Source organism: Arthrobacter sp. 05L44 (assembly GCF_056397605.1).
Genome location: NZ_JBFTNS010000005.1, coordinates 57,322 through 114,124, shown reverse-complemented (window position 1 = coordinate 114,124; position 56,803 = coordinate 57,322). Strand labels below are relative to the sequence as shown.

At 68.4% G+C, this 56,803-nt stretch carries 53 protein-coding genes and 1 tRNA gene (2 of these 54 running past the window's edge); 18 read left to right on the top strand and 36 right to left on the bottom strand.

From position 1 onward, the window contains the following. Positions 1 to 270 carry the 5' end (the start) of a GtrA family protein gene (locus AC1DHY_RS11975; protein ID WP_476879304.1) on the bottom strand. The gene continues 300 nt to the left of window position 1, outside the view, so the window shows 270 of its 570 coding nt (coding positions 1–270); its start codon is at positions 268 to 270; the stop codon falls past the left edge of the window. Between the two features lie 243 nt (positions 271 to 513). On the opposite strand from AC1DHY_RS11975, the gene AC1DHY_RS11970 reads away from it, so the two are divergent. The 5 genes from AC1DHY_RS11970 (at position 514) to AC1DHY_RS11950 (ending at position 6,228) form a co-directional block, all read left to right on the top strand. After that, the gene (locus tag AC1DHY_RS11970; protein WP_476879308.1) at positions 514 to 1,671 is read left to right on the top strand and encodes a 5-(carboxyamino)imidazole ribonucleotide synthase; all 1,158 of its coding nucleotides are present in this window, start codon (positions 514 to 516) and stop codon (positions 1,669 to 1,671) included. Positions 1,672 to 1,745: 74 nt separating this feature from the next. Next, positions 1,746 to 2,270, top strand: coding sequence for a 5-(carboxyamino)imidazole ribonucleotide mutase (gene purE / locus AC1DHY_RS11965; RefSeq protein ID WP_476879309.1), 525 nt, complete (start codon positions 1,746 to 1,748; stop codon positions 2,268 to 2,270). Positions 2,271 to 2,281: 11 nt separating this feature from the next. Further along, a complete protein-coding gene (locus AC1DHY_RS11960) occupies positions 2,282 to 3,913 on the top strand; it encodes an LCP family protein (protein WP_476879305.1) in 1,632 nt (543 codons plus the stop codon). Positions 3,914 to 3,981: 68 nt separating this feature from the next. Then, positions 3,982 to 5,265: a mannose-6-phosphate isomerase, class I gene (gene manA / locus AC1DHY_RS11955; protein WP_476903668.1), complete on the top strand. Its 1,284-nt coding sequence runs from the start codon at positions 3,982 to 3,984 to the stop codon at positions 5,263 to 5,265. Between the two features lie 3 nt (positions 5,266 to 5,268). Beyond that, the gene (locus tag AC1DHY_RS11950; protein WP_476879307.1) at positions 5,269 to 6,228 is read left to right on the top strand and encodes a lipid II:glycine glycyltransferase FemX; all 960 of its coding nucleotides are present in this window, start codon (positions 5,269 to 5,271) and stop codon (positions 6,226 to 6,228) included. Between the two features lie 23 nt (positions 6,229 to 6,251). Here AC1DHY_RS11950 and galE read toward each other — a convergent pair whose 3' ends face one another. Further along, on the bottom strand, positions 6,252 to 7,226 hold the full coding sequence (gene galE / locus AC1DHY_RS11945) for a UDP-glucose 4-epimerase GalE (RefSeq protein ID WP_476903667.1): 975 nt from the start codon (positions 7,224 to 7,226) through the stop codon (positions 6,252 to 6,254). 150 nt (positions 7,227 to 7,376) lie between these two features. Further along, on the bottom strand, positions 7,377 to 8,399 hold the full coding sequence (gene glpX / locus AC1DHY_RS11940) for a class II fructose-bisphosphatase (protein WP_476879322.1): 1,023 nt from the start codon (positions 8,397 to 8,399) through the stop codon (positions 7,377 to 7,379). Between the two features lie 194 nt (positions 8,400 to 8,593). Here glpX and AC1DHY_RS11935 point away from each other — a divergent pair, with 194 nt between their 5' ends. The 3 genes from AC1DHY_RS11935 to AC1DHY_RS11925 all read left to right on the top strand — a co-directional run bounded on the left by AC1DHY_RS11935 (position 8,594) and on the right by AC1DHY_RS11925 (position 11,426). Next, complete coding sequence (locus tag AC1DHY_RS11935; protein ID WP_476879318.1) at positions 8,594 to 9,301, top strand: DUF4245 domain-containing protein; 708 nt, start codon at positions 8,594 to 8,596, stop codon at positions 9,299 to 9,301. Between the two features lie 10 nt (positions 9,302 to 9,311). Then, positions 9,312 to 9,926, top strand: coding sequence for a carbonic anhydrase (locus AC1DHY_RS11930; protein WP_476903666.1), 615 nt, complete (start codon positions 9,312 to 9,314; stop codon positions 9,924 to 9,926). 63 nt (positions 9,927 to 9,989) lie between these two features. Then, positions 9,990 to 11,426: a class II fumarate hydratase gene (locus AC1DHY_RS11925; RefSeq protein ID WP_476879316.1), complete on the top strand. Its 1,437-nt coding sequence runs from the start codon at positions 9,990 to 9,992 to the stop codon at positions 11,424 to 11,426. 96 nt (positions 11,427 to 11,522) lie between these two features. Here AC1DHY_RS11925 and AC1DHY_RS11920 read toward each other — a convergent pair whose 3' ends face one another. Together AC1DHY_RS11920 and AC1DHY_RS11915 are read right to left on the bottom strand one after the other, a co-directional pair. After that, a complete protein-coding gene (locus AC1DHY_RS11920; RefSeq protein ID WP_476879315.1) occupies positions 11,523 to 11,993 on the bottom strand; it encodes an NUDIX hydrolase in 471 nt (156 codons plus the stop codon). A 9-nt stretch (positions 11,994 to 12,002) separates the two neighbouring features. Then, positions 12,003 to 12,527 (bottom strand): prepilin peptidase, encoded by a 525-nt coding sequence (locus tag AC1DHY_RS11915; protein WP_476879314.1) that lies wholly within the window; start codon positions 12,525 to 12,527, stop codon positions 12,003 to 12,005. Between the two features lie 94 nt (positions 12,528 to 12,621). Here AC1DHY_RS11915 and AC1DHY_RS11910 point away from each other — a divergent pair, with 94 nt between their 5' ends. Then, positions 12,622 to 13,272, top strand: coding sequence for a GNAT family N-acetyltransferase (locus tag AC1DHY_RS11910; protein ID WP_476879313.1), 651 nt, complete (start codon positions 12,622 to 12,624; stop codon positions 13,270 to 13,272). Between the two features lie 162 nt (positions 13,273 to 13,434). On the opposite strand, the gene AC1DHY_RS11905 is transcribed toward AC1DHY_RS11910, so the two are convergent. Then, positions 13,435 to 14,877 carry a PhoH family protein gene (locus AC1DHY_RS11905; protein ID WP_476879312.1) on the bottom strand — a complete coding sequence of 481 codons (1,443 nt, stop codon included), beginning with the start codon at positions 14,875 to 14,877 and terminating at the stop codon, positions 13,435 to 13,437. Positions 14,878 to 15,112: 235 nt separating this feature from the next. Then, entirely contained in the window at positions 15,113 to 15,874 is a 762-nt protein-coding gene (locus AC1DHY_RS11900) for an isoprenyl transferase (protein ID WP_476879321.1), read from the bottom strand. A gap of 254 nt (positions 15,875 to 16,128) precedes the next feature. Here AC1DHY_RS11900 and trhA point away from each other — a divergent pair, with 254 nt between their 5' ends. Next, complete coding sequence (gene trhA, locus AC1DHY_RS11895; protein ID WP_476879320.1) at positions 16,129 to 16,770, top strand: PAQR family membrane homeostasis protein TrhA; 642 nt, start codon at positions 16,129 to 16,131, stop codon at positions 16,768 to 16,770. A 31-nt stretch (positions 16,771 to 16,801) separates the two neighbouring features. On the opposite strand, the gene AC1DHY_RS11890 is transcribed toward trhA, so the two are convergent. From AC1DHY_RS11890 to mca, 4 genes are all read right to left on the bottom strand, one after another. Next, the gene (locus AC1DHY_RS11890; RefSeq protein WP_476879311.1) at positions 16,802 to 17,479 is read right to left on the bottom strand and encodes an HAD family hydrolase; all 678 of its coding nucleotides are present in this window, start codon (positions 17,477 to 17,479) and stop codon (positions 16,802 to 16,804) included. Then, positions 17,476 to 19,653 carry a thioredoxin domain-containing protein gene (locus tag AC1DHY_RS11885; protein ID WP_476903665.1) on the bottom strand — a complete coding sequence of 726 codons (2,178 nt, stop codon included), beginning with the start codon at positions 19,651 to 19,653 and terminating at the stop codon, positions 17,476 to 17,478. The genes AC1DHY_RS11890 and AC1DHY_RS11885 overlap by 4 nt, the downstream gene beginning before the upstream one ends. Further along, a complete protein-coding gene (locus AC1DHY_RS11880) occupies positions 19,628 to 19,996 on the bottom strand; it encodes a hypothetical protein (RefSeq protein ID WP_476880201.1) in 369 nt (122 codons plus the stop codon). Before AC1DHY_RS11880 ends, AC1DHY_RS11885 begins: the two co-directional genes overlap by 26 nt. A gap of 81 nt (positions 19,997 to 20,077) precedes the next feature. Then, positions 20,078 to 20,983 carry a mycothiol conjugate amidase Mca gene (mca, locus tag AC1DHY_RS11875; RefSeq protein ID WP_476880200.1) on the bottom strand — a complete coding sequence of 302 codons (906 nt, stop codon included), beginning with the start codon at positions 20,981 to 20,983 and terminating at the stop codon, positions 20,078 to 20,080. 118 nt (positions 20,984 to 21,101) lie between these two features. On the opposite strand from mca, the gene AC1DHY_RS11870 reads away from it, so the two are divergent. Together AC1DHY_RS11870 and greA are read left to right on the top strand one after the other, a co-directional pair. Continuing rightward, entirely contained in the window at positions 21,102 to 21,554 is a 453-nt protein-coding gene (locus tag AC1DHY_RS11870) for a DUF4307 domain-containing protein (RefSeq protein WP_476903664.1), read from the top strand. A gap of 230 nt (positions 21,555 to 21,784) precedes the next feature. Continuing rightward, positions 21,785 to 22,279: a transcription elongation factor GreA gene (gene greA / locus AC1DHY_RS11865; RefSeq protein WP_476880198.1), complete on the top strand. Its 495-nt coding sequence runs from the start codon at positions 21,785 to 21,787 to the stop codon at positions 22,277 to 22,279. Positions 22,280 to 22,387: 108 nt separating this feature from the next. Here greA and AC1DHY_RS11860 read toward each other — a convergent pair whose 3' ends face one another. The 4 genes from AC1DHY_RS11860 to AC1DHY_RS11845 all read right to left on the bottom strand — a co-directional run bounded on the left by AC1DHY_RS11860 (position 22,388) and on the right by AC1DHY_RS11845 (position 26,647). Continuing rightward, entirely contained in the window at positions 22,388 to 22,939 is a 552-nt protein-coding gene (locus tag AC1DHY_RS11860) for a rhomboid family intramembrane serine protease (RefSeq protein ID WP_476880203.1), read from the bottom strand. 78 nt (positions 22,940 to 23,017) lie between these two features. Next, positions 23,018 to 24,256, bottom strand: a complete 1,239-nt coding sequence (ilvA, locus tag AC1DHY_RS11855) for a threonine ammonia-lyase (protein ID WP_476903663.1) — start codon at positions 24,254 to 24,256, stop codon at positions 23,018 to 23,020. Positions 24,257 to 24,259: 3 nt separating this feature from the next. Beyond that, positions 24,260 to 25,627, bottom strand: a complete 1,368-nt coding sequence (locus AC1DHY_RS11850; protein WP_476878000.1) for an AI-2E family transporter — start codon at positions 25,625 to 25,627, stop codon at positions 24,260 to 24,262. A gap of 63 nt (positions 25,628 to 25,690) precedes the next feature. Beyond that, positions 25,691 to 26,647: an aldose 1-epimerase family protein gene (locus AC1DHY_RS11845; protein ID WP_476877999.1), complete on the bottom strand. Its 957-nt coding sequence runs from the start codon at positions 26,645 to 26,647 to the stop codon at positions 25,691 to 25,693. Positions 26,648 to 26,722: 75 nt separating this feature from the next. On the opposite strand from AC1DHY_RS11845, the gene galK reads away from it, so the two are divergent. Beyond that, complete coding sequence (gene galK / locus AC1DHY_RS11840; protein WP_476877998.1) at positions 26,723 to 27,883, top strand: galactokinase; 1,161 nt, start codon at positions 26,723 to 26,725, stop codon at positions 27,881 to 27,883. Positions 27,884 to 27,942: 59 nt separating this feature from the next. Continuing rightward, positions 27,943 to 29,178: an acetyl-CoA C-acetyltransferase gene (locus tag AC1DHY_RS11835; RefSeq protein ID WP_476877997.1), complete on the top strand. Its 1,236-nt coding sequence runs from the start codon at positions 27,943 to 27,945 to the stop codon at positions 29,176 to 29,178. Positions 29,179 to 29,324: 146 nt separating this feature from the next. Here AC1DHY_RS11835 and AC1DHY_RS11830 read toward each other — a convergent pair whose 3' ends face one another. Further along, positions 29,325 to 30,263: a Bax inhibitor-1/YccA family protein gene (locus AC1DHY_RS11830; protein ID WP_476903662.1), complete on the bottom strand. Its 939-nt coding sequence runs from the start codon at positions 30,261 to 30,263 to the stop codon at positions 29,325 to 29,327. A gap of 502 nt (positions 30,264 to 30,765) precedes the next feature. On the opposite strand from AC1DHY_RS11830, the gene AC1DHY_RS11825 reads away from it, so the two are divergent. Genes AC1DHY_RS11825 through AC1DHY_RS11810 form a run of 4 tightly spaced genes read left to right on the top strand, consistent with a single transcriptional unit; the run spans position 30,766 to position 34,927 of the window. Beyond that, positions 30,766 to 32,061 carry a branched-chain amino acid ABC transporter permease gene (locus AC1DHY_RS11825; RefSeq protein ID WP_476877995.1) on the top strand — a complete coding sequence of 432 codons (1,296 nt, stop codon included), beginning with the start codon at positions 30,766 to 30,768 and terminating at the stop codon, positions 32,059 to 32,061. 9 nt (positions 32,062 to 32,070) lie between these two features. Continuing rightward, positions 32,071 to 33,039, top strand: coding sequence for a branched-chain amino acid ABC transporter permease (locus AC1DHY_RS11820; protein WP_441418496.1), 969 nt, complete (start codon positions 32,071 to 32,073; stop codon positions 33,037 to 33,039). Beyond that, on the top strand, positions 33,036 to 34,157 hold the full coding sequence (locus tag AC1DHY_RS11815; protein ID WP_476903661.1) for an ABC transporter ATP-binding protein: 1,122 nt from the start codon (positions 33,036 to 33,038) through the stop codon (positions 34,155 to 34,157). The genes AC1DHY_RS11820 and AC1DHY_RS11815 overlap by 4 nt, the downstream gene beginning before the upstream one ends. After that, positions 34,154 to 34,927, top strand: coding sequence for an ABC transporter ATP-binding protein (locus AC1DHY_RS11810; RefSeq protein WP_476877993.1), 774 nt, complete (start codon positions 34,154 to 34,156; stop codon positions 34,925 to 34,927). Before AC1DHY_RS11815 ends, AC1DHY_RS11810 begins: the two co-directional genes overlap by 4 nt. A 416-nt stretch (positions 34,928 to 35,343) precedes the next feature. Here the strand turns inward: AC1DHY_RS11810 and AC1DHY_RS11805 are convergent, their stop codons facing one another. The 20 genes from AC1DHY_RS11805 to AC1DHY_RS11710 all read right to left on the bottom strand — a co-directional run. Further along, positions 35,344 to 36,693, bottom strand: coding sequence for an ABC transporter substrate-binding protein (locus AC1DHY_RS11805; protein ID WP_476877992.1), 1,350 nt, complete (start codon positions 36,691 to 36,693; stop codon positions 35,344 to 35,346). A 185-nt stretch (positions 36,694 to 36,878) separates the two neighbouring features. Then, positions 36,879 to 36,952, bottom strand: a tRNA-Leu gene (locus AC1DHY_RS11800). 31 nt (positions 36,953 to 36,983) lie between these two features. After that, positions 36,984 to 37,961, bottom strand: coding sequence for an N-acetyltransferase (locus tag AC1DHY_RS11795; RefSeq protein ID WP_476903660.1), 978 nt, complete (start codon positions 37,959 to 37,961; stop codon positions 36,984 to 36,986). Positions 37,962 to 38,084: 123 nt separating this feature from the next. Further along, a complete protein-coding gene (locus AC1DHY_RS11790) occupies positions 38,085 to 39,542 on the bottom strand; it encodes an NAD(P)/FAD-dependent oxidoreductase (protein ID WP_476903659.1) in 1,458 nt (485 codons plus the stop codon). Between the two features lie 34 nt (positions 39,543 to 39,576). Next, the gene (locus tag AC1DHY_RS11785; protein WP_476877989.1) at positions 39,577 to 41,067 is read right to left on the bottom strand and encodes a S8 family serine peptidase; all 1,491 of its coding nucleotides are present in this window, start codon (positions 41,065 to 41,067) and stop codon (positions 39,577 to 39,579) included. 122 nt (positions 41,068 to 41,189) lie between these two features. Then, positions 41,190 to 42,137, bottom strand: coding sequence for a Ppx/GppA phosphatase family protein (locus AC1DHY_RS11780; RefSeq protein ID WP_476903658.1), 948 nt, complete (start codon positions 42,135 to 42,137; stop codon positions 41,190 to 41,192). Then, positions 42,134 to 42,757, bottom strand: coding sequence for a DUF501 domain-containing protein (locus tag AC1DHY_RS11775; RefSeq protein ID WP_476903702.1), 624 nt, complete (start codon positions 42,755 to 42,757; stop codon positions 42,134 to 42,136). Before AC1DHY_RS11775 ends, AC1DHY_RS11780 begins: the two co-directional genes overlap by 4 nt. 182 nt (positions 42,758 to 42,939) lie before the next feature. Next, the gene (locus AC1DHY_RS11770; protein WP_476877987.1) at positions 42,940 to 43,668 is read right to left on the bottom strand and encodes an FtsB family cell division protein; all 729 of its coding nucleotides are present in this window, start codon (positions 43,666 to 43,668) and stop codon (positions 42,940 to 42,942) included. Between the two features lie 84 nt (positions 43,669 to 43,752). Further along, positions 43,753 to 45,033: a phosphopyruvate hydratase gene (gene eno / locus AC1DHY_RS11765; RefSeq protein WP_476877986.1), complete on the bottom strand. Its 1,281-nt coding sequence runs from the start codon at positions 45,031 to 45,033 to the stop codon at positions 43,753 to 43,755. Between the two features lie 128 nt (positions 45,034 to 45,161). Next, entirely contained in the window at positions 45,162 to 45,806 is a 645-nt protein-coding gene (locus AC1DHY_RS11760; RefSeq protein ID WP_476878004.1) for a MazG nucleotide pyrophosphohydrolase domain-containing protein, read from the bottom strand. A gap of 76 nt (positions 45,807 to 45,882) precedes the next feature. Further along, the gene (locus tag AC1DHY_RS11755) at positions 45,883 to 47,040 is read right to left on the bottom strand and encodes an adenosine deaminase (protein WP_476903657.1); all 1,158 of its coding nucleotides are present in this window, start codon (positions 47,038 to 47,040) and stop codon (positions 45,883 to 45,885) included. A 32-nt stretch (positions 47,041 to 47,072) separates the two neighbouring features. Next, complete coding sequence (locus tag AC1DHY_RS11750) at positions 47,073 to 47,813, bottom strand: DedA family protein (RefSeq protein WP_476877984.1); 741 nt, start codon at positions 47,811 to 47,813, stop codon at positions 47,073 to 47,075. A 181-nt stretch (positions 47,814 to 47,994) separates the two neighbouring features. Beyond that, positions 47,995 to 48,657, bottom strand: coding sequence for a DedA family protein (locus AC1DHY_RS11745; RefSeq protein WP_476877983.1), 663 nt, complete (start codon positions 48,655 to 48,657; stop codon positions 47,995 to 47,997). A gap of 167 nt (positions 48,658 to 48,824) precedes the next feature. Further along, positions 48,825 to 50,162, bottom strand: a complete 1,338-nt coding sequence (locus tag AC1DHY_RS11740; RefSeq protein ID WP_476903656.1) for a thymidine phosphorylase — start codon at positions 50,160 to 50,162, stop codon at positions 48,825 to 48,827. Next, complete coding sequence (locus AC1DHY_RS11735) at positions 50,159 to 50,563, bottom strand: cytidine deaminase (RefSeq protein WP_476903701.1); 405 nt, start codon at positions 50,561 to 50,563, stop codon at positions 50,159 to 50,161. The genes AC1DHY_RS11740 and AC1DHY_RS11735 overlap by 4 nt, the downstream gene beginning before the upstream one ends. Before the next feature lie 14 nt (positions 50,564 to 50,577). Further along, positions 50,578 to 51,918: an ABC transporter permease gene (locus AC1DHY_RS11730; protein WP_476877981.1), complete on the bottom strand. Its 1,341-nt coding sequence runs from the start codon at positions 51,916 to 51,918 to the stop codon at positions 50,578 to 50,580. Then, complete coding sequence (locus AC1DHY_RS11725; RefSeq protein ID WP_476903655.1) at positions 51,915 to 53,309, bottom strand: ABC transporter permease; 1,395 nt, start codon at positions 53,307 to 53,309, stop codon at positions 51,915 to 51,917. Before AC1DHY_RS11725 ends, AC1DHY_RS11730 begins: the two co-directional genes overlap by 4 nt. Next, the gene (locus tag AC1DHY_RS11720) at positions 53,302 to 54,915 is read right to left on the bottom strand and encodes an ABC transporter ATP-binding protein (protein WP_476877979.1); all 1,614 of its coding nucleotides are present in this window, start codon (positions 54,913 to 54,915) and stop codon (positions 53,302 to 53,304) included. The genes AC1DHY_RS11725 and AC1DHY_RS11720 overlap by 8 nt, the downstream gene beginning before the upstream one ends. Positions 54,916 to 55,094: 179 nt before the next feature. Then, complete coding sequence (locus tag AC1DHY_RS11715) at positions 55,095 to 56,204, bottom strand: BMP family lipoprotein (protein WP_476877978.1); 1,110 nt, start codon at positions 56,202 to 56,204, stop codon at positions 55,095 to 55,097. A 283-nt stretch (positions 56,205 to 56,487) separates the two neighbouring features. After that, positions 56,488 to 56,803, bottom strand: the 3' portion of a protein-coding gene (locus AC1DHY_RS11710) for an NADP-dependent oxidoreductase (protein ID WP_476877977.1). It continues 710 nt past the right edge of the window; the window shows 316 of its 1,026 coding nt (coding positions 711–1,026); its start codon lies beyond the right edge, outside the window; the stop codon is at positions 56,488 to 56,490.

Genomic DNA, 56,803 nt, shown 5'->3' with positions numbered 1-56,803 from the left:
GACGAACATAACGAACTCGCGCAGCACGTTTTCCTGCCGGCGGTGGCGGAAGGTCCAGAAACGGTTCGCGACCCAGGAGAAGATCGTGGCGACCGTGGCGCCGACAAACCGGGCCTTGGCTTCACTGTCGGACATGGCGCCGTGCATCAGGTAATACGTCAGGCCGTTGTCGATGACAAAGGCGACACCGCCGACGGCGCCGAACTTAGCGACCTCGCGCCAGAAAAGCGAGGCCAGCCCGCGCGCACGCTCTGCAAGTGTGTTAATCATGACCCTCCGTGGCCCGTAGTACCTAGCGGCCGTACGGCCAACATGCCATTTTAGCGCCGATTTTCGACGGCGCGCTTCCAGCTGGCCCTATTCCATCGGTTGCCGCCCGGCGGGACACGCCAAAAAAGACGGCTGTTGCGGCGGCCGCGGCGGCCGGGAGCCGCTTCCCGTGCGGTATTCGGTAGGCTGGGGGATGTGACTTTTCCAGTAATCGGCGTCGTTGGCGGCGGCCAGCTCGCCCGCATGATGGCCCCTGCCGCGACCGCCCTCGGCTTCGAACTGCGCGTCCTCGCCGAGAGCGGGGACGTTTCGGCGGTCGCCGCCGTGGCCCAGGCCCCGGTCGGCGACTACACCGACCTCGACCACCTGCTGGAGTTCTCCCGCGGGCTCGACGTGCTCACCTTCGACCACGAGCACGTCCCCACCGCCCACCTGCGGGCCCTGATCGATGCCGGCGTCAACGTCCATCCGGGACCCGATGCCTTGGTCAACGCCCAGGACAAGCTGGTGATGCGGGCCGCGATCGACCGGCTGGAGCTGCCCAATCCCCGCTGGTCCGCCGTGGCCGGCGTCGAAGACCTCATTACCTTCGGGGACGACGCCGGCTGGCCGGTGGTCCTCAAGACGCCGCGCGGCGGCTACGACGGCAAGGGCGTGCGGATCGTTGCGTCCGCGGCCGACGCCGCCGAATCCGCTGACTGGTTCGAGGCCATGTCCCCGCTCCTGGCCGAAGCGAAGGTGGACTTCAGCCGCGAACTCTCCGCCATGGTCGCCCGGACCCCCGACGGCGAGACCCGGGCATGGCCCGTGGTGCACACCGTCCAGGTCGACGGCGTCTGCGATGAGGTGATCGCCCCCGCACTGGAGATCCCGCTGGAGGTGGCCGCCGCCGCCGAGGACGCCGCAATCCGGATCGCCAACGAACTCGGCGTCACCGGCGTGATGGCCGTGGAAATGTTCGAAACACCCGGAGTCGGTGCGGGCTTCCTGATCAACGAACTGGCCATGCGTCCGCACAACACCGGGCACTGGACGCAGGACGGCTCGGTCACGAGCCAGTTCGAACAGCACTTGCGCGCCGTCCTGAACCTGCCGCTGGGCGCCACCGACCTGCTGGGCCCCGTTGTGGTGATGAAGAACTTCCTCGGCGGCGAGAACCAGAACCTTTTCTCCGCCTACCCGGCGGCCCTCGCCAGCGAACCGGCCGCCAAGGTCCACTGCTACGGCAAGGCCGTGCGGCCGGGCCGGAAGATCGGCCACGTCAACCTGGTCGGTACCTCGACGGCCGACGTCGATTCGGTCCGCCAGCGGGCGGGCACAGTTGCCAACATCATTCGGGACGGTCGGGCGTACAGCGGCACAGCCACCACCGCACCCGGAACCACCGAGGAGACCGCGTGAACGCCAGCACCGAAACCCCAACGCCGTCCTCCGGGCCCGCCGCCCACGGAGCGGCTCCCATCGTGGGTCTTGTGATGGGCTCGGACTCCGACTGGCCTGTGATGGAAGCCGCCGCCGAGGCCCTGGCAGAATTCGGCATTCCCTTTGAGGCAGACGTCGTCTCCGCCCACCGTATGCCCACGGAAATGATCCGTTATGGGCAGACGGCCCACGAACGCGGCCTGCGGGTCATCATCGCCGGAGCGGGCGGTGCCGCCCACCTTCCGGGCATGCTCGCCTCGGTCACACCCCTGCCCGTCATCGGGGTGCCCGTGCCGCTGAAAACCCTGGACGGGATGGACTCGCTGCTGTCGATCGTGCAGATGCCCGCCGGTGTGCCGGTGGCCACGGTCTCCATCGCGGGTGCCCGCAACGCCGGGCTCCTGGCGGTGCGGATGCTCGCCTCGGGCACCGACGGGCTGGCCGGGCGGCTGAGGTCCGAGCTGATGGACTTCGCCCAGGAGCTCAACGACGCCGCCACCCGTAAGGGCGCGAACCTGCGCAGCAAGGTAGCCGAGGTCTTCTCCGCCGAAAACTGCGTCACGCGGGGCGGCCGGTAGGTATCCCGTCCATGAGCAAAGGTTCCACCGCTGCACCGCACCAACAGCAGCCGCCCCGGGGTGCCCTGACCAACCCGGTCCGCTACCCCTCGGGTGCGGGACCGCGGGTCCTGGTCAAACGCGCCCTCCTGCTGATCGTTATGACGCTCCTGGTCCCCGGCAGCGCCCAGATCGCCGCGGGAAACCGCCGCCTGGGCCGCAACGCCCTGAAGGTCACTTTCACGGCCTGGGTGCTGCTGGCCATCGCCCTGGTCCTGCTGCTCGCCTCCCGCTCGACGCTGATCAACATCATCGCCAACGCCGCCGCCTCGCTGGTGCTGGTCATTGTGCTTGTGGCCCTGGCGGTGGGCTGGGCGGTGCTGTTCCTCAACACGCTGCGGCTGATCCGGCCGGGGCTGCTGGAACCGCGTCCTAGGGCCGCCGTCGTGGTCGCCCTGGTCCTGGCGATGGTGCTCAGCAGCGGCAGCCTGGGCTACGCGGCGTACCTGCTGAACGTCGGGCGCGACGCGATCGGCACGATTTTCGCCAACGGGCCGGCTATGGAGCCGTCCGAGGGCCGCTACAACTTCCTGATGATGGGCGGAGACGCCGGCGCGGACCGCACGGGCCGCCGCCCTGACAGCCTGTCCGTGATCAGCGTGGACGCCAAGACGGGCAAGTCCGCCATCATTTCCATCCCCCGCAACCTCCAGAACGCCCAGTTCACCGCCGACTCCCCCATGCGCAAGATCTACCCGGACGGCTACAACTGCGGCGACGAGTGCCTCATCAACGCCATCAACACCGAGGTCACCAACAAGTACAAGAAGCTCTACCCCGGGGTGGAGGATCCGGGCGCACAGGCCACCCTGGAGGCCGTCTCCGGCACCCTCGGCATCAAGGTCCAGGCCTACGTCCTCGTGGACATGGACGGCTTCGCCAAACTTATCGACGCCATGGGCGGCATCCGCATCAAGGCCGGCGGCTGGGTGCCGATCAGCGGGCCCACCACTGACGAGGCCCACGGCATCCACGGTATGCCGCTGGGCTGGATCCCGGCAGGCGATAACAAGCTGGACGGGTTTCATGCCCTCTGGTACGGCCGCTCCCGCGAATTCGTGGACGACTACGCACGGATCGCCCGCCAGCAGTGTGTCCAGCAGGCCATGCTCAAACAGCTGGACCCGGCAACGCTCCTGGCGAAGTTCGAGGACATCGTCAAGGCCGGCACGAAGGTGGTCGACTCCAACATTTCCTCGAGCCAACTGGGCAGCTTCGTCGACCTTGCCATGAAGTCCAAGGGCCAGCCCGTGAGCCGGCTGACCATCGGACCACCGGACTTCGACGCTTCCTTCTCCACCGTCCCGGACTTCAACAAGATCCACCAGGCCGTGGACAAACTTCTCGCGCCGGCCCCTGCCCAGGGCGCGGCCGACGATTCCCTCCGGCAGCCGGACGCGCTGCCCGGTCAGCTCTCCGCAGCCGGCGCGCTGCCGGGCACCTCGCCCGCACCGTCGCCGACGTCGTCCGACTTCACGCCGGTGACCACCACGCCCGAGGGCGTGCCGATCACCGAAAAGATGCTCAACGACTTCAAGCGCAACGGGGACGAGCAGTCCATCCGCAACCTGGTCGCCACCAACGGCCAGTGCGCCCCGCTCTAGGGCGTCCCGCAGCATCCCGCCCGTCCCGCCGGCTCCCGCCACACCCTCCGCGAGCAGATAGGTATTCCGTGTACGAACTTGAGAACGTCCTCCGGCCCTACGCGTGGGGTTCCACCACAGCGATCGCGCGGCTGCTCGGCCGGCCCGAGTCCGGAGGCCCGGAGGCGGAGCTGTGGATCGGGGCCCACCCGGACTCCCCCTCCATGGCCCTCACCACGACGGAGGGGACGGACGCTGCGGAGGCAGTGCACGACGGCGGCCGGCGGCCGCTGGACGAGCTGATCGCCGGCGACCCGGAGCACTTCCTGGGCGGCGACAGCGTGGCCCGCTTCGGTCCGCGCCTGCCGTTCCTGCTCAAGGTCCTCGCCGCGGAGCACCCGCTGTCCCTGCAGGTGCATCCGACCCTGGAACAGGCAAAGGCCGGTTTCGACCGCGAGGAAGCTGCCGGCGTCGCCCGTACCGCCACGGAGCGCAACTACAAGGACGACAACCACAAGCCGGAGATGATCTTCGCGCTGACGCCTTTTGAGGCACTGTGCGGGTTCCGCCCGGCGGCGGACGCCCGGGCGGTCTTCCAGCACCTGGCGGACTGCTTCGACCTGGCCGGGATTGAGGTTCCGGACCTGCTTCCCCGGCTGCTCGGGGATCTGGCGCACACGGACGAACCCGCTGCCCTCCGGTCCGCGTTTGAACGGCTCATCGCCGGCGGTGACGACGTTGCCAAGGCGACGGCCGCCGTCGTCGCCGTGCTGGTGTCCGGGGCACCCCTGGGCGCACACACGGCGGCCCTCTCCACGGTGGCCAATCTCGATGCGGAGTACCCCGGGGACCCGGGTGTCCTGATCTCGCTGCTGCTGAACCGGATCTCGCTGGCGCCGGGCGAGGCCGTGTACCTGCCGGCCGGGAACGTCCACGCGTACCTGCACGGGCTCGGGATCGAGGTGATGGCGTCCTCGGACAACGTGCTCCGCGGCGGGCTGACCCCGAAGTTCATCGATGTGCCGGAGCTGCTGAAGACCATCGCTTTCGAGGCCGTGGGTGTCCCGGAGCTCAGCGCCGAGGCCAGCATGCTGGGCCAGGAGCTCTACCGGCCGCCGTTCGAGGAATTCTCCCTGCAGCGCATTGAACTCGCGCCCGGCGCAGAGCCCGTCCCGCTGGCGCAGGCAGGGGCCGCCGTCATCATCGTGGTGTCCGGCGCGGTCCTGCTGGACTCCCCCAAGTCCGGCCTGCACCTGGAGCGCGGCGCCTCCGCGTTCCTGCCGGCCGCCGAGGCGCCGGTCAACGTGCACCCCGCCGCCGGCGCCACCGGGCCCGCCGTTGCATTTGCCGTCACGACCGGATTGAAGGCCTGACCCGTGGACTACTTCCTGCAAGGCCCCGACTGGGCCAACGTCCAGCGTGCCCTCGGCCGCACCGTACATGAACAGTCCGGAGAGGGCTGGCGGTTCCTGGCCGTCGAGGAGACCAACGCGGCCGGCAAGGTGCTCTACGCCCCGTACGGCCCGCTCGCCGAATCCCTGGCCGCGTTCGACGCCGCCCTGGCTGCGCTGACGGCGCTGGCGCGCCGCTGCGGGGCCATGGCCGTGCGGCTGGAGCCGGTGAGTGCCGGCTTTGCCACCGCCGACGCCGGCACCGTCCTGCGCAGCCGCGGCCTGCGGCCCGCGCCGGCGAACCTGCAGCCCGAGCTCAGCTGGATCGTGGACCTGGATGGTGACTTCAAGGACGTCCTGGCGGACATGAAGCCGGTCAACCGGAACCTGTACCGGAACATCCACAAGAAGGGCGTGACATTCCGGTCCAGCCACGATCCGGCGGAGATTTCCGTGCTGCTGGAGTTCCTGCACATGACGGCAGCCCGCAACGGCTTCAAGCCGCAAAGCGACGATTACCTCACCGAGGTGGCCCGCACCCTCATGCCGGCCGGCGCCGCCACCTTGTTCATTGCCGAGCTGGAGGGCACCCCGATCGCCGCGGCCCTGGCCTATGACTCCGCGGACACCCGGACCTACGCGCACGCCGCGCTCGATGACACCCACCGGAAGCTCAGCGCGGGCATTCCGCTGCTCGTGACACTGATGGCCGATGCCAAGGACAAGGGCCTGGCCCACGTGGACCTGTGGGGTGTGGCCCCGGCGGACCAGCCCGACCATAAGTGGGCCGGATTCACGGCCTTCAAGAAGTCCTTCGGCGGCCGCGAGATCGCCTACCCCGGAACGTGGGACCTGCCGGTCAACAAGCTGCGCTACAGCGCCTACCAGCTGGCCCGCGGGGCGGCACAAGCCGCGGGCAGGCTCCGGGCCAAGCTGCGCCGGTAAGGCCACGGGGGCTCCGGAGCTGCCTAGCTTCCCGCCGACCCGGCGCGTTTCTGCGCCTCGTAGGCGCTGGCCACCATGTCCTCCACCGAGTGGCGCATCTCCCAGTCCAGGTCGCGGGCGGCCAGGACGCCGTCGGCGACGATCCGGTCCGGGTCACCGGGGCGGCGGGGGCCGATCTCGGGTTCGAAGTCGATGCCGGTGACCGAGGCCATGGCCGTCATGATTTGCCGCACGGAGAGGCCGTCGCCGGAGCCGAGGTTGTAGACGCGTTCCAGCGGCCGGCCGTCGGCGAGGGCCCGGGCCGCGGCGACGTGGGACGTCGCGAGGTCGGCCACATGGACGTAATCGCGCACGCAGGTGCCGTCAGCGGTGTTGTAGTCGGTGCCGTAGATCTTGGGGGTCTTCCCCGAGGTCAGGGCGCGCAGCACAATCGGGAACAGGTTGTGCGGGCTCGTGTCGTAAAGTTCCGGCGATCCGGAGCCGACAACGTTGAAGTAGCGCAGCGAGGTGTGCTTCAGGCCCCGGGCGCGGCCCTGGTCCCGGATGAGCCATTCGCCGATCAGCTTGCTCTCCCCGTACGGGGATTCCGGCCGGGTGGGGGTGTCCTCGGTGACGATGTCCCCGCTGGGCGTCCCGTACGTGGCTGCGGAGGAGGAGAAGACCAGCTTGTCGACGTCGGCCAGTTCCATGGCCTTCAGCAGCTGGGCGGTGCCGGTGACGTTCTGTTCGTAGGTGAGCAGCGGCTCCTGCACGGAGACCCCCGCGTACTTGAAGCCGGCGAGGTGGATTACGCCGGTCACGCCGTGCTCGATCATGGTGCGGGCCATCAGGTCGGCGTCGAGGATGTTCCCCTCCACGAACGGCACATCGTCCGGGACGAATTCCCGGTGTCCGCTGGAGAGGGAGTCCACCACCACCGGCGGCATCGAGGCCGCCCGCAGCGCCGCGACCACATGGGAACCGATATATCCTGCACCGCCAGTAACAAGCCAAGTCATGGCTCCAGCCTATCCAATGACAGCGCCCATGACGGCCCGCGTCGCCGCTCCTCTGGCAACCCGGACCGGGGAAGCCCCCCACACACAACAAATCCCGGGACGCGCAGGGCGTCCCGGGATCTGTGCAACGCTGTGCAACGGCGCTGGGGGCTAGCTCTTGCGGGCGTAGCCCTCCCACTTGCTGGCCTGGTGCTCGCCGTCGACGAAGCGGATGGTGCCGGACTTGGACCGCATCACGATCGACTGGGTGAGGACCTTGTCCTTGGAGTAACGCACACCCCGGAGCAGGTCGCCGTCGGTGATGCCGGTGGCGGCGAAGTAGCAGTTGTCGCTGGAGACGAGGTCGTTGGTGGAGAGCACCCGGTCGAGGTCGTGCCCGGCGTCGATCGCCTTCTGCTTCTCCTCGTCGCTGGTGGGCCACAGTCGGCCCTGGATGACGCCGCCCAGGGACTTGATGGCGCAGGCCGCGACGATGCCTTCCGGGGTGCCGCCGATGCCCATCAGGGCGTCAACGCCGGTCCCGGCGCGGGCCGCTGCGATGGCGCCGGCGACGTCGCCGTCCATGATGAACTTCGTGCGGGCGCCGGCCTCGCGGATTTCCTCGACCAGCGGGCGGTGCCGGTCCCGGTCCAGGATCATGACGTTGAGCTGGTTGACCTTAACGCCCTTGGCCTTGGCGATCAGGTGCAGGTTCTGCTTGACCGGAAGGCGCAGGTCAACCATGTCGGCCGCTTCCGGGCCGGTGACGAGCTTCTCCATGTAGAACACGGCGGAGGGGTCGAACATGGAGCCGCGTTCGGCGACGGCGAGGACGGCCAGGGCGTTGTTGATGCCGAGGGCGGTCAGCCGGGTCCCGTCGATCGGGTCGACGGCGACGTCGCACTCGGGCCCGGTGCCGTCGCCCACGCGTTCGCCGTTGAACAGCATGGGGGCTTCGTCTTTTTCACCTTCACCGATGACCACAACGCCGTTGAAGTGGACAGTCTGGAGGAAGGAGCGCATGGCGTCGACGGCGGCGCCGTCGGCCTTGTTCTTGTCACCAAAGCCCACCCAGTGGCCGCCGGCGATCGCGGCTGCTTCGGTGACGCGGACAAGTTCCAGGGCAAGGTTGCGGTCAGGCTCGTCAATGCCGACGGCGAGCGACGGGGAAAGTGTGGAGTACTTCTGGGTCATGGACGCTGGTGACACGTGAACCTCTTCTTCGAGTGGCGATCATTGAACCCGCGGTGTCCGGGCTCCGGCCCCCGCGGTGATCCGACTGTTATTGATCATAGTCGCGGCGCCACCTTGGGTCATGGAAATGACAAAACAGTGAAACGGTCCGGCGGCGGCGGCCGCACCCCTGCCGAATGTGAGTTCGGCCGGAAATGGGCGACTATAGAGGGGTGAATGAATTGCAGGACACGACGCCCCAGACCCCCGGATCACCGCAGGGCGGGGCCGGTCCGGACGCGGGAAACGCGGCCGGCGGCCAGCCCGTCAAGCCCGTCATCCGCGCCGCTGCGGCCAAGCGGGCGAACGCGTCGGTGATCGGCATGATCATCGCCCTGGTCCTGAGCATCGGGGCCTTCCTGCCGGTGGTGCTGATGAACCCGTCGCCCAAGGGCGACGGATACCGGCCGGACATCAACGTCAGCGCGATCGCCAAGAACGCCACCGATGTGGCGGGATTCACACCCGTCGCACCCGAAACCGGCAACGCGTTCCGCTCGAATTACGCCCGCTGGGAGTCCGGTTCCGGCAGCGGCGTCGCCACCTGGGAAGTGGGCTACCTGACGCCCAAGGAGTCCTTCATCGGCCTGGTCCAGACCCGGCAGGCCAATCCGACGTGGCTCCTGCAGCAGACCAAAAACGCGCCGGTAACCGGCACCCGCAACGCCGGCGGCCGCGACTGGCAGCTGCGCGATACCGGCAAGGGCGAGAAGAGCATGGTGCTCGACTACCGCGGGACCACCGTCATCCTCAGTGGCCCGGCCCAGCTGGACGAGTTTTCGGTCCTGGCCGCCGCCGTCGTAAAGGCCCTGGAAAGTAACCCAGCGTCCACGGTTTCCCCGTCTCCCACCGCCGCACCGTAAAGTAGGGGCCGTGGCTACTAACCTGACTCCCGCCCTCGCCTGGCGCCGGCTGCGCGAAGGCAACGAACGCTTTGTCGCCGGCGAATCCTCCCACCCGAACCAGGACGCATCGCGCCGCTCGGAACTCGTGGAGAACCAGCACCCGTTCGCCGTCATCTTCGGCTGCGCGGATTCCCGGCTCGCCGCCGAGATCATCTTCGACCTCGGCCTCGGCGACGCGTTCGTTGTCCGCACCGCGGGCCAGGTGATGGACGACGCCGTGCTGGGATCGCTCGAGTACAGCATCAGCGTCCTTGGTGTGCCCCTGATCGTGGTGCTCGGCCACGACAGCTGCGGCGCGGTCACCGCCACCAAAAACGCCGTGGAAACCGGCGAGATGCCGGTCGGGTTCATGCGCAGCCTCGTGGAACGCATCACCCCGTCCGTGCTCACCTCGCTGCGCAACGACCAGCACGAAATCAACGACATGGTCGTGGAGAACGTGAAGCAGACCTCACAGCGGCTGGTGGACAGCTCCCGGGTGATTTCGGAGGCCGTGGAGAACGGCCAGGCCGCGGTGATCGGGCTGGCGTACAGCCTCGCCGAAGGCCGGGCGGACCTCGTCTCCGGGATCGGCAAGCTCTAGGGCTGCGGTTGACCCCGGGTTCACGGTTTTCGGTGGACCCCTCGGGCCGAATAAGCTAGGCCCATGACTTCCACAGCAGATTTGAACACTGAAGAGTTCCGCATTGAACACGACACGATGGGCGAAGTCCGCGTTCCCGTAAACGCCCTGTACCGCGCCCAGACGCAGCGTGCAGTGGAGAACTTCCCGATCTCCGGCAAGACCCTGGAGCGCGCCCACATCGAGGCACTGGCCCGGGTCAAGAAGGCCGCCGCCCAGGCGAACGCAGAACTGGGAGTGCTCGACGGCGAGCTGGCCCAGGCGATCGCGGACGCCGCCGACGAGGTGGCCGCCGGCAAGTACGACGGCGACTTCCCGATCGACGTGTTCCAGACCGGCTCCGGAACGTCGTCGAACATGAACACCAACGAGGTCATCGCCGAGCTCGCGTCCCGCTCGCTCAAGGCCGGCGGCAGCGACAAGGTGGTCCACCCGAACGACCACGTCAACGCCTCGCAGTCGTCCAACGACGTCTTCCCCACCTCGGTGCACGTCGCTGCCACCTCCGCCCTGATCAACGACCTCATCCCGGCCCTCGGCTACCTCGCCGACTCCCTGGACCGCAAGGCCGTTGAGTTCAAGGACGTCGTGAAGTCCGGCCGCACGCACCTGATGGACGCCACGCCCGTCACCCTCGGCCAGGAATTCGGCGGTTACGCCGCGCAAGTCCGTTACGGCGTCGAGCGCATCAACGCCGCGCTCCCCCGCGTCGCCGAGGTTCCCCTGGGCGGCACGGCCGTCGGCACGGGCATCAACACCCCCGCCGGCTTCCCCGAGCGTGTGATCGAACTGCTCGCCGCCGACACCGGGCTGCCCCTGACCGAGGCCCGCGACCACTTCGAGGCCCAGGCCAACCGTGACGGGCTGATCGAGGCTTCCAGCCAGCTGCGCAACATCGCGATCTCCTTTATGAAGATCAACAACGACCTGCGCTGGATGGGTTCGGGCCCCAACACCGGCCTCGGCGAAATCGCGATCCCGGACCTGCAGCCCGGCTCCTCGATCATGCCCGGCAAGGTCAACCCGGTCATCTGCGAAGCGTCCATCATGGTCTGCGCCCAGGTCATCGGCAACGACACCGCGATCGCCTGGTCCGGCACCAACGGCGCGTTCGAGCTGAACGTCGGCATCCCCGTGATGGCGGCCAACCTGCTCGAGTCCGTCCGCCTGCTGGCCAACACCAGCCGCGTTATGGCCGACAAGATGATCGACGGCATCACGGCCAACGTCGAGCGGGCCCGCTTCCTCGCCGAAGCCTCGCCGTCCATCGTGACGCCGCTGAACAAGTACATCGGTTACGAAAACGCCGCCAAGATCGCCAAGAAGGCTGTCGCCGAGGGCCTGACCATCCGCGAGACCGTTGTCGCGATGGGCTTCCTGGAGCGCGGCGAACTGACCGAGGAGCAGCTGGACACGGCGCTGGACGTTATGTCCATGACGCGTCCGCCGCACAAGGCCTAGTCCCCCGGACAGTCCGACGGCGGCCGGCACCTTCCCAGCGAAGGTTGCCGGCCGCGGTCGTCCGTTAACGGCCGGTGGCCGGCCGTCCGTGTCGGGTCAGCTGTGGAAGTGTGCCGCGCCGTCGGGGTCGGCGGACCGTTCGATGGCCCGCAGGTGCGCCGGAGGCGGCTCGGGAAACTCGCACGGCCTGAACCAGCCCACCGCGAGGGACTCGTCGTCGTTGACGCGCGCCTCGCCGGAGACGTACCGGCAGCGGAACACCAGGGTCAGGAAGTGGCAGACGTCCCCGTTGGGGTAGGTGGTGGTGCCGGCGGCGTCCACCGAGACCAGCCGCTCGGCGGCGGCCACAACGCCGGTCTCCTCCAGGACCTCGCGCAGCAGGCCCTGCGCCGGTTCCTCACCGGGCTCCAGGATCCCCGTGACCAGGCCCCACCGGCTGGTGTCCGCCCGCTGGCCGAGCAGCACCCGGCCGTCGTCGTCGAACACCACGGCGCAGGCGCCGGGAATCCAGAGGGGGTCGTGGCCGATCTTTTCGCGCAGTGTCAGAATGAATTCGGGAGTGGCCATCCGGCCAGCCTAGCCCGCCGGCAACAGCAGGAGTGCCGCCGCGGTGCCCGCCAGCATAAACGGCCCGAACGGGATGTCGGACTTCAGGGTCCCGCGCCGGGTGACCAGCAGGGCCAGGCCCCACAAGCCGCCGAACAGGAACGCCGCGAAGGTCCCGGCAAAAACGTGCCCCCAGCCAAGGAAGCCAAGGTACATGCCGAGCACACCGGCGAGCTTCACGTCGCCGAACCCCATTCCGGGCGGGTACACGGCGCGCAACAGGAAGTAGAAAAGCCAGAGGGCCGCGCCGCCGGCCACCACCCGGAGCCCGGGCACCCCGGCCAGCCCGGCGCCCCCGCCGGCCGCCGCCGCGCAGAGCAGCAGGACGCCGGCCACCGCATAGGAAGGGAAGATGATCCGGTTGGGCAACAAATGGTGCCGCACGTCGATGACGGTCAGGCGCGCGGCCATGACGGCGAAGTACGCGCAGGCCAGGAGCACCAGCCAGAAGGCCAGCGGGGCGGCTCCCCCGAGTTCGCCGAGACGTTGGATCACTCTCGGATGCTACTGGATTTTGCCCCGCGTGCGCCGTTTCCGGCGTAGTGGGGCGTGACTGGCGGCCGCCGGGCCGCGCCGTTAGGCTTCCGGGATGACTGCGCCCGACTCGTACTGGCCCCCGTTCGCCCTCACGCTGGCCACACCACGCCTGACCCTGCGGCCCATCCGGGATGAGGACATCCCGGCAGCGGTGGACGCGGCCCTCAGCGGCGTCCACGAACCCGGCCGCAGCCCGTTCAGCCGGCCGTGGGCGGAATCCCCGGCCGAGAAGCTCGGCCCGGATATGGCGCAATGGTACTGGCGGTGCCGCGGGACCATGACCCCGCAGGAGTGGACCCTCCTGCTGGGCATCTGGCACAACGGCGAGTTCATCGGCTGCCAGGATGTCGAGGCCAAGGACTTCGCCACGCTGAAGACCGTCAGCACCGGATCCTGGCTGCGGCAAAGCGTGCACGGCCAGGGCCTCGGGAAGGAAATGCGCGCCGCCGTGGCCCTGTACGCGTTCGACTGGCTCGGTGCCGAGGTGGCCGAGTCCGAGGCCGCGGCCTGGAACCAGCAGTCCCTGGGCGTCTCCCGGTCCCTCGGCTACGAACTCAACGGCGTCACCCGCGCCAACTGGGGCGGCAAGCTGCAGGACTCCCAGAAGGTCCGCCTCACCCCGGCCAACTTCAAGCGCCCCGACTGGACCCTAGACGTCCGGGGCCACGCGCCCACGGCTAAATTCCTGGGGATCGCGACGTAGCCGGTCCGCGGGCCCTTCGCGTAGTCGCGCATCGCGACACATCGGCCCCAAAGGTCGCCCAGCGACCGTCGGGGCCCATGGGTCGTGTCTAAGCGACGGCGAAGGGGCCGTGGCCCGGCGAACCCGACCACGACCTCCGCAGCAGCTGACGGCCAAAGTAGCCTAGATCTCGGCCCCCTCCAGCATGTCCGTCACCAGGGCGGCGATCGGCGAGCGCTCGGAGCGGGTGAGGGTGATGTGGCCGAAGAGCGGGTGGCCCTTGAGCGTTTCGACGACGGCCGCCACCCCGTCGTGCCGTCCGACGCGCAGGTTGTCACGCTGGGCGACGTCGTGGGTGAGGACAATCTTGGAGTTCTGCCCGATCCGGCTCATCACCGTGAGCAGGACGTTCTTCTCCAGCGACTGCGCCTCGTCCACGATCACAAACGCGTCATGCAGGGAGCGGCCGCGGATGTGGGTGAGCGGCATGACCTCGAGCATCCCGCGGTCCATGACTTCCTCGACCACTTCCTGGCTGACCAGGGCGCCCAGGGTGTCGAAGACGGCCTGCGCCCACGGGTTCATCTTTTCGGACTCGGAGCCGGGCAGGTACCCCAGCTCCTGGCCGCCGACGGCGTAGAGCGGCCGGAACACAATCACCTTGCGGTGCTCCCGGCGCTCCAGGACGGCTTCCAGGCCGGCGCACAGGGCCAGCGCGGACTTCCCGGTACCGGCGCGGCCGCCCAGCGAGACGATCCCCACGGACGGGTCCATCAACAGGTCGATTGCGAGCCGCTGCTCCGCCGACCTGCCGTGCAGGCCGAACACGTCCCGGTCGCCCTTCACCAGGCGGACCTGCTTGTCGGCCCCTACCCGGCCCAGCGCTGAGCCGCGGCTGGAGAGCAACACCAGGCCGGTGTTGACCGGCATCTCGGCTGCCGTCGGGATAAAGACCGGCTCGTGGCCGTAGAGTGTGGCTACCTCGTCCTCGGCGGCGTCGATCTCGGCGATGCCGGTCCAGCCGGAGTCCTTGACCAGCTCGTTGCGGTACTCATCGGCGAGCAGTCCCATGGCCGAGGCCTTGACGCGCATGGGCAGGTCCTTGGTCACCACGGTCACGTCCCGGCCCTCGTTGGCCAGGTTCTTGGCGACGGCCAGGATGCGGCTGTCGTTGTCGCCGCCTCGGAATCCGGCCGGCAGCACCTCGGCCGAGATGTGGTTCATCTCCACCATGAGCGTGCCGCCGTCGTCGCCCAGCGGGATGGGCCTGTCGAGTCCGCCGTGCTCCACCCGCAGGTCGTCCAGCAGGCGCAGCGCCTTGCGGGCGAAGTAACCCAGTTCCGGATCGTGCCGCTTGCTTTCGAGTTCGGTGATCACCACGATCGGCAGGATCACCTCGTGCTCGGCGAAGCGGAGCACCGCCCGCGGGTCCGAGAGAAGCACGGAGGTGTCAATCACGTAGCTTCGGGCAGTCAGTCCGGTTGCTGTCCCTTCCCCGGAAACAGCAAGACCGGCAACAGCGTCGGTGGGCGCTGTGCCGGTCGTGGAAGTGGCTCGCTTGGCGCGAGAGGTAGCCTTCTTGCCCTGGTCGGAAAGGACGCCGGGCAGTTGTTCAGAAATAGCCACATCGACTCCAGCCCCGGGCCGCCGGCCCGGAATTGTTATTGGTGAGGCGGCTCGGCCGAGAGGCCGGACGCGGCCTCCCATACACCCGGTGCGAACTTCCGCTCCATGTACTGGCCTCCCCGATCAGCCGGCGGTTTGCCCGCTGATGGGATTAACGTACGTCCGCGGCGCGTGCATTGGGCGTCTATTTTTCGGCGATTCTTGTTGCCATCATGTGAACCCCGGATGAACCGGCTCAGGAACCGAAGCGGCGCTGCCGGCCGGCGTAGTCACGCAGCGCCCGGAGGAAGTCCACCTTGCGGAAAGCGGGCCAGAGGGCCTCGCAGAAATAGAACTCGCTATAGGCGCTCTGCCACATCAGGAAGCCTGACAGGCGCTGCTCCCCCGAGGTGCGGATCACGAGGTCGGGGTCCGGCTGGCCGCGGGTGTAGAGGAAACGGGAGATGTCGTCGACGCTGAGCTCGTCCGCCAGCTTGCCGATGTCAGCCCCGCGGTCGACGGCGTCGTGCAGCAGTTCGCGGACGGCGTCGACGATTTCCCGGCGGCCGCCATAGCCGACGGCGACGTTGACGTGGATTTTCTCCTGCACCGGGGTGCGGGCCGTGAGGTTGTTGAGCCTTTCGGCGAGGTAGTCCGGCAGCAGTTCCGGCGCACCCATGGCGTGCACCGAGATATCCGCGTCCTCGTCGAGCCGGTCCAGGGTGTTGGCGATGATTCCCATCAGCAGGTCCAGCTCCTCGCCGGACCGGTTCATGTTGTCCGTGGACAACATGTAGAGCGTGACCACTTTGATCCCGAGCTCCTGGCACCAGCCAAGGAATTCATGGATCTTATCCGCGCCGGCCTGGTGGCCCTGGCTCGTGGGGGCATTGAACTGCCGCGCCCAGCGCCGGTTGCCGTCGACCATCACCCCGATGTGCTTGGGGACGCGTTCCGGGTCGAGGGAACGCTGGAGGCTGCGCTCGTAGAAGCCATAAAGGAACCCGGGCAGTTCCATCCGGTGCTTCACCTGGCTTCCTTGGGGTCTGACGGCAGTGCATTCCTAGGCTACCCGCCGGAGGGGCCGCACCGCGCGCACCCCGTCGCCATTTCCGCTCAGGCGGGCACTACTCGCCGGTAACTTACCGGACCGTAGGTTATTCTTGGGGTATGGAGAGCAGCAGTCCGGCCTCCGGACCCGAGCGGTCCGCGCACGGCGACACCAACCCCGCAAAATCCGGTTCCAGCCCGGTGGACGACGCGGCCGTGAGGATCGCCGAACTCCTGATGATCAAGCCCAAATGGCGGGGGTGGATCCACACCGTCACGGCGCCGCTGGCCTTCGCCGCCGGCCTGGTCCTGGTGCTGCTGGCCCCCACCGCCGAACTGAAAATCGCTTCCGCCGTCTACGCACTGACGGGGGTGCTGCTTTTCGGGGTCAGCGCCGTCTACCACCGGGGCAACTGGTCCCCGCGGGTGAAGATGGTGCTCAAACGACTGGACCACACCAACATCATGCTGGTCATTGCCGGCAGTTACACACCCCTGGCCTGGGCCCTCCTCGACCGGCCCAAGGCGGTCCTGCTGCTCTGGATCATCTGGGCCGGCGCGGTCCTCGGGGTGCTGTTCCGGCTGCTGTGGACCAACGCCCCGCGCTGGTTGTACGTGCCGATCTACATTGCCCTGGGCTGCGGCGCGTTGTTCTACCTGCCGGACTTTTTCGCCGCCAGTATCCCCGCCGCGGTGCTGATCTGCGTCGGCGGGGCGCTGTACATCGCCGGTGCCGTGTTCTACGCCCTGAAGAAACCCAACTTCAGCTACCAGCACTTCGGCTTCCACGAGCTTTTCCACGCCTTCACGGTTTTCGCGTTCGCGGCGCACTACATCGCGATCGCCATCGCCGTCCTGGGCTGACCCGCCCTCCACTGGGCCGGCCAGGGCCGGCTCAGCGCGGCCGCCCGGCGTCGATGAGCCCGGGAAGCCGGCGCATGTCGTCGAAGACCGTGGTGCCCGGCCCGGCCAGCCACTCCGCCGGGGTGACGCCGCCGGCATAGGCGAATACGTGCATTCCGGCAGCCCGTGCCGCCTGCACGCCGTAGGCGCTGTCCTCCACGACGGCGCACCGCTCCGGGGCTGTCCCGAGCGTGGCGGCCGCATGCAGGAAGAGGTCGGGGGCGGGTTTGCCGTTGGCGACTTCCGTGGCGCTGAAGATCCGGCCGGCAAAACGGTGCAGCAGGCCTGTGCGGCCCAGGGTCCGCTGCATCTTCGCGTGGCTGCCGCTGGAGGCGACGCAGTGCGGGAGGCTGAGCCGGTCCAGGGCCTCCTTGACGCCGTCAACTGCCGTGAGGTCCCGTTCAAAGGCGTCGTGGTACCACTGCTGGTAGGTCCGGTCCCAGCCGTCGGCCAGTTCGATGCCGAGGTGCTGTTCGATGGTGGAGACAAAATTCGCCTCGCTGTTGCCAACGAAGCGCTCGACGATTTCCTCACGATCCAGTTCCCAGCCGAGGTCGGCAAGGACCAGCTGGTCCACGTGTACCGAGATCACCTCCGAGTCCACCAGGACGCCGTCGCAGTCAAAGACCACCAGTTCAAAAGGATCCCGGCCCGCGGGGGTAGATGTCATTCAGCCATGCTAGCCAGTTGTCCGTGCAGCTCCTCGACCGACCGCGCCGGCAGCCCGCAGACCATGCCGCGGCAGAGGAAGGCCTGCGCGGACCCGTCCGGTGCGGCACCCCTGCCCCGGAGCAGCGGGACGGTGGCCGCCGTCGGGGTTTCCGGACGGCCGAGGGCGATGACGAGACCGGGGCTGGCCGACTGCAGCAGCGCCCGGTGCAGCGCGGCGCGCAGCGGAGTGTCGGGTCCGACGACGGCGGCCTCCACCGGGCCGGCCAGCTCCGCCTGCGCCGTGGCCAGCAGCCCGCCCGCCACCCGGGGCGCGTTGGTGGCCAGCGGCGGCAGCAGCGACAGGATGTTGGCGGCCATCCCCCGGCGCTCCGCCGATCCCGACAGGGCGGACGAGGTCAGCAGGGCCGCGGCGAACGCGGCTGCTCCGCTGGGCGTGGCGTTATCGAACGGGTCCATCCCGGGCCGGCCGCCCTGGGCCGAGAGGACCTGCGCGGATTCACCGGCTGTGTCGCGCAGGGTGCCGTCGGCGGCGAACCGCGCGCACGCCGCAGCCAGGATGGCCTCGGCCAGGGCGTACCAGCGGGAGCTTCCGGTGACGGCGTAGAGGGCGAACAGGCCCTCCGCGCAAAAGGCGTAATCCTCCAGGAGGCCGCCGATCCCGCGGGCCGTCCCGCCGTGGGAGACCCGCAGCAGCCGGCCGGGCTCGTGTGCCTGCGCCGGCGTCCAGTGCACCCGCTCCAGGTAGCCGGCAATGTCCTCGGCCGCGGCCACCAGCCCGGGACGGTCCAGGACCGCGCCTGCGTCGGCCAGCCCCGCAATGGCAAGCCCGTTCCAGCCAGCCACCACTTTCTCGTCGCGGTCCGGCTGGGGGCGCTCGGCCCGGGCGCGGCGCAGCACCGGCCGCACCCGCTCCCAGAGTCCGGCGTCGGCGGCATCCAGTGCGCGGCCGGGATGCAGCGGCGAGCCGTCGCCGGTCACTGTTCCCGGGCTCCGGACGTTCATCAGCCGCGCAACGGCCGCGCCGTCGGCCGGGCCCAGCAGGGCCGCCAGCTCCCCCGGGGTCCACAGGTAGCTGGCGCCCTCGGAGTGGACCCCGTCCACCACCGTGTCCGCGTCCAGGGACGAGGCCAGCGCCACCGGACGTCCGCCGTCGTCCGGGGCTGAGAGGCCCAGGGCCGCCAGCAGCCAGTCCGCCGTACTGCCAGCGACGTCAGCGGCTTCGGCCGCAGGAAACGCCTCCGAGCCGCCGGCCCGGACCCAGTGGACGTAGCCGCGCAGCAGCTGGGCGTTGTCGTAGAGCATCTTTTCGAAGTGCGGCACGGACCAGTCGCGGGTGACGGAGTAGCGGGCGAAGCCGCCGTCGAGCTGGTCGAACAGGGCCGACCGCGCCATCGCGGCCAGTGTGCGGCCCGCCAGGTCCCTCGCGGCCTCCGCGGTATCGGAGGGCACGGCGGCGTGCCGGATCAGGAATTCGAGAACGGCCGACGGCGGGAACTTGGGGGCGGTGCCGAATCCCCCGGCGGCATCTTCGGACCGGGCCAGCGCACGCACCGCCGCGGAGAGGAGCTCCGGGTCCGGGGCGGGCGGGGGCGCGTCCAGCCGGACGGCGGTGCCGGCCTGCGCGGCGGCCATCCCGCGCGCCAGGGAGTCTGCGTTGTGTTCGACGGCGCTGCGGCGTTCCAGCCAGGCCTCGCGGACCGCCTCCAGGACCTGGCGGAAGGACGGACGGCCGGGCTGGGGCCGGGGCGGATAGTAGGTGCCGGCGTGGAAGGCCCGGCCATCGGGCAGCAGGAACACGGACATCGGCCAGCCGCCCTCACCGCTGATGGCCTGCGTTGCGGCCATGTAGACGGCGTCGATGTCGGGGCGTTCCTCCCGGTCCACCTTCACGGCGACGAAGTTGGCGTTCAGGAACCCTGCGGTGTCCGGGTCCTCGAAGGACTCGCCGGCCATAACGTGGCACCAGTGGCAGGCCGCGTAGCCGATCGAGAGGAACACGGGTACGTCCCGTGCCGCGGCGAGGGCGAAGGCCTCGTCCCCGAAGGGCCGCCAGTGCACCGGGTTGCCGGCGTGCTGGCGCAGGTAGGCGGAGGGTTCCCCGCCGAGGGCATTGGCCGCGCCCGGCGGGGTGTTGGCAGGACCGCGGTCAGCGGTTCCCGGATCCTGGGTCACCGTTGGCTTCCGGACGCGGCTCCGGCTCCGCTGCGGGGCTGCCGGCCTCGGGGTTGCCGGTGCCGGACAGCGGGGACCGACCGGTGCCGGCGTCGTCTGCGGCATCGAAGGCTGCGGCTTCCCCGGTTCCGGCGCGTTCCTCTTCGACCTGGGCGCGGTAGCGCACGCGGCGGATCCGGCGCACCATGTCCACAATCAGCAGGGCCGTGAGCACAACAATGAACGCGGTCAGCAGGAAGCCCAGCAGGCCCGGGGTGACCTGGTCCTGGTCGAGGCCGGGGCGCAGCGACGGCGTCGGGGCGGGCGCCGGGGCTGTCGCCAGGGCGATGAGCAAGGAATGCACTGTGGAAACCTTCTGTGGGGAACGTCGTCTACGGGACTTCCCACGCCGCTCTTCTACGCGGCATAGAAATCCCTGCTGGGTCTATCTTAGCCCGGCGAAGAAGTCCGTTTCGGGCAACTCCGTGGGGACGCTGGACTTGATCAGCGAGTAGTCCTCCCACGGCCAGGTCTGCCGCTGCATCGCCGGTGAAACCGCAAAGAAGAACCCGTCAGGGTCGATCTGGGTGCGGTGCGCGCGCAGGGCCTCGTCGCGGGCTTCGAAGAAGTCGCCGCACTCGATCTGCGTTGTGGTGGGGTGCGTCGGGGCCGGCGGGGTGTGGCCTTCGGCGTCGGCCTCAAGCCACGCCGCGAGCCGCTCGGCGTACGGCGACTGGAGCCCGGCTGCTTCCAGGGCGTTATGCAGGGCGCGGAAGCGGTCGGGGCTGAAGGCGCGGTCGTAATACAGCTTGTCGGGCGTCCAGGCCTCGCCGGTACCGGGGTACCGGGCGGGATCGCCGGCGGCGGCGAAGGCCTCGACGGCGACCCGGTGCGCCATGATGTGGTCCGGGTGCGGGTATCCGCCGTTCTCGTCGTAGCTGAGGATGACCTGGGGTTTGAAGGCCCGGACCAGCCGGACCAGCGGTGCGGCGGCGCGCTCCAGCGGCAGTGTGGCGAAGGACCCGACGGGCAGCGGCGGCAGCGGGTCGCCTTCGGGAAGGCCGGAATCCACAAAACCCAGCCAGCGCTGGCGGATGCCGAGAACCTTCGCGGCGTTGTCCATCTCGAGCCTGCGGGCACCAGCCATGTCCCGTTTAGGGTGCGGGGCGTCCTCCATGCCCGGGTTCTGGATGTCCCCGCGGGAGCCGTCCGTGCAGGTGGCCACCATCACGTCTACGCCGGAGGCCGCGTACATGGCCATGGTTGCGGCGCCCTTGCTGGACTCGTCGTCGGGGTGGGCGTGGACGGCGAGCAGCCGAAGCGGTGCTGACGGGCTGGTGGACGCTGTCATCGTCGGACGGCTCCTCTTTCTTCTGGTTCGCTGCTGCGGGGGTGCCGGGATGGCGGGGCTGCTGTTGCTGAACGGCCGGGCGGACATTGCGCCGCCCGATCCACACTAAACTGGACTGGTGACTTCCGAGGAGCAGCCTGCCGCGCCGGCACCTACCAGCCTAGCCAATCGCTACGGCGGCCAAAAGCGTGTGCTCGGCCGCAGAGCAAAGCGCAACATCCTCCTGGCGGCACTCGCTGCCGGAATCGGCTTTATGGCCTGGGTCTCGACGTCGGCCGCCACCGAATCGGTCACCTTCAAGGACATCGGCTACAGCACCCCCGATGCTACCGCCGCCGAGATCGACTTTCAGGTCACCAAGAACCCGGGGACCGCCGCCAAGTGCGCCGTCAAGGCGCTGGATTCGAAGTTCGCGGTGGTCGGGTGGAAGGTCATCGACGTCGGGGCCAACGCGCCCGACGCCGGCGCCGACGGCGGCAGCACGACCGTGCACCGGCTCACCATCCGCACCGAATCGCAGTCCGTCTCCGCCGTCGTCGACAACTGCTGGATCCCCACCGCCGGCAAATAGCCGGACCGGCCGCCCTCCGCCCGGCAGCCCCGCCGCCGTCCCGTAGCCTCCCGTGCGGCGTAACACGGTGTGACCTGCGCCGCAGTGGTTCTTGGGTTTATCCACAGCATTGACTACAATGGATCAATACCTCTGCCCCGCTGAGCTGGTCACTGAGATCCATAAGTGGCCACCGTGGCGGGGTCTTTGCTTGTTTGACCAGCTTGTTTGACCATCTAAAGGAGAAGTCCGTGTCGACCACCAACAGCGCAACTGCAGCTTGGCTTACCCAGGAAGCTTTTGACCGCCTGAAGGCAGAGCTGGACCACCTCTCCGGCGCAGGCCGTGCAGACATCGTCCAGAAGATTGAGGCTGCCCGCCAGGAAGGCGACCTCAAGGAGAACGGCGGCTACCACGCGGCCAAGGAGGAGCAGGGCAAGATCGAGGCCCGCATCCGCCAGCTGACCGTGCTGCTCCGCGACGCGCACGTGGGCGAGGCCCCGGCCGATGACGGAATCGTCGAACCGGGCATGATTGTGGTCGCCAAGATCGCCGGGGACGAAGAAACTTTCCTGCTCGGTTCCCGCGAAATCGCCGGCGACTCCGATCTGGACGTCTTCAGCGAAAAGTCCCCGCTGGGTTCGGCGATCGTCGGCCACAAGGAAGGCGACAAGCTCAGCTACACCGCCCCGAACGGCAAGGACATCTCCGTGGAGATCATCTCCGCCAAGCCGTACGCCGGCTAACAGCGCTTCATTCGACGCCGTTCCTCCCCCACCGGGGAGGAACGGCGTCGTCGTTTAACGGTGCGGCGCACGGACGCGGCGGGGCCGGCGTGCGGGGCCGGCGTGTGGCTAGTGGTACTGGCCGTACTGCCCGTACCCCGGCCGGCGCCGGCTCAGCAGCAGGGCCGCGATGACGCCGCCCGCCGCGCCGCCCAGGTGCGCCTGCCACGAGACGTACCCCGCCACGCTCGGGAGCACACCGATGAGGATGCCGCCGTAGGCGAGGAAAAGCACCACGGAGAGCAGGATCTGCCACCAGTTCCGGTTGAAGAACCCGCGTACCAGCAGGAACGCGAACAGCCCGAAGACCAGCCCCGAGGCCCCGACGGTGACGTTGAACCCGCCGATCAGCCACACCACAGCCCCGGACCCCAGCCAGCTGGACGCCAGGGCCGTGGCGAAGACCCGGAGCCCGGACAGGAACACCAGGAACCCGAAGATGATCAACGGCAGGGTGTTGGAGAGCAGGTGGGCGAGGTTGGCGTGCAGCAGCGGAAACGTCAGGATGTCCAGGAGCCCGTCGACCGAGCGCGGCCGCAGCCCGAAGACGGCGTTCAGCGAGTGCATCATCAGGGTGTTGATGAACTCGATCACGTAGAGCAGGAGCACGAACGAGCCCATCACCAGCAGGCCCGCGCGGGCCCGGCCGGCGGGAGTGTCGCGCTGCCCCGCCCTCGAGGCTTCGAGCACGGCCGGTGCCTAGTGCACCACGATCGGCTGGAAGCCCTCGGCCCGGAGCGCCGCGAGGACCTGCTCGCAGTGTTCGTGGCCCTTCGTTTCCAGGTTCACGGTGATGGAGACATCGCCCATGCTGATGGATCCGCCCACCCGGGTGTGGTCCAGGCCGGTGACGTTGGCGTCGTTTTCGGCGATGATCCGGGCGATGGTCGCAAGCGAACCGGGGCGGTCGTCCAGCATCATCCGTACCGTCATGTAGCGGCCGGCCGCGGACAGGCCGCGCTGGATGACTTTGAGCATCAGCATCGGGTCGATGTTGCCGCCGGAGAGCACGATCGCGGTGTTGCCCGGGTTCTCGATCTTGCCCTCCATCAGGGCGGCGACCCCGACGGCGCCGGCCGGCTCGACCACCATTTTGGCGCGTTCGAGGAGGAAGATCAGGGCCCGGGCCAGGGCGTCCTCGCTGACGGTGACGACGTCGTCGACGAGTTCGCGGATGATGCTGAAGGGCAGCTGGCCCGGCCGGCCCACCGCGATGCCGTCGGCCATGGTCGAGACGCGCTTGAGCGGCACCAGGGCGTCCGCGGCGAGCGAGGGCGGGTAGGCTGCGGCGTTTTCGGCCTGCACGCCGATGATCCGAATGTTACGGCCGAGCTCCTTGGCCCGGGCCTTCACGGCGACAGCGACGCCGGCGAGCAGCCCGCCGCCGCCGACACCCATCAGGATGGTGTCCACGTTGGGAAGCTGCTCAAGGATTTCCAGGCCTACCGTGCCCTGGCCGGCCACGACGTCGACGTCGTCGAAGGGGTGCACAAAAACGGCCCCCGATTCGTCGGCGTACCGTTTGGCCTCGGCCAGGGCCTCGTCGACGTTGTGGCCGTGGAGGACCACCTCGGCTCCGTGACTGCGGGTGGCCGCCAGCTTGGGCAGGGCCACTCCGAGGGGCATGTAGATGCGCGCCTTGATGCCGAGGGCCTTGGCCGCGACGGCCACCCCCTGGGCGTGGTTGCCGGCGGAGGCCGCGACCACGCCGCGCTTCTTCTCCTCGGCGGAGAGCTTGGCCATCCGGACGTAGGCGCCACGGACCTTGAAGGAGCCGGCGCGCTGCAGGTTCTCACACTTGAAGTAGACGTCGCCGCCGGCGATGCCGCCCAGCGCCCGGGAGGATTCCACCGGGGTCCGCATAATAATCCCGTCGAGCAGCTTCTGCGCCTCCAGGACATCGTCCAGCGTGACGGGCAGGCTCTCGAGGGTATTCACGAACTAGTCTCCTTTGGGGGTTCCGGCGTCGGCGCCAGGGAAGCGGACCTCCCTGAAGCCCGGGTCCTCGCCGGCGCCGGCAAGCACAGGGACTCCCTGCGGGCTCGCGGCTGCCAGCTCTCCATCATGTTCCCACGTTCTGCCTGCAATGTACCGAACTGCCGAGTTTGCTACGGCGAGGATCGGCACGGAGAACAGGGCACCCGGAATTCCCGCCAGGTACGACCCGGCGGCCACGGACAGGATGACCGCCACCGGGTGCAGGGAGACGGCCTTGCCCATGACCAGGGGCTGCAGGATGTGGCTCTCCAGCTGCTGGACCAGGAGCACGATGCCCAGCATGATCAGGGCGTTGACCACGCCGTTGGCCACCAGGGCCAGCAGCACGGCGATCGCGCCGGTGACCAGGGCGCCCACCACGGGAATGAACGAGCCAATGAACACGAGCACACCCAGGGGCAGCGCCAGCGGAACACCGATGATCGCGGCTCCGGCGCCGATTCCGACGGCGTCCACGAAGGCCACGAACAGCTGGATCCGGGTGTAGCTGACCATGGACGTCCAGCCGCGCCGGCCGGCACCGTTGACCGCGGGGCGTGCCTTCCGCGGCATCAACCGGACCAGGAACCGCCAGATCCGTTCGCCTTCAAGCAGGAAGAAGATGGTGACAAACAGGGCGATCAGGAGGCCGGCGGCGAAGTGGCCGGCGGTACTGCCGAAGGTCAGCGCCCCGCTGAGGATGCTGCTGCTGTTGTTTTGCAGCGCGGAGGTGGCTTCCTTGATGTAGGTGTTGATCTGGGCGGCGGTCAGGTGCAGCGGACCCTCGGCCAGCCAGGTCTGGACCTGCTGCACGCCGGTCAGTGCCTGCCCCCAGAGTTCGCCGAACCCGGCGGTCAGCTGGCGGCCGACCAGGGCGAGGGCCCCGGCGATCAGTCCGATGAAACCGAGCAGCGTGACGGCCACGGCGGCACCGTTGGGCAGCCGGTGCCGGCGCAGCCAGCGGGTGATGGGGCTGAGCAGGCCGGCCAGCAGGGCCGCGACCATCACGGGGATGATCAGGAAGCTGATTTTGCTCAGGAGCCAGATGAGTCCCCCGGTGACGAGCAGGATGAGCCCCACCCGCCACGCCCACGACGCCGCGATGCGCACCCCGTAGGGAATGTCTTCATCCAGTTCCCGGTCGCTGCGGACCCGCGCGCGGGCGGCGGCCGGTGTACCGGCCGGGGCGTGGCCCGCGTCGCCGGCGTGCACGGATCCGCCGGCCGGCGCAGGTCCGGTCGGTTCGGCGGCGGCAGGAGCGGAGAGCCCGGGGGCTGCGTAGCCCGGGGGTTCGGTTGCGGATTGGCGGGTGGCGTCCTCGGCTGGCGTCATAGCCCCATAATTCCTCAGTGTGGCGCCCAAAGGAAACGGGCAAGCCGCCGTGGCCGCGGCCGGTTAGCTCCCCAGGTCCGCGGTGATGCCCCAGCTTATGGAGAAGGACTCGCCCGCAGGCAGCCAGCGCAGGCCGTCACCGCTGTTGAAGGCGTTGGCCGGACCGGTCATCGGTTCGATGGCGACGGCCTTGGTCCGGCCGGGGAACTGGTCGGTGACGAACACATGGACGTAGCCGCAGTTCCCGTCCTGCCAAAGGCTCACGCTGCGGCCGTCGTCGGAACGCAGGGTGCTGCGGGCAGCACCGCCGTCGACGTCCAGATCCGTGTAGGCGCAGTCCAGGTCAAGCTCGCCGGCGAGCCGCCCGGCCCGGAGGTCGAAGTCGCCGCCGACGGGCTCCGCGCCGCGCGGAATCAGCCGCTCGTCCGTCACCAGCCGGGTGCGGCCGCTGACCGTCAGTTTCAGCTGCTCGGTGGGAACGTCGCCGAGCCGCAGGTAGGGGTGGGCGCCGAGCACAAACGGGGCCGGCTCCGTCGAGTCGTTGACCAGCGTCTGCCGGACGGTGAGCCCCAGGGCCTCGTCCAGCCCGTACTCCACCCGGTGGCGGAGCAGGAACGGGTAGCCGTGCTGCGGGAACACCGCTGCCTCGAGCGTCACCGAGAATTCGGCCTCGTCCACCAGTTCGTAGGCGGTGTTCCGCAACAGCCCGTGGCTGGCGTTGTTCCGCGACACCTCGGTGATGTCCAGCTGCTGCTTTTTGCCGTTCAGGTGCCAGACGCCGTCCTCCACCCGGTTCGCCCACGGCGCCAGGGTGATGCCGGTGGCGCCGGGGGCAATGTCGTCGTCGCCGTAGGTTTCGGTCAGGTGGATCCCGGCCCGGCTGTAGAGGCGCAGGCCGGCGGCGAGTTCGGTGACCACGGCCAGGGCGTCGCCGCGGCGCAGTTCGTACTGCCGGCCGCTGGCGTAGCGCCGGACTGCGTCGTCGGGCCCGGGTGCGGGAGGTGTCGCTGTGAGATCCATGGTGACCACCGTACAGACCGGCCGGCAACCCGTATACCGTGGGTCCATGACTTCGAGCAGCGCAGGCATCCGGCCATGACCCCGACCGCGGACAGCAGTGGCCTCGCCGCCAGGTTCGAAGAGGTCTTCGGGACCGCTCCCGACGGCGTCTGGCAGGCTCCCGGCCGGGTCAACCTGATCGGCGAACACACGGATTACAACGAGGGGTTTGTCCTGCCCTTCGCCATTGACCGGGCCGCCCGCGTAGCTGTCCGGGTGCGCTCCGACTCCGCGGTCCGGATGCTGTCAACGTTCGGCAATCAGGGGCTGACGACGGCGGACACCGCCGCCCTGGATCCCGCCACCGCCAGGGGCTGGACCAAGTATCCGCTCGGCGTGCTCTGGGCCCTCCAGCAGCAGGGGCTCGAGGTCCCGGGCCTGGATCTGCTGCTGGATTCGGACGTGCCGCGCGGCGCCGGGTTGTCCTCGTCCCACGCGATCGAATGCGCCGTCGTCCTGGCCGTCAACGAACTCACCGCCGCCGGGCTGGGCATCGAGGACATGGTGCTGGCGACGCAGCGCGCCGAAAACGACTTCGTCGGTGCACCCACCGGGATCATGGACCAGTCCGCCTCGCTCCGCGGCGCTGCCGGCAACGCGGTGTTCCTCGACTGCCGCGACCAGAGCGCGCGCCTGGTGCCGTTCGACGCCGGGGCAGCTGGCCTGGTGCTCCTGGTCATCGACACCAAGGTGTCGCACTCCCACGCGGCCGGCGGCTACGCGGACCGGCGGGCGTCCTGCGAACTGGGCGCCGACGTCTTGGGTGTCCAGGCGCTGCGGGATGTCCGGCTGGAGGACCTGGAGGAGGCCGCCGGGCTGCTCGACGCGGAGACGTTCCGCCGGGTCCGGCATGTGGTGACCGAGAACGAGCGGGTGCAGCGGACCGTGGAACTGCTCGAGGGCGCCGGCCCGCAGGCGGTTGGCCCCCTGCTGGACGCCTCCCATGCCTCGATGCGGGACGATTTCGAGATCTCCTGCCCGGAACTGGACCTTGCCGTGGAAGCCGCCCGCGCCGGTGGGGCGCTGGGCGCCCGGATGACCGGCGGCGGCTTCGGCGGCGCCGCGATCGCGCTGATTCCGGCGGCCGCGGAGCAGGCGGTACGCGACGGCGTCGGCCGGGCCTTCGCCGCTGCCGGGTTTGCCGCTCCCGAGATCTTCCCCGTCCACCCGGCCGCGGGGGCCCGGCGGCTGGCCTAAACCCCGGGGCGGGTTCCGGTTCCTGTCGGGCGGGGCCGGGCCGGGCGTAGGCTGGGCGCATGCCCGACGCCGTGATTGTAGCCACCGCCCGCAGCCCCATCGGCCGGGCCTTCAAAGGGTCCCTGAAAGATGAACGGCCCGACGACCTCGCCGCCGCAATGGTCACCGCCGCCCTCGCGAAACTGCCCGGCTTCGACCCGCGCGACGCCGCCCGGGGCCTCGATGACCTTTATCTGGGCTGTGCCGAACCCAGCGGCGAAGCCGGGTCCAACATGGCCCGGGTGGTCAGCATCCTGGCCGGCCTGGACAACGTTCCGGCCGCCACCATCAACCGTTTCTGCGCCTCCAGCCTGCAGACCCTGCGGATAGCGTTCCATGCCATCCGTTCCGGTGAAGGCAACGCGTTCGTGGCCGCCGGGGTGGAGTCGGTGTCCCGGTACCCTGCCTGGACCGGGGCCGGAGAGACCGACGCCGGCACGCACAATCCGTTGTTCGACGCCGCCGCGAAGCGCACCGCGGCCCGGGCCGCGTCCAACACCCCCTGGACCGACCCGCGCCTGGGCGGCCGGATGCCGGACATCTACATCTCCATGGGCCAGACCGCGGAGAACGTCGCCACCAGCTACGGCATCAGCCGCGCCGAGCAGGACGCCTGGGCCGTGCAGAGCCAGCACCGGGCCGAAGCCGCAATCGCCGCCGGGTTCTTCGCCCGCGAAATCACGCCCTACACCCGCAAGGACGGCACCGTGGTGGACCGGGACGACTCCCCGCGCGCCGGCGTCACCTTGGACGGCGTGGCCGCCCTCCAGCCGGTGTTCCGCAGCGAGGGGACAGTGACGGCCGGGAACGCCTGCCCCCTTAACGACGGCGCCGCCGCCGTCGTGGTGATGAGCGATGCCCGCGCCGCCGAACTGGGGCTGGAACCGCTGGCCCGGATCGTCTCCACCGGGGTCAGCGCCCTCTCCCCCGAGCTCATGGGCATGGGGCCGGTCGAGTCCACCCGGCGGGCGCTGGCCCTCGCCGGGCTCAGCATCGGCGACATCGACCTCGTCGAGCTAAACGAGGCCTTCGCGGTCCAGGTGGTTGCGAGCGCCCGGGAACTGGGCATCGATCCCGGCAGGCTCAACGTGCACGGCGGAGCCATCGCCCTGGGACACCCCTTTGGCATGACGGGCGCCCGGATGACCACCACCTTGCTCAACGGGCTGCGCGAGCGCGACGGCACCCTGGGCCTGGCCACTCTCTGCGTGGGCGGCGGGCAGGGGATGGCGGTCATCCTCGAACGGCTCCGCTAGGTCCCCCGGCCCACGGCACATGGCGCGGCCGGCCCTTGTGCCCGGCACACCCAAAAGCCGGCACACACAAAAGCGGGCCCCGCCATCCGGCGGGACCCGCTTCCGTTTAGTCGCTATGGCGCGTAGTCGCTGTGGACCGCCCGCGGCTAGTCGTCGCCGCGGAGGATCGCCAGCAGGCGGATGATCTCAACGTAGAGCCAGACGAGGGTCACGGTCAGGCCGAAGGCCGCGGTCCACGAGAAGCGCTGCGGGGCGCCGCTGCGGACGCCGGCTTCAATGCTGGTGAAGTCCATGATCAGGGAGAACGCGGCAAGGCCGATCGCCAGCAGGCCGATGAAGACGCCAAGCGGGATCCCGAAGATCTCGACCGACGTCCGGAGGCCGAACGGGCTCTGCACGGCACCGGTCCACATCATCACCATGTTGATCAGGGCGAAGACGGCATACCCGATCATGGCGATCATAAAGAAGCGCATGGCCTTCGGGGTGGCCCGGACCTTGCCGCTCTTGAACAGGACCAGGGTTACGGCGAAGACCGAGAGGGTGCCGATGACCGCCTGCAGGCCCACGCCCGGGAACATCCCGTCGAGGATCCGGGTCAGGCCGCCGAGGAACAGGCCCTCGAGCGCGGCGTAGGCCAGGATCAGCGCCGGTGACGGCTGCTTCTTGAAGGTGTTGACCATGGCCAGGACAAAGCCGCCCAGGGCGCCGACGATCATCAGCATGGAGGCCAGGCCCGGCGCCACGACGAGGGTGACGGCGGCACCGGCGATGACGGCCGCGAGGCAGGCTGCGGTCTTCATAATGACGTCGTCGAAGGTCATGCGGCCGCTGTCGGCCGGGCCGGCGGCCGGACGGTTGTACATGTCCTGCAGCTGCTCGTTGCTCATCGCCTGCTGCGCCGGGTTATAGCCCGCCTGGGTCTGGCCGTAGCCCTGCGGCTGGCTGTAGACCTGGCCGTACTGGCCCTGGCCGTAACCGTTCTGGCCATAGCCCTGCCCGTACGGTGCATGCGGGGCAGGCGGCGCCTGGGTGGCTCCACGGAAATTCTTTCCGTTGAAGATCGGGTTTCCGCCAAGTGCCATTGCTGGTGTCCTCCAAATAAAGGGGGTTAGTGATGATCGGTGGTGGTGATCGTTACGACTCACGCTACCAATTCCCACGCCCGGTGGGCCGGGATAGTTCCCCGGGGCCGCCGCCGCAACCCAACCGTGACCTGCCCCGGCTGGAATTCCGGTGCCCGTTGGGGTCCGCCGCCGGTCAATGTTTAGGAATCCTCGTACTCAACAAAAGTTTTCTTTAGTTTGACTAAACCGCGTTCACTCTCCGGCTACACGGTTGTTATCCGATCGCGACGTTCGCCCTGCTCGCAGCGGCATTACCCACCCCATCAGGGCTGTAACATTGGCCCAACAGGGTGACGAAGGTCACAGGCATTACCGCTCCACCGCATCGCACTATCCGCTCCACCCTTCGTCCCCTGACCGTTCGCAGCGGTTGCAACGGCGCAACCCAGACCACCCCCACGTGGAGGTTTTCATTTTGAGTAGCAATCCGAGAGGCCTGTCGCTGAGACGACGCGGCAGAATGCTGAAAGCTGTGGGGGCCATTTTCGCCGCCGTAGCCGCCCTTCTGCTGATCGTCGCCCCGGCTTCCCAGGCCGCGACCCCCTCGCCGACACCATCCCCGTCGAGCACCTCGTTCCAAAACAGCATCAGCGGCTTCCTGCGCGGCGATGACCGCGCCCCGATCGCCAATGTCACCATTACCGCCAAGAGCGGAGACTTCACCGGAACGACCAAATCGGGTCCCAACGGTTCCTGGAATATCGGCGTCCCCACGCAGGGAACGTACGAGGTCGAACTGGACGTCAAAACCCTCCCCCAGGGCATCAAGCTCGCCGAGGGCCAGGAAAACCCCCGCAAGGTCAGCTTTAGCCAGACCTCCAACCTGTCGGTGATCTTCGCCTTCGGCAAGGGCATCGTGGTTCAGGGCGAGGACTTCGGCCAGAACCTGATCAACCGCCTCGTGGCGGGCCTGAGCTTCGGGCTGCTGCTCGCACTCGCGTCGGTGGGGCTGTCGCTGATCTTCGGCACCACCGGCCTGACCAACTTCGCCCACGGCGAGATGGTCACCCTGGGCGCGGTGCTGGTCTTCGGGTTCAACGCCATGAACCTGCCCTTCTGGCTCTCGATCATCCTCGCGCTCCTCGGCGGCGGCCTCTTCGGCTACGTCCAGGACGCCGGGCTGTGGCGGCCGCTGCGGCGCCGCGGTACCGGCCTGGTCCCGATGATGATTGTCAGCATCGGCCTCGCCCTCGCCGTCCGCTATGTCATCCAGTTCTACTTCGGCGGCGCCACCCAGCAGCTGCCCTTCGCGCAGAGCGCGGAAATCCAGATCGGGCCGGTCTCCATCTCGCCGAACAACCTCTGGTCCCTGCTCATCAGCGTCGTGGTGATCGCCGCCCTCGGCGTCGTCCTCCTCAAGACCCGGCTGGGCAAGGCAACCCGTGCCGTGGCCGACAACCCCGCGCTGGCTGCAGCCTCGGGCATCGACGTCGACGGGGTCATCCGGATCGTCTGGGTCACCGGCGGCATGCTCGCCTCCCTCGGCGGCATCCTTTGGGCGTACTACCGGCCCGGCGTCACCTTCGACATGGGCTCGCAGATCCTGCTGCTGATCTTCGCCGGCGTCACGCTCGGCGGCCTCGGCACAGTATGGGGCGCGTTGTTCGGATCCATCATTGTCGGCATCTTTGTGGAGCTGACCACCGTGTTCGGCCTCGCCGCCGACCTTAAGTACGTGGGAGCACTGTTCATTATGATCGTTGTCCTCTTGTTCCGGCCTCAGGGCATCCTGGGCCGCCGCGAGCGCGTGGGTTAGGAGACAGACATGGACTTCGGATTTATTCTTTCCAGCGCTGCCGGTGAATTGTTCAGTCCGACGACGGCGGCGTACGCGCTTGCCGCGCTGGGTCTGGCCGTCCACTTCGGCTACTCGGGCCTGCTGAACTTCGGCCAGGCCGGCTTTATGGCGGTGGGAGCCTACGGCTTCGCCATCTCCACCCTGACGTTCCACGTGCCGTTCTTCGTGGGCCTGCTGATCGCCGTCGTCTGCTCGGCGATCTTTGCCCTGCTGCTCGGCATCCCCACCCTCCGGCTGCGGGCCGACTACCTCGCCATTGTGACGATCGCGGCCGCGGAAATTGTCCGTTACATCGTCACCACCAACCAGCTCACCTCGGTGACCGGCTCGGCCAACGGCCTGGCCGCCTTCGAGGGCGACTTCTACGCTATGAACCCGTTCCCCGAGGGGTCCTACTTCGGCATGAACAACCGCGACTTCTTCATCCGCGTGGTTGGTTGGGCCCTGGTGATCGTGTGCTGCCTCCTCGTCTGGCTCCTCATGCGCAGCCCCTGGGGCCGCGTCCTGAAGGGCATCCGCGAGGACGAGAACGCGGTCCGCTCGCTCGGCAAGAACGTCTACTCCTACAAAATGCAGGCCCTCGTCATCGGCGGCGTCCTGGGCGCCCTCGCCGGCATGGTCTTCACGCTCCCCCGCGGCGCGGTGCAGCCGGCCAACTACGGCACGGAACTGACGTTCTTCCTCTACACCTGCCTGCTGCTTGGCGGCCTCGGCACGGTGCTGGGCCCGGTGGTCGGCGCCATGATCTTCTGGGTGGTCCTCTCACTGACCCAGGGCGTGCTCTACGGCCTGATCGAATCGGGCGCCGTCACGTGGCTGAACACGGTCCAGGCCGGCCAGCTGCGTTACATCCTGGTGGGCATCGCACTGATGCTGCTGATGATCTTCCGGCCCCAGGGCGTGTTCGGCAATAAGAAGGAGCTGGCATTCGCATGAGCACTCACAGCGAAGAACCCAAGGCCGGTGCCGGGACTCCCGGCACCGCCGAAACTGTCGACTACATGACGGACACGCGTCCAATCGCCGTGGGCGAGACCGCCCCCGGCTGCAAGAAGCGCGATCCGATCCTGGTGGCCGAGGACGTCACCCGGAGCTTCGGCGGCATCAACGCCGTCGACGTCCAGTACCTGGAGATCCCTCGGCACAAGATCACGGCCCTGATCGGCCCCAACGGCGCCGGCAAAACCACGCTGTTCAACCTGCTGACGGGCTTCGATACACCGAACACGGGCAAATGGCAGTTCGAGGGCAACAGCCTGGCCGGTGTTTCCTCCTACAAGGTGGCGCGGATGGGCATGGTCCGTACGTTCCAGCTCACCAAGGTCATGGGCAAGCTCACGGTCATGGAGAACATGCGCCTGGGCGCGTCCCAGCAGTCCGGCGAGAAGCTCTCCAAGGCCCTGTTCAAGGGAATCTGGGGCGGCCAGGAAAAGAAAATCACCGAAGAAGCCAACGTGCTGCTTGAGAAGTTCAAGCTCGACGCCAAGAAGGACGACTACGCCGCCTCGCTCTCGGGCGGCCAGCGCAAACTCCTTGAGATGGCGCGTTCGCTGATGGTGCGCCCGAAGCTCGTCATGCTGGACGAGCCGATGGCAGGCGTCAACCCGGCGCTGACCCAGTCCCTGCTGGACCACATCAAGAACCTCAAGGCCGAGGGCATGACCGTCTTGTTCGTCGAGCACGACATGCACATGGTCCGCCACATTGCCGACTGGGTGGTGGTAATGGCCGAGGGCAAGATCGTGGCCGAGGGCCCGCCCGGGGAGGTCATGAAGAACCCGGCCGTGATTGACGCCTACCTGGGCGCCCACCACGACGTCGATCTCGGCGCCAGCGAAGGGATCAAGGAGCTCGCGGCCGAACTGGAGGCCGACGAGGAATCCATCGTCGGCACCGAGAACGCCGGCATCATCTCCTCGGACGTGCTCACGACCGAGGCGGCCGCCCCGGACACCGCTAACGGTACGGTGCACGGCCGGCGCAGCGCCATTGAGCCGGACAGCACCCATCCGGAAAGTGCCCAGCCCCACCGGACAGAGAAGGACACAGAATGAGCGCCACCAGCGCGGCCCCCGCCGCGAAGAATGCCTACGACGGCGATTCGGTCGTCAAAGTCACCGACCTGGTGGCCGGCTACATTCCGGGTGTCAATATCCTCAACGGCTGCAGCATCGAGGCCCGCAAGGGTGAGCTGATCGGCATCATCGGGCCCAACGGCGCCGGCAAGTCGACCCTGCTGAAGGCCATGTTCGGCCTGGTCAAGGTCCACTCCGGTTCCGTGGTGGTCCGCGGCCAGGACATCACCGGGCTGAAGGCCAACAAGCTGGTCAGCCGGGGCGTTGGCTTCGTCCCGCAGACCAACAACGTGTTCGCGGCCCTGACCATCGAAGAGAACCTCCAGATGGGGATGTTCCAGCGGCCCAAGGACTTCGCCGAGCGCTTCGACTTCGTTGCGGAGCTGTTCCCGGAACTGGCGAAACGGCGGGCCCAGCGCGCCGGCTCGCTCTCCGGCGGCGAACGCCAGATGGTCGCCATGGGCCGGGCCCTGATGATGGACCCGGCGGTGCTCCTGCTCGACGAGCCCTCAGCCGGCCTCTCCCCCGTCAAACAGGATGAGACCTTCCTGCGGGTGCACGAGATCAACCGGGCCGGCGTCTCGGTGATCATGGTCGAGCAGAACGCACGCCGCTGCCTGCAGATCTGCGACCGCGGCTACGTCCTGGACCAGGGCAAGGACGCGTACACCGGCACGGGCCGGGAACTGATGAAGGATCCCAAGGTCATCCAGCTGTACCTGGGTACGTTGGCCGACACGGTCGACTAGGCCCAGCCAGCCCCTCCGAAGGGCCGTCACCAAGCCGGTGGCGGCCCTTCTGCGTGCCCGGCGCGTCGGAAGCAGGCACTTGCTCGGCGCCTGCGCTCGTGCCTCCCCGGCGGCCCCTCCCCTCGCAAGCTCGGGCAGGGAACCCTGCCGCCGTGGGACCAACGCAACAACGGCGCTTTCGCAGGCACCTGCCCCCGTCGCCAGCGTCATTTGCACCCGCCAGAGGTATTCCCACCGGATTCGGGCGCTGGTGCCGCGGGTCCGAGCTGCCCCCGTCCGGAACCACACCGGATGCCCCGCGCCGCCCCGTTGGTCTCTCCGCCGCGAGAGGCGCGCGCCAACACCCAGCCCCGGAGACGCAGGAAACCCCCGCCCAGATGGGCGGGGGTTTCTTGTGTGTCAGTCAGAGGCGCGGCTTAGAGCTTGCCGAATTCTTCCTTGACGGGCCTGTAGCTGTTGTCATCCTGGTACTCGTAGATGCCGATGTAGGCCTCCGTCGGGTCACCGGCGTCGGAGAACGTTACGGGGCCGGACTGGCCGTCGTAGTCGATGTCCTTGCCGTTGCGGAGCAGGGTGACGCAGGTCGGGAAGCTGTTGCACTTCTCGCCGCCCTCGGAGACATCCTTGAGGTGCTTGGCGATGTCTACGCCCTTGGTGCTCTTGGCTTCCTCAGCCGCGAGTGCGATCAGGTTCACGGCGTCGTAGGACTCGCCTGCGTAGCTGTAATCCTTGAGCGCGGGATCGATGGCGAGCAGCTTCTTCTTGAAGTCATCCTTGGCGAAGGTGCCCGGGATGGTGCCCTGGGCGCCCTTCAGGGTGCCTGCCTTGAAGTCCTTGCTGTAGTCGGACATGTTGCCGTCCACCATGAAGATCTGGGTGGGCTTGACGCCCTTGCCCGTCATCAGCGGGACGATGCTCTTGGCCTGGTCGAAGGTGATCAGGGCGATGGCATCGGGCTTGGCCGCGAGGACCTTGTCCACCTGGCTGGAGAACTGCGAGTCACCCTCGTTGAACAGCTCTTCCGCGACAACCTTGCCGCCGGCGGACTCCACTGCGGACTTCACGTTCTTGGCCAGGCCGGTTCCGTAAGCGTCGTTCAGTACGATCATGCCAACGGTCTGGGCGCCACAGGTCGCCATGTAGTTGCCCAGCACCTTGCCCTGCAGGACATCCGAGGGAGCGGTGCGCCAGTAGAGGCCCTTGTCGTCCCAGGTGGTGAAGTCGGGCGAGGTGTTGGCCGGGGAGAACTGGACAACGCCGGCGCCCGTGATCTGGTTGATCACGGTCTTGGAGACACCCGAGGAGGCGGCACCGACGATGGCGCTTACGCCCTGGCCGAGCAGCGCGGTGGTGGACTGGGTCGCAATGTCGGTCTTGGTATCGCCGGAGTCGCGGTGGATAACCTGGACCGGCTTGCCGAGCACGCCACCGGCGTCGTTAACTTCCTTGATGCCAAGGTTCACACCGGCAATTTCGGGCGGGCCGAGGAAGGCCAGGGAGCCCGTGGTCGGCAGCAGCGAGCCGATCTTCAGCGGGGTGTCCGTGGTGGTCGTGGACGCGGGTACGGAACCTGCCGCGGCGGCCGAGCTGGTGGCTCCGCCGGTTGCGCTCGGGGCCGGGCATGCGATGCCGGCGGCCTGCGCGGAGGACGAACCGCTGGACGACGGCGTGGACGAACCGCCACAAGCCGTAGCCAGAAGGGCGACGCCGATGCTAAGCGCTGTGAGCTTAGCAATGCGCGGCGCCACCTGGGGGAGTGAAGTCATAGAGAAATCTCCTCGATCTAAAGGTGCGAACGGCCTTTGATGCGAAAGATCAGGTGTTCCTGATTTAGATTCAAGCTAATGCAAATTCGGCCTGAACATAAGTGACTAGGGTCACATCCTTATAACACTCGTTGCATAGAGGAAATCAGGCACCTCGAAAGCGGCGGAATCAGCCCGCCCATGTGTGCCCCAGGTGGGACTCGAACCCACAACACGCGGATTTTAAGTCCGCTGCCTCTGCCAATTGGGCTACTGGGGCGCCCGGTCAATGGTATCCCGCCGGCGCGTTCCTACGACGCGGCGGCCGGCACGTCGAACGGCGCCGCGTACTGGAACGTTCCGTCGGCGCCGCCCTGCCAGAGGGCCAGCGGCAGCAGCTGGAAGAGTTCGCCCCACGCCGGGTCCGGTGCCTGCACCCCCAGGGACGTGGAAGGGACGAAGCCGAAGCGGGCGTAGTACTCAGGGCTGCCCAGCAGCGCGATGCCCCGCTCCCCCGCCGCGTTGGCCCGGTCAATGGTCTCCTTCATCAGCGCCGAGCCGATTCCGTGCCGCTGGAGCCGCGGGGTGACGCCGATCGGCCCGAGGCCCAGCAGGTCCAGATCCCCCGCCCGGCCCCGGGTGCTGATGACGTGCCCTACGATCTCGCCGTCGAGTTCGGCCACAATGCTGAACTCCGGCAGGTATTCCCCGCACTCGAACAGCCGCCGCAGCAGGTCCACTTCCTCCGGCTCCCCCTCCACTGCCAGCCCGGTGGCCGGCGAGATGGCGAAGGCCGCCGCAGCGAGATCCAGCAGCGCGGGGCGGTCTGCGGGCACTTCGCCCCGCAGCACCAGGGTGGGGGCAGGGGGCGTCTGCCCGCTGTTTGCGGCGCGGCCCTCGGCGGAGAGCTCATGCAGGACTTCGAGGGCGCGCTGGGCGTCCGGCACGGGAACCAGCAGGTGGTCGTGGTGGAACCCGGCCAGCACGTTGCAGCTGATTTTGGCCTCCGTCAGGGCAGTGCTCACAGCCGCCGTCAGGCCAATCGCCTCCAGCGCGGAATGCACCTGGAGGGTTATCCAGGCGGCAACGAAGTCGTAGTCCAGGCCCAGGGCGTCGGCATCGGCCCGCGGAAGCACCACCGTCAGGCCCTCGGCCTCGCGGACAGCCGCGGCCACGTGGCCGGCCAGGGGTTTGCCGTGCGGCCAGAGCGCGTAGACGTACTCGCCCTCACGGATCACCGGCCGCATGGTCGCCAGCAGGGTGTTGAGGTCCTTCTCAGCGGGAGTCATGGGGCCAGTCTAGGCGGGGCGGGCCGCCCGGCGGCCAATCCGGTCTTCACGCGGACGGCCTCCAACGACGACGGCGGCCGCTCCCCCGGAAGGGAACGGCCGCCGTCGTCGGACTGCTACGGACTACTTGGAGTCAGCCACGACAGTTTCCTTGGCAGGTGCCTCGGCCGGCTTGTCGGCCGCCGGTGCGGCGGGGGCAGCGGCAGGCTTGGGGGCCGGCGTCGCTGCGGCCACGAAGGCGCCGCGCGGGTTGTCGAGGTCCATCAGCTGGGTGGTGTCGCGGCCCAGGAAGAGAGCCCAGAACCAACCGGAGATGACGCGGATCTTGCGCTCGACCGTGGGCATCGCCAGGCCGTGGTAGCCGCGGTGCGCGAGCCAGGCCAGCGGGCCCTTAAGGCCGATGCGGCCGATGATGTTGATGTTGGCAACGCCCTTCCATTCGCCGAAGCCGGCGACGGCGCCCAGGTTCTTGTGCTTGTAGTCCTTGAGCTCCTTGTCCCAGCGGGAGGCCCACAGGTTCTTGGCAAGGCGCTTGGCCTGGCGCAGCGCGTGCTGGGCGTTCGGGACGCAGGTGCCGTCCGGCAGGCCGCTGCCCGTGAGGTCCGGGACAGCCGCGATGTCGCCGGCAGCCCAGGCGTTCTCCACGATGCCCTCGTCGCCGGAGATGCGGAGGTCCGGGAGGACGCGGACGCGGCCGCGGGGCTCCAGCGGGAAATCGGTGGAACGGACCATGGGGTTGGCCTGCACACCGGCAGTCCAGACCAGGGTGTCCGATTCGAATTCCTGGGCCGGGGTCTTGTCCGGCAGGTTGATGAGCTTCAGCGAGCCCTCGGCGTTGTCCAGCGAGGTGTTGAGCAGAACCTCGATGCCGCGGCTGCGCAGGTGCTCGACGACCCACTCGGCCTGCTTGGCCGTGACCTCGGGCATAATGCGGCCCATGGCCTCGACCAGGACGAAGCGGACTTCCTCCTGCTTGACGCGCGGGTTGTTCTTGACCGCGGCGCGGGCGAGGTCTTCCATTTCGGTGATGCACTCGATGCCGGCGAAGCCGCCGCCGACGACGACGAACGTCAGGGCGCGGGCGCGTTCGGCCGGATCGGTCATCAGCGAGCCGGTCTCGATGCGCTCCAGGACGCTGTTGCGCAGGGCGACAGCTTCCTCGATGGTCTTCAGGCCGATGCCCTTGTCCGCCAGGCCCTTGATCGGGAAGGTGCGGGTGATCGCACCGGCGGCGAGGACGACGTCGAAGTAGGGGATCTCGAAGTTTTCGGTGCCGTCCGACGGCGCCACGACGGCCGTGCGGTTGACGTGGTCGATCGAGGTGACGCGGCCCTGGATCAGTTCGGTCTGCTTGAGGTGCTGGCGGTGCGAGACCACAGCGTGACGCGCCTCGATGTTTCCGCCGGCCACTTCCGGCAGGAACGGCTGGTAAGTCATGTAAGGCAGCGGATCAACGAGGGTGACGATGCCACCGGCATTCGCGATCTTTTTCTGCAGTTTGAGGGCTACGTACAGGCCGACGTACCCGCCGCCGACGACGAGTACCCTGGGACGGTCCTGGAGCTGAAGGGTGGATGCCATGCCACAAGGATACCGTAGTTTGTGAAAAACTTCACTAACTACTCGGAGTGCTACGCTCCGCGGAATCCGGGGTTGCCGGTGCGTCATCGGGCCCGGCTGCGTGGCCTGTATCCGGACCGGCCGGCGGACCCGCCTCGGGTCCGGGCTCCGGTTCGGGCTCCGGTTCGGGCTCCGGCCCGGCGCCTGGTTCGAGCCCCTCCCCTGCACCCGTCACGGCCGTGGAGCCGCGGACCGCGCGCCGCAGCTGGATGGCGGCCGCCGCGATGATGCAGGCAATGAGCCCGCCGAAGCCAAGCACCACCATGGCCGGGACGGCGCTGTCGGCCGGTGAGGGTGCCTCCGCGGCGGGGACGGTCGCGTCGGGCAGGGTCGGCGCGGCGCTGGAGGGTGTGGGCGCGGGGGCGGGCGCGCTGTGCACCGGGTTGCCCCGCCGGTGCACCCGGATCCAGTCCGAGATCGACCCCAGCGGGTTCACGGTGGTTTCCGCGACGTCGGCCTTCAACGCCGCCTCCGCGTTCAGCACACCGAAGCCGTACAGCGGGTCCTTGCCCGGCGCCCCGGCGTCCTTCGCCGTGGTGACGATCCGGTTGATGACCTGGCTGGCGGACATCTCCGGCCATTTGGAACGGATCAGGGCGGCGACGCCGGCCACGATGGGGGTAGCGCCGGAGGTGCCCGCCCATTCGGCGTAGCCGCCGCCGGGGAGGCCGCCCACCAGGGTTTCGGCCGGCGCGGCGACGCCGATGCTGATGCCCTGGGAGGAGGAGTCGACGCTGGCCACGCCCTTGCGGTCAAGGCCGGCCACGGTCAGGACGCCGGGGATGGTGGCGGGTGCGCCCACCTGGATGTTGCCGCCCACCCGGTTGCCGGCCGCGGCCACGATGACGACGTCTTTCTGTTCGGCGTAGAGGAACGCCGCGTCCCAGCTTTGCGGCCACTCCGGGGAGGTGCTGCCGAGGGAAATATTGATGACGCGGGCGCCGTTGTCCACCGCCCAGCGGACCGCCTCAGGAATCTGGTCCTGGTCGCTCTTCCCGCCCGGGTTCTCCGAGCCGAGCCAGGTGGACACGGAGAGGATCTGGGCCTCCGGGGCAACCCCGACAATCCCGTCGGGGCCGACCCCCGGCTTCGCAGAGGGCTTCGCGGTGGACTTGGCCGGCTGGTGGCCGCGGCCGGCCAGCATGGTCGCCACCAGGGTTCCGTGCTCGGGTTTGGCCCCGATGCTCTTGCGTCCGTCCGCGGCGCCGGCCCCGGACACGTCCGTGCCGCCGGTCAGGACGCCCTTGAGGTCGGGGTGGTTGCCGTCCACGCCGCTGTCTATGACGGCGACCTTGACGTTCGCCCCCTTGGACACTTCCCAGGCCTTTTTGATTCCGGACTCGGCCAGCCAGTATTCCTTGTCCCGGGTGGAGTCGGCCTGGGCCGCCGGTGCCGCCGAGAGAGCGCCCGCGGCGCTCCCGCCGGCGAGGGCGAGGGCCAGCAATGCGGAGGCGGTCCGGCGGCGCCGGGCTGTTGCTCTGGTCATTCGGGTCCAATCGGCGGGTTGGCTGCGGGCGGGGTTCCGCGCATGGCAGTCGGCGGGGCCGCGGGGCGGCACGGCACCAGCTGGTGCATCCGACATGGTGGCGTTGCCGGGCCGGCACGGTGCTAGCTGATGCTCAGGGCGATTCCGTCCAGAATATCGTGTTCGCTGGTCACCGCTGTGGTGATCCGCTGGCCGGTGGCATCCGCCATCCGGTCCAGGATCCGCCGCCAGACCAGTCCGCCGGCGCCGATGACGTCCACCCGGCCGGGGTGCATGTACGGCAGGGCGGCCCGGTCCTCGCGGGACATTTCGAGCAGCGAGGTGCACGCTTGGCGGACGGTGTCCAGGTCCAGTTCGGTGCCGTGGATGGCGGCCGGCGAGTATTCCGGCAGCTTCAGCGCGTGCGCAGTGATGGTCGTGACAGAGCCGGCGACGCCGATCACGGCCGTGGCACGCTCCAACGGCACCGTGAGGGCTGCCTGGCTGATGGCGGCGTCGACGTCGGCCTCGGCTGCGGCTATCTGCTCCGCAGTCGGCGGGTCGTCCTGGAGGTGCCGTTCGGTCATCCTGACGCAGCCGACGTCGACGGACCGGGCGGCGATGACGCCGTCGGCGTCGCCGAGGACGAACTCGGTGCTGCCGCCGCCGAGGTCTACCACCAGGACCGGGTCCTTGCCCCGCGAGGGCAGCACACTGCTGGCGCCGGCAAAGGACAGCGCGGCTTCCTCGTCGCCGGTGATCACTTCAGGCTCGACGCCGAGCAGGTCACGGACGCCGTCGATGAAGACCTGGCGGTTCCTGGCATCCCTGGTGGCGGAGGTCGCCACAAAACGCACCTTCCCGGCACCATGGTGCCGGATCAGCTCGGCGTAGTCGCGGGTGGCCTCGAGGGTCCGGTCCAGCGCGTCCTGGGCGAATTCGCCGGTGGCGTCGACGCCCTGGCCCAGCCGCACCACACGCATTTCCCGCACGACGTCGGCGAGCCTGGGCATCGCGCCGTCTGCCGCCACATCGGCGATGAGCAGGCGGATGGAGTTGGTGCCGCAATCGATCGCGGCGACCCGGCTCACTGCCCGGCTCCGGCGTCGTCCGCGGTGCCGTCAGCGGTGCGGGATTTGCGGACCGGGGCGGGCCGGCCCACGATCTCCGGGAGGCCCTGCGGCCCGTGCCGGCTCAGGTCCTGTGACGGGGCTTCACCGCCGGTGTCCCACGCGCCGTCGCAGTAGCAGCGGTCACGGGTCCACCATTCGCTGATGCCCTCGAGGGCCTCGTCGCCGAGAGGGTTGACGCCGGGGCCGGCCGCGAGCGAGTGGCCCACCAGCACGTGCAGGCATTTGACCCGGGTGGGCATACCGCCGGCGGAGATCCCGTCGATCTCCGGGACGGCGCCGATGCCGGACCGTGCGCCGATGCCGGCGCGGGCCTCGAGGTAGGCCTCGTGGGCGGCCCGGTAGTCCGCTGCCAGCGACCCGTCGGCTCCGAGCCGGTCGTTCATCTCGTTCATCAGCCCTGCAGCTTCCAGCCGGGATACGGCCGAGGTGATGACCGGGTGGGTCAGGTAGAACGTGGTGGGGAAAGGCGTCCCGTTGCTCAGCCGCGGCGAGGTGGCCGCGACGAGGGGGTTGCCGCACACACAGCGGGCCGGGATCTCCACGACGTCGCGCACCGGGCGTCCGAGCTGCCGGCTCAGGACATCAAGGTCCCGTGCCGAGGGCCGGCGGGCATCGTCCGGCGCCGGGGTCGCGTGATCGGGGGGCGTTGGGGCGGCGTTCCCTTGCCGGGAATCGTCCACTCGGTTCTCGTCCACTGGTGCGGCACCTTCCTGCCCTGTTGGAATCACCTGGCTGTGGTGATCCGGCGGCGGGCGCCGCCCTAGTCTGTGGCCGACCGCCTGATGGAGTCCCAGAGGGAATCCACCCAGGGCAGATTGGCGGGGTCGCCGGCTGATCCTGCCGCGGCGCCCGAACCGGACGTCGTGACGGGTAAATCGCTGCCGTAAACCCAGTAGCCGGTTTCACCGGGCATAACCATGTTAATGCGGTCGCGGGCCTGCTGCTTCACGTAGTTGGGGTCCTGCCAGCGGGAGACCTGCCGTTTGAGGTCCGCCTGCTTGTTCTCCTCCGCCGAGATGTCCGCCTGCAGCGCGGCGATTTCGGCGCGTTTTTCGAGGAAGATCCGCACTGTGGGAGCCAGCATGATGGTGATGGCAATCATGACAACACCCAGGGCGAGCAGGCGCCCGGAGAAGGCCTTGGCCGGTACGGGGTCCGCGCCGTCCGTTGGGACGGACTGGCCGAATTTTGCGGCAGCAGGTTTGGCTGCGGCTTTGGCGGACCCGGTTTTCGGGTGGCCTGCCCCCGGAGTTGCGGCGGCCCCTGCCGCGCCCCGGGTGCCGGCACTCGCGGGTGCCGACGGCGGTGCGGCGGGAGGAGGGGTTGCGGTGTGGTGGCCGGGCGCGCGGCCGGCGGATTCGCTGCCGTGCCGCGAGCCGCCGAAATCGGCACGGATGACGTCGGCGCCGTCGGCGGCCCCCCGGCTGGTGGCCGTAGACTTCGGGGCCGCAGCAGCGGCCCGGGGAACTTTGGGACGGCGGGTTGCCATGTCACTCCTTCAACGCAGGCCAAAAACAGAACCGGTGGCCATGGTCTTTCAACCATAGCCACCGGTTACCGGTTTTCGCGGGTACTAGCCCTTGAAACGCGGGAAGGCGCTGCGGCCCGCGTAGCGTGCGGCGTCGTCGAGTTCCTCTTCGATGCGCAGCAGCTGGTTGTACTTGGCGACGCGCTCGGAGCGGGCCGGGGCACCGGTCTTGATCTGGCCCGCGTTGGTGGCAACGGCGATGTCAGCAATGGTGGTGTCCTCGGTTTCGCCGGAGCGGTGCGAGGTGATGGTCGTGTACCCGGCGCGCTGGGCGAGGGACACGGCGTCGAGCGTCTCGGTCAGGGAACCGATCTGGTTGACCTTGACCAGCAGCGAGTTGGCGGTGCTCGAGTCGATGCCGGTCTGCAGGCGCTCCGGGTTGGTGACGAAGAGGTCATCGCCCACGATCTGCACCTTGTCGCCGATCGAATCGGTGAGGGCCTTCCAGCCTTCCCAGTCGTTCTCGTCCAGCGGGTCCTCGATGGAGACCAGCGGGTAGTCGGCGACCAGTTCGGCGTAGTAGGCGCTCATGTCGGCGGAGCTGAGGGTCCTGCCTTCGAACTGGTAGCCGCCGTCCTTGAAGAACTCGGAGGAGGCGACGTCGAGGGCCAGGGCGATGTCCTTGCCCGGGGTGTAACCGGCGTTCTTGATGGCTTCCTGGATCAGGTCCAGGGCGGCGCGGTTGGACGGCAGGTTCGGCGCGAAGCCGCCCTCGTCGCCGAGGCCGGTGGCCAGGCCCTTGGACTGCAGCACAGCCTTGAGTGCGTGGTAGACCTCAACGCCCCAGCGCAGGCCTTCGGAGAAGGTCTCGGCGCCGAGCGGAACCACCATGAATTCCTGGATGTCGACGTCGGAGTCCGCGTGGGAGCCGCCGTTAAGGATGTTCATCAGCGGCACGGGCAGGACGTGGGCGTTCGGTCCGCCCAGGTACTTGTAGAGCGGCAGGTCGGCGGAGGCGGCCGCGGCGTTGGCGACGGCCAGGGACACACCGAGGATGGCGTTGGCGCCCAGCTTGCTCTTGTTGGCGGTGCCGTCCAGGTCGATCATGGCCTGGTCGATGCTGCGCTGGTCGGTGGCGTCGAAGCCGATCAGGGCCGGGGCGATCTGGTCGATGACCGCGTCAACGGCCTTCTGCACGCCCTTGCCGAGGTAACGGCCCTTGTCGCCGTCGCGGAGTTCCACGGCCTCGTGTTCGCCGGTGGAGGCACCGGACGGAACTGCTGCGCGGCCGATTTGGCCGTCGGAGAGCAGGACTTCAACTTCTACGGTCGGGTTGCCGCGGGAATCGAGGATCTCGCGGGCGTGGATGGCATCGATAAGCGCCATGAATATGCTCCTTTGGGTGAAGCGATCTGCTGGGAATCTGACTGCTGGGAAACTAGCGGTGGATCAAGCTGAAAACCGACGTCCTCGTCGCCCTTAGCCTAGTCGAGAGTGGGATAAGTTACGGAAAGCTATCCAGTCCCCGGACGCGGTGCTGATGGTGCCGCGCCGCGGGCATCGCCGTCGTGCGGGCCCTCCTGGGCCTCCTGGAACGCCCGGTTGGCTGCCCGGAGCGCCCGTTCCGCGTCCAGTCCGTTGGCCCGGGCCGCCGCGACGATGCCGAACAGCACCTCACCGAGTTCCTGTTCGGTGGCGGGCGCGACGGCGGCGGGCGGCGCGGGGGCTGGTGGCCGCGTTGCGGCCGTGGCGCGTTCGGCGCGGTCCAGCAGCTTCTGGGTCCGGGCCAGGGCCGGCAGGGCGGCCGGGACGCCGTCGAAGACGTGGCCGCGGTCCGGCTTTTCGGCCCTCTTGACCGCGTCCCAGGTCTGGACGATGTCCTGCACTGGGGCGGGAAAGGTCTCCTGCAGGGTCCCGTCCGGGCGGAAGACGTGCGGATTGCGGCGGATCATCTTCGCGCGCAGGCCGCGGGCGACGTCGTCGAACGTGAACGCGCCGCGTTCCTCGGCGAGCCGGGCGTGCAGCACCACTTGCAATAGGACGTCGCCGAGTTCCGCCTGAAGTTCGGCGTCGCCGCCGTCGGCCTCGATGGTTTCGGCTACCTCATGGGCTTCCTCGAGGAGGTATTCCACGAGGGAGGCGTGGGTCAGGGCGCCCATCCAGGGGCAGTGGACGCGCAGCTCGGCGATGGTTCGCACCAGGTCGCCGAGCGGCGCGTCCACGGGGTTGGAGTCCTTAGCCAAGGTCGGCGTAGGCCTCGTTGATGTATTCGACCAGGGCTTCCTTCTCCTCCAGCGGCAGGAACGCGGCCTCGGCTGCGTTCAACGTGAGCTCGAGCAGGTCATCGAGGTCGTAGTCGAAGGTCTCCACCAGGAGCTCGAACTCGTCGGTGAGGGTGACGCCGCTCATCAGCCGGTTATCGGTGTTGATGGTGACGTTGAAGCCCAGCTGGTAGAGCATGTCCACCGGGTGGCTTTCGATGCCTTCACCGAAGCCGGCGATCGCACCGGTCTGCAGGTTCGACGACGGGCAGATTTCGAGGGCGATGCCGCGGTCCCGGACCCAGCTGGCCAGCTCGCCCAGGGTTACGAGGCCGATGTTGTCATCGACTTCGTCACTGTCCGGGTCGGCGTCCTCGGCCTCTTCGAACTCGACGGACACGTCTTCAGCGATCCGGACGCCGTGGCCCAGGCGAAGGGCGCGGCCGTCCACCAGGGCGGACTGGATGCTGTCCAGCCCGGCGGCCTCGCCGGCGTGGATGGTGGCAGGGAAGTTGTGCTCGGCCAGGTAGGTGAAGGCGTCCTTGAAGCGGGAGGGCAGGAAGCCGTCCTCGGCCCCGGCAATGTCGAAGCCGACGGCACCCTTGTAGCGGTGCCGGACGGCCAGCTCGGCGATTTCCTGGCCACGGTCGGCATGGCGCATGGCCGTGATCAGCTGGCCGACCTGGATCTCGCGTCCGGTCTCCGCGACGGCGTCGACGCCGGCATCGAGTCCGGCCTGGACCGCTTCGACGACGTCGTCCAGGGACAGGCCCTGCTGCAGGTGCTGTTCCGGTGCCCAGCGCACCTCGCCGTACACCACGCCGTCGTCCGCCAGGTCCTCAACGAACTCCTTGGCTACGCGGAACAGGCCTTCCTTGGTCTGCATCACGGCGATGGTGTGGTCGAACGTTTCGAGGTAGCGGACCAGCGAGCCGGAGTCTGCGGATTCGCGGAACCACTCCCCCAGTGCGACGGGGTCCGTGGAAGGCAGGGTGTGGCCGACGGCCTCGGCAAGTTCAATAATGGTGGCCGGACGGAGTCCGCCGTCCAGGTGGTCGTGAAGGGAAACCTTGGGAAGGCCCTTCAGGTCGAATTCGAGGTCAGGGGCAGCGTCAAGAATAGTCTCAGTCACGTTCCAACCTTAGGGTCGGACGGCGCCGGGCGCTACTTGCGGGAGGCGTCGTTCTCCGCTGACCGGGCAGTCAGCACCGGCTCGGACCCGGCAGCGTCCGCGGCGCCGTCGGTTGCGGCATGGTCCGGTGCAGTGCCGGCGGCGGCACCGTCTGTCGGCTCGTCGTGCCGGCCCAGCCGTTTGTGCCACCAGCGCAGCGCGTGGTCAACGGCGATGCCCAGGACAATGGCGAAGACGACGGCGATCCCGGCGCTGAGGAGCGGGTTGTGGTGCAGCCACGGGAAGGAACTGGCGAGGATGCCGATCCCGATCGAGTAGATCACCCAGGTGAGGCACGCGACGGCGTCCAGGAAGAAGAAGCGGCGGTGCGGGAACCCCGTGGTACCGGCCACGTAGTTGACCGCGACGCGGCCCCAGGGGATGTAGCGGGCGGTGAAAATCAGGACCGCGCCGCGTTTTTCCAGCTCGTACCGGGCCCAGGCGAAGACGCGCTGGACTTTGGGTTTCCGCATCCAGCGGAAGCGTTCGATGCCGATCTTGCGGCCCAGCAGGTAGGCCATGTTGTCCCCGGCGACGGCGCCGATCAGTGCCGTCAGGCCGAGGAGCCAGAGGTTGGGCTGTCCACTGTGCCGGGAGTACGCGGCGAGGGCCACAATCAGGGTTTCGCTGGGCACCACCATGGCGAAGCCGTCGACGAAGAAGAACACCAGCAGGAGGGGGTAGATCCACCACTGGCCGGCTGCATGGAGCACGGCCTCATTAATGAACTCCACGCGGGCTGCGCTCCTCGAAAACTGAAGGGTGGGAATGTACCCGGGACGGAAGGGGATCGGTAATGCTGGTTTACGGCACCGACGTGACGTGAATCGCACCTAAGTGTCCCACGTGCCGGGCGCCGGGCGCTACGCGGCGGGACCGAAAAATCCGGCCATGACGCGGGCCACGGGGCCGCTGTCAGCCGTCGGCGGGCGGGGCCGTCCGTTGCCCGTCCGGCTGGCGTCCGTCCGGCTGGCGTCCGTCCGGCACCCGGCCGCGGAGCCGGCTGAGGCCGAGGTCGACGGCGATGCCCAACAGAATGGCGCAGATGATCGCGATGGTGGCGCCGAGGAGGTGGTTGTCTTCGAACCACTGCCCGAAGAACAGCCCGACCGCCACGGAGTACCCGGACCACAGCATCGCGGACAGTATGGTGAGGCCGACAAAGCGGGAGTGCGCGAAACTGGTGGCGCCGGCGGTGAGGTTGACCGCCACCCGGCCGATGGGGACAAACCGGGCCACCATGATCAGGGAGGCGGGACGTTTGCGGAGTTCACCGCCGGCCCACAGGAAGGCCCGTTGCGCCCGGTACGCTCGCATCCAGGCCCAGCGTCCGGTGCCGGTTGCCCGGCCGATCAGGTAGGCGATGTTGTCGCCGGTGAACGCGCCGGCGGCTGCGATCACGGCCAGCAGGAGCGGGTTGGGCACCTCGGCGGAGGCGGCCACCGCGGCCAGTCCGACCACCACGGACTCGCTAGGCACGGGCGGGAAGAACCCGTCGATCACACAACAGGCGAAGACGAGGACGAGGACCCAGGGTTGGCCTGCGGCTGCCAGGATGAAGTCGTTAATTGCCTGCACGGTTTCCTAACGCACGGCGGTGCCCGGTTTCTCCCGGAATACTGTGGTGCCAGTGTACTGCCCGCCCCGGCGCCCGTTGCCCTATCACTTTTGGCGGCTAAACCGGGGTGAGAGCAGCCAAAAGTGATAGGGCAACGGGTGGGGCGGGGCTGGGGTCGCCCGGGGGGTTAGGCGATCCGGTCGATAATGAGCTGCTGCGCGGGGCGGGAGCCCTCGGGGGCGATCACGGCGGCGTGCTCGAGCGCCTCCTTGGCACGGTCGAACTTCTCCGGCGTGTCCGTCAGAAGGGTCATCAGCGGCTCGCCGGCGCGGACCGTGGCGCCGGGCTTGGCGTGCATCCGCACACCGGCGCCGGCCTGGACCTGGTCCTCCTTGCGGGCGCGCCCGGCACCGAGGCGCCACGCTGCGACGCCCACGGCCATCGCGTCGAGTTCCACCAGGACACCGTCCGCCTGCGCGTAGATGGTTTCGGACTCCTTCGCGACCGGCAGGGTGGCCCGCGGGTCGCCGCCCTGGGCCTCGATCATCCGGTTCCAGACGTCCATGGCCCGGCCGTCCTTGAGCGCGGCGCGCGGATCGGCGTCGTGCACTCCGGCGCAGGCGAGCATCTCCTCGGCCAGCCGGACGGTGAGTTCGACGACGTCTTCCGGGCCGCCGCCGGCCAGGACCTCGACGGATTCCTCGACCTCAATGGCGTTACCGGCGGTGAGGCCCAGCGGGGTGTTCATGTTGGTCAGCAGCGCCACGGTGTTGACGCCGGCGTCCTTGCCCAGGGCCACCATGGTCTCGGCGAGTTCCCGGGCCCGGGCCTCGTCCTTCATAAACGCCCCGCTGCCCACCTTGACGTCCAGGACCAGGGATCCGGTGCCTTCGGCGATCTTCTTGCTCATGATCGAGGAGGCGATCAGCGGGATGGCCTCGACCGTGCCGGTGACATCGCGCAGGGCGTAAAGCTTCTTGTCGGCCGGGGCGAGTCCGGCGCCGGCGGCGCAAATGACCGCGCCGACGTCCTGGAGCTGGGCGAGCATTTCCTCGTTGCTGAGCGCCGCGCGCCAGCCCGGGATGGCCTCGAGCTTGTCCAGGGTCCCGCCGGTGTGGCCGAGGCCGCGGCCGGACAGCTGCGGCACGGCGACCCCGAAGACGGCCACGAGGGGCGCCAGCGGCAGGGTGATCTTGTCCCCCACGCCGCCCGTGGAGTGCTTGTCCGAGGTCGCCTTCATGCCGCCGTCGGGCCGGCGCAGGCTGGAGAAGTCCATCCGCTCGCCGGAGGCGATCATGGCCGCGGTCCAGCGGGAAATCTCGGCACGGTCCATGCCGTTGAGCAGGATGGCCATGTTCAGGGCCGCCATCTGCTCGTCGGCGATGGCGCCGCGGGTGTAGGCGTCGATAGTCCAGTCGATCTGGGCCGGGCTGAGCACGCCCTTGTCCCGCTTGACGCGGATGATGTCGACGGCGTCGAACGCTTCAGCGTTGCCGCCGGATGTGTTGCTGGTGGTCTGTGTCACCGGGTTTCCTCCAGGTTTTGGGGGCCAAATGCATCGGGGAGCACCTGGTCCATCGTCTTGATGCCCTGCGTGGTCATGAGCTGCATGTCGGGGGCCCGGAATTCGTAGAGCAGCTGCCGGCAGCGCCCGCACGGCATCAGCACGTTGCCGTCCGCGTCAACACAGTAGAAGGCGCGGAGTAGGCCGCCTCCGGTCATGTGCAGGTTGCCCACCAGTGCGCACTCGGCGCAGAGGGTGAGCCCGTAGCTGGCGTTTTCGACGTTGCAGCCGCTGACGATCCGGCCGTCCGCGGTGAGGGCAGCAGCCCCCACCGCGAACTTCGAATAGGGCGCGTAGGCCTTCTTCATGGCCGCGACGGCGGCGGCCTCGAGGGCAGCCCAGTCCACGGCGGCGGCAGGCATGGTGTCCGTCATGGTCAGCCCTTGACGTACGGGATGCCGCTGGCTGCCGGCGGCCGGGAGCGACCGACCAGGCCGGCGACGGCGAGGACCGTCACCAGGTACGGGAGCATGGCCATGAACTGGCTGGGTACCGGGGTGCCGATGATCGTCACGATGCTCTGCAGGTTGTCGGCGAAGCCGAACAGCAGGGCGGCGAAGAACGCACCGATCGGGTTCCAGCGGCCGAAGATCAGCGCAGCCAGGGCGATGAAGCCGCGGCCGCCGGAGATCTCCTTGGTGAAGCTGTCGATCGCGACCAGGGTGAAGAAGGAACCGCCGATGCCTGCGATGGCGCCGCCCAGGGTGACGTTCCAGAAGCGGGTGGCATTGACCTTGATGCCCATGGTGTCGGCGGCCTGCGGGTGCTCGCCCACGGCGCGGACGCGCAGGCCCCACTTGGTCTTGAACAGGCCCACCCAGACAACGATCACGGCGATGTACATGAGGTAGCCGATCAGGGACTGCTTGAACAGGATGGGCCCGATCAGCGGGATGTCGCCGAGGACCGGGATGGTGATGGGGTCCAGGTGGGCCGGCGAGTTGAACTTGTCCTTGTCCGCCTGCATGACGGTGCTGAACAGGAAGCCGGTGACGCCGGAGACGAGGACGTTGAGCACAACGCCGACGATGATCTGGTTGACGACGTATTTGATGCTGAACAGGGCCAGGACCATGGACACCAGCGCGCCGGCGACGGCCGCCGCGAGCAGGCCCAGGAAGGCGTTGTGCGTCAGGGTGGCGATGATGGCGGCCGTGAACGCGCCGCCGAGGAGCTGGCCCTCGATGGCGATGTTGACGACGCCGACACGCTCGCAGAGCACGCCGGACAGCGAACCGAACACCAGCGGGACCGCCAGGGTCACCGATCCGGCGATCAGGCCGGCGAGGGAGATGTTGGTGGTGCGGGCGCCGCCGACCACCCAGATGAGGAAGGCGGCGACGAACAGCACGATGAAGGCGACCGTGACCCAGCCCGGGACCTTGGTGTCGCGGGTTTTGAGGAACACGGCGTACCCGGCCAGCGCCAGCATCAGCACCGACAGGACGATGCCGCCGAGGAACGCGGGGACTTCGAGGGCCGGGAGCTGGAAGAAGTCGCTGCCGGTGGAGATCCCGAACTTGGCGGTCTGGTGCGGGCCCATCAGGCCAAAGAAGATGAACGCGACGACGGCGAGCACCACCAGGGTGGCCGGGAGCTTCCAGGTCACCGGCTTGGCGGTCACGGCGGTGGTGTGCTGCTTGGGCGACGCCGCTCCGGCTGCGCGCGGTTCGGGTTGCGGCTTCCCCGGCTGGGGCGAAGTTGCTGTTGTGCTCATGCTGCTGCTCCGGTGGTTGCTGCCTTTTTGGACGTGGCGGCCTTGGCGGCCTTCTTCTTGCGCGGGTTCAGGCCGAACACCGCGCGCACCAGCGGCGGGGCGGCGATGAAGAGCACGATCAGGGACTGGACCACCAGGACAATATCGATCGGCGTTCCGGTCTGGATCTGCATCTGGACGGCGCCGGCGCGGAAGGCGCCGAACAGCAGGCCGGCGGCGAAGGTGCCCCACGGCGTCGAACGTCCCAGCAGGGCCACCGTGATGGCGTCAAAGCCGTAGGTGGCCGCAACGCCGTCGGTCAGGACCTTTTCGGTCCCGGCCACCTGGGCGACGCCGGACATGCCGGCGAGGGCGCCCGCGATGGCCATCACGAGGATGGTGGCCCGCGGAACGTTGATGCCGGCGGTCAGGGCGGCCTTGGGGTTGGCCCCAACGGCGCGGAACTCGAAACCGATCGTGGAACGGTTCAGCACCCACCAGACGAAGACGGTCGCGGCGATGGCCAGGAGGAAGCCCAGGTGCAGCCGGTACTGGGTGCCGAGGATCTGCGGGTAGACGGCGCTGGGGTCCAGGATCGGCGAGATCGGGTTGGTCTCCCCCGGCCGCTGGAATGCCGGCGTGTTCAGCAGGTACCGCAGGAAGTACAGCGCGATGTAGTTGAACATGATGGTCAGGATCACTTCATGGGCGCCGGTACGGGCCTTGAGGAAACCGACCAGGCCGGCCCAGAGCGCGCCGCCGACGACGCCGGCGACGAGGACCAGCAGCAGGTGCAGCCCCATGGGCAGGTGCAGGGCGAAACCGACCCAGGAGGCGAGGATGCCGGCCATGATGATCTGGCCCTGCGCACCGATGTTGAAGAGGCCGGCGCGGAACGCCAGGGCGACACCGAGACCGGCGGTGATCAGCGGGGTCGCGATGGTCAGGGTTTCCATCAGCGGGGCGAACTGCCCAGCCACCCCGGAGCCGCGGGGGTTGAACACGGAGCCCTGGAAGAGCGCCACGTAGGACCGGGTGGCGGCGGACCAGACGGCGGTCAGGAAGTCGCTGGGCCGGGCGAAGAGGTAGCCGGCGGTGGCGCTGACGGTCTTGTCGGTGCTGGCGATCAGCAGGCCGCCGAGGATCAGCGCGAGGAGTACGGCCAGCACGGAGACCATGCCGGATCCGGTGAAGATTTTCCGCAGCACGGAGTCGGGGCCGCCGGGGACAATGCCGCTCTGGCCCGAGACCGGGACGGCGGAGGGGCGCATGGCCCCGCCGGCGGTGTCCAGGGAGGTGACGGTGGTGGAATCTGCCGCCTGTGCTTCGGTTTCCGACGTTTCTGTTTCGGCCGCGGGGGTTTCCCGCGGGTCCGGGTCAGCCGCGTGGCGGGGCTTGTTGGTCTCAGTCATGGTGCTCTCCTACGGCGCCGGAGGTGGGCTCCTGCGCGGGCTGGGCGGCGGGCGCCGGGGCAGCGGCTGTTGTTGCCGGGGTCTTGGTGGTGTCGGCGTGGGCCTCGTCGGGCGACAGGCCGGCCATCATGAGGCCCAGGACGTCGCGTCCTGTTCCGGCCGGCACAATGCCAACCAGCCGGCCTTTGTAGAGCACGGCGATCCGGTCGGCGAGCTCGATCACTTCGTCCAGTTCGGTGGAGACGATCATCACGGGGGTGCCGTGGTCGCGCTCTGCCACGATCCGCTTGTGCAGGAACTCGATGGAGCCGACGTCGACGCCGCGGGTGGGCTGGGAGGCGATGAACAGGCGCAGCGGACGGGACAGCTCGCGCGCCATGACCACCTTCTGCTGGTTGCCGCCGGACAGGGTCCCGGCCGCCAGCGCCCCGGACGGGGTGCGGACATCGAATTCGTCGATCCGGGTCTTGGCGTTCTCCAGGACCTTCGCCGGGCTCATGCTGATGCCCTTCGCGAAGGGTTCCTGGTCGTAGCGGTCCAGGATGAGGTTTTCGGCGATCGAAAAGGTCCCGATCAGGCCGTCCACCGAGCGGTCTTCGGGCACGAACCCGACGCCGGCTTTGAGCACGTCCTTGACGCTGCGGCCGACCAGTTCCTCGCCGTCGAGGAGGATGGAACCGTGGACGCGGTCCTGCAGGCCGAGGATGGCCTCGGTGAGCTCGGTCTGCCCGTTGCCCTGCACACCGGCGACGGCGAGGATCTCACCGCGGGCGATGTCGAAGCTGATGCCGTCCACCACGTGCTGGCCGCTGGGGGCGATCACGGTGAGGTCCTTGACCTGGAACGTGGTTTCCTGCGGCTTGGCCGGGGCCTTGTCCAGGGTCAGGTTCACGGCCCGGCCCACCATCATCGAGGCGAGCTCGGTGGTCGAGGCGGTGGGGCTGGCGGAACCAACCACCTTGCCGCGACGGATCACGGTGATGGTGTCCGAGACGGCTTTGACCTCGCGCAGTTTGTGCGAGATGAAGACGATCGACGTGCCGTGGCTCTTGAGCTGGCGCATGATGTCCAGCAGTTCGTCGGTGTCCTGCGGGGTCAGCACGGCCGTGGGCTCGTCCAGGATGAGCACCTTGGCGTCCCGGACCAGGGCCTTGATGATTTCCACCCGCTGCTGGACACCCACCGGCAGGTCTTCGATCAGGGCGTCGGGGTCGACGTCGAACCCGTACCGGTCGGAGATCTCCTGGATCTTTCGGCGTGTGTCATCGAGGTTGAGGAACCCGCCGGCTTTGGTGGTTTCCGCGCCCAAAGCCACGTTTTCCGCGACGGTGAAGACGGGGACCAGCATAAAGTGCTGGTGCACCATACCGATGCCGGCTGCCATGGCGTCCCCGGGGCCGCGGAAGCTGACGGGTTTGTCGTCGATGAGGATCTCGCCCTCGGTGGGCTCGTAGAGCCCGTAGAGGACGTTCATCAGCGTGGACTTGCCAGCGCCGTTCTCGCCGAGCAAGCAGTGGATCTGCCCGGGTTCAACCACCACATCAATGTGGTCGTTGGCTACCAGGGAGCCGAAGCGTTTAGTGATCCCCTTGAGTTCAAGTTTCAAAACTCTGACCAATCTCGATTTGTGTCCGGGGCACGGCCCGGACGGGGGTGATGGGGCTGCAGGACCAGCCTAGTGCCTGCTGCCGTGGGTGAAACCAGGGGTGGTGCCCCCGGCAACGAAAAGCGCCACAGCCCGTCCGGTCTGGGACCGTCCGGGCCGTGGCGCTTGGCGGCGGAAAATTACGCCTTGGGGCTCGCTGCGGATTCGACCTTCAGCTTGCCGTCGGCGATGTCCTTCTTGATCTGGTCGAGCTCGGTCTTGAGCTCGGCCGGAACCTGGGACTCCATGTCGTGGAACGGAGCCAGCTGCACGCCGTCGTTCGCGAGGGTGCCAACGTACGGCGTGTTGGTGAACTTGCCGTCCTTGTCTTCCTTCACAACGGTCTCCACGGCCTCGCCCATCTGCTTCATGACGGAGGAGAGCATGATGTCCTTGTAGTCCGGGGCGGTGAGGAAGCCGTCGGAGTCAACCCAGATGAGCTTGACGTCCTTGCCTGCGGCCTTGGCTTCCTTCAGGGCTGCGCCCGCACCCTTGCCGACCGGACCTGCGACGGGCATAACGATGTCCGCGCCCTGGTCCAGGAAGTTCTGGGTGAACTGCTTGCCCTTGTCCTGCTTCTCGAAGTCACCGGTGAAGGAGCCGTCCTGCTTGGCCTTGTCCCAGCCAAGAACCTTGACGTTCTTGCCCTTCTTTTCGTTGTAGTACTTCACGCCGTCGGCGTAGCCGTCCATGAAGATAGTGACGGTCGGGATCTTGATGCCGCCGAAGGTGGCAACGGTGCCGGTCTTGGTGGTGCCGGCTGCGAGGTACCCGGCGAGGAAGGCTGCCTGGGCCGTGTCGTAGATGATCGGCTTGACGTTGGTGATCGGCTTGTCGTAGCCGAAGTCAATGATCGCGAAGTGCTTGTCCGGGTTCGCCGTGGCCTGGGCCTTGGTGGCGTCGCCGAGGAGGAAGCCGACCGTGATGGTCAGGTTGCAGCCGGCGGTGACCATGGCGCGCAGGTTCGGCTCGAAGTCGTTGTTGGTCTTGGACTCGACCTGGTTGACCTTGATGCCGAGGTCCTTCTCGGTCTTCTTCAGTCCCTCGTAGGAGGACTGGTTGAACGACTGGTCGTCGAATCCACCGGAGTCGGAAACGATGCAGCCCGTGTAGTCGCTGGCGCCCGCGCTGGCGGTGCTGCTGGCGGTGGGGGCGGCCCCGCAACCGGTGAGCATCAAGGCGGCCGCACCTGCGGTGGCGACACCGGCCATTGACCCGCGCTTGAATGTTGCGCGCAGTGAGTTCTTCAAAGTTCCTCCAGGAAGAAAGTGATAGGCGCTACGACGGTAGTCCAATGAGTGTCTGCTTCCGGTTTTCCCCCGAAACACTGTTGTCACTGACGGATTCGCAGCACTGCGCCGAGGCGCACTGATGCAAGATACTTTAGTGGCATGAAACACGTCGGGTAACACAGTTCACAGTCATTTCCCAGATTGTTGAGAACTTGTTACCAAGCGGTATGCCGTTCCGCGCGGGCACACGCCTGAGGCCCCGGAATCCAGGATTCCGGGGCCCCGTTGTTTGGGGTCGGGATTAGACGCGGACCAGCATCTTTCCGGTGTTGGCCCCGTCCAGCAGGTCCATAAAGGCCTGCGGCGCGTTCTCGAGCCCGTCAACGACGGTCTCGTCGTAGCTGACGGCGCCGCTGGCCAGCCAGCCCGACATGGCTTCAACGAACTCGGCCATGTGCTGCCAGTATCCGCCCACGAGGAAGCCCTTGAGCGTCAGCTGCTTGCCGATCGCCAGCATGAGGTTGCGCGGCGCCGGGGTCGGCTCGGTGGAGTTGTACTGGGCGATGGCCCCGCACATGGCCACCCGGCCGCCGACGGTCAGGGAGGACAGTGCGGCT

Bases quoted from the DNA above. Each gene is read 5' to 3' on its own strand.
- AC1DHY_RS11970 (WP_476879308.1), top strand. From the start codon at position 514: ATGATGGCCCCTGCCGCGACCGCCCTCGGCTTCGAACTGCGCGTCCTC.
- purE (WP_476879309.1), top strand. From the start codon at position 1,746: ATGGGCTCGGACTCCGACTGGCCTGTGATGGAAGCCGCCGCCGAGGCC.
- AC1DHY_RS11960 (WP_476879305.1), top strand. From the start codon at position 2,282: ATGAGCAAAGGTTCCACCGCTGCACCGCACCAACAGCAGCCGCCCCGG.
- galE (WP_476903667.1), bottom strand. From the start codon at position 7,226: ATGACTTGGCTTGTTACTGGCGGTGCAGGATATATCGGTTCCCATGTG.
- glpX (WP_476879322.1), bottom strand. From the start codon at position 8,399: ATGACCCAGAAGTACTCCACACTTTCCCCGTCGCTCGCCGTCGGCATT.
- AC1DHY_RS11935 (WP_476879318.1), top strand. From the start codon at position 8,594: ATGGGCGACTATAGAGGGGTGAATGAATTGCAGGACACGACGCCCCAG.
- AC1DHY_RS11925 (WP_476879316.1), top strand. From the start codon at position 9,990: ATGACTTCCACAGCAGATTTGAACACTGAAGAGTTCCGCATTGAACAC.
- AC1DHY_RS11920 (WP_476879315.1), bottom strand. From the start codon at position 11,993: ATGGCCACTCCCGAATTCATTCTGACACTGCGCGAAAAGATCGGCCAC.
- AC1DHY_RS11910 (WP_476879313.1), top strand. From the start codon at position 12,622: ATGACTGCGCCCGACTCGTACTGGCCCCCGTTCGCCCTCACGCTGGCC.
- AC1DHY_RS11900 (WP_476879321.1), bottom strand. From the start codon at position 15,874: ATGGAACTGCCCGGGTTCCTTTATGGCTTCTACGAGCGCAGCCTCCAG.
- AC1DHY_RS11890 (WP_476879311.1), bottom strand. From the start codon at position 17,479: ATGACATCTACCCCCGCGGGCCGGGATCCTTTTGAACTGGTGGTCTTT.
- mca (WP_476880200.1), bottom strand. From the start codon at position 20,983: ATGACAGCGTCCACCAGCCCGTCAGCACCGCTTCGGCTGCTCGCCGTC.
- AC1DHY_RS11860 (WP_476880203.1), bottom strand. From the start codon at position 22,939: ATGGGCTCGTTCGTGCTCCTGCTCTACGTGATCGAGTTCATCAACACC.
- AC1DHY_RS11850 (WP_476878000.1), bottom strand. From the start codon at position 25,627: ATGACGCCAGCCGAGGACGCCACCCGCCAATCCGCAACCGAACCCCCG.
- AC1DHY_RS11845 (WP_476877999.1), bottom strand. From the start codon at position 26,647: ATGGATCTCACAGCGACACCTCCCGCACCCGGGCCCGACGACGCAGTC.
- galK (WP_476877998.1), top strand. From the start codon at position 26,723: ATGACCCCGACCGCGGACAGCAGTGGCCTCGCCGCCAGGTTCGAAGAG.
- AC1DHY_RS11835 (WP_476877997.1), top strand. From the start codon at position 27,943: ATGCCCGACGCCGTGATTGTAGCCACCGCCCGCAGCCCCATCGGCCGG.
- AC1DHY_RS11830 (WP_476903662.1), bottom strand. From the start codon at position 30,263: ATGGCACTTGGCGGAAACCCGATCTTCAACGGAAAGAATTTCCGTGGA.
- AC1DHY_RS11825 (WP_476877995.1), top strand. From the start codon at position 30,766: ATGCTGAAAGCTGTGGGGGCCATTTTCGCCGCCGTAGCCGCCCTTCTG.
- AC1DHY_RS11820 (WP_441418496.1), top strand. From the start codon at position 32,071: ATGGACTTCGGATTTATTCTTTCCAGCGCTGCCGGTGAATTGTTCAGT.
- AC1DHY_RS11815 (WP_476903661.1), top strand. From the start codon at position 33,036: ATGAGCACTCACAGCGAAGAACCCAAGGCCGGTGCCGGGACTCCCGGC.
- AC1DHY_RS11810 (WP_476877993.1), top strand. From the start codon at position 34,154: ATGAGCGCCACCAGCGCGGCCCCCGCCGCGAAGAATGCCTACGACGGC.
- AC1DHY_RS11805 (WP_476877992.1), bottom strand. From the start codon at position 36,693: ATGACTTCACTCCCCCAGGTGGCGCCGCGCATTGCTAAGCTCACAGCG.
- AC1DHY_RS11795 (WP_476903660.1), bottom strand. From the start codon at position 37,961: ATGACTCCCGCTGAGAAGGACCTCAACACCCTGCTGGCGACCATGCGG.
- AC1DHY_RS11790 (WP_476903659.1), bottom strand. From the start codon at position 39,542: ATGGCATCCACCCTTCAGCTCCAGGACCGTCCCAGGGTACTCGTCGTC.
- AC1DHY_RS11785 (WP_476877989.1), bottom strand. From the start codon at position 41,067: ATGACCAGAGCAACAGCCCGGCGCCGCCGGACCGCCTCCGCATTGCTG.
- AC1DHY_RS11770 (WP_476877987.1), bottom strand. From the start codon at position 43,668: ATGGCAACCCGCCGTCCCAAAGTTCCCCGGGCCGCTGCTGCGGCCCCG.
- eno (WP_476877986.1), bottom strand. From the start codon at position 45,033: ATGGCGCTTATCGATGCCATCCACGCCCGCGAGATCCTCGATTCCCGC.
- AC1DHY_RS11760 (WP_476878004.1), bottom strand. From the start codon at position 45,806: ATGGGCGCCCTGACCCACGCCTCCCTCGTGGAATACCTCCTCGAGGAA.
- AC1DHY_RS11735 (WP_476903701.1), bottom strand. From the start codon at position 50,563: ATGCCTGCCGCCGCCGTGGACTGGGCTGCCCTCGAGGCCGCCGCCGTC.
- AC1DHY_RS11730 (WP_476877981.1), bottom strand. From the start codon at position 51,918: ATGAGCACAACAGCAACTTCGCCCCAGCCGGGGAAGCCGCAACCCGAA.
- AC1DHY_RS11725 (WP_476903655.1), bottom strand. From the start codon at position 53,309: ATGACTGAGACCAACAAGCCCCGCCACGCGGCTGACCCGGACCCGCGG.